Raw genomic sequence first — 56,614 nt, forward strand, 5'->3', positions numbered from 1 at the left:
CGCCATCAGAGCGCGGATCGGCACGGCGCCGAGATCGTCTGCCCGGACCGCAGACAGAACGCCACCGTAACGGCCGATGGGCGTCCGGACATAATCGCAGAGATAGGCGTCACCCATTATGAAAGCTCCGGAACGATCAAATCGGCAACATCACCCTCGGTGAAGAGCGGCGCGCCCGTGACAGCTTGCAGAGCCTCCATCGACAGCGTCGGCAGCTTTTCGCGCAGCACGAAACGGCCCTGATCGCGATCGACGTCGATGACCGCGAGCGAGGTGTAGATCCGCGTGACACAGGCAACGCCGGTCAGCGGGAAGCTGCATTTCGAGACAAGCTTGGGCTGGCCGTCGCGCGTGACATGATCGGTCAAGACCGCGACACGCTTGGCGCCATTGACGAGGTCCATCGCTCCGCCGACGGCCGGCACACCCTTGTCGCCAACCCGCCAATTGGCGAGATCGCCATTGGCCGCGACCTGCAGCGCGCCGAGGATCGCAACATCGAGATGGCCGCCGCGGATCATCGCAAAGCTCGTCGCGTGATCGAAGAAGGCCGCGCCCGGTTTCAAGGTGATCGCCTTTTTGCCGGCATTGATCAGATCCCAGTCTTCCTCACCCCTCGCCGGCGCGCGGCCGAAGCCGAGCACGCCGTTCTCGGTGTGGAAGATCGGCTCGCGTCCCTCGACGGTGTATTGCGCCACCTTTTCGGGAAAGCCGATGCCAAGATTGACATAGGCGCCGTCCGCAATGTCCTGGGCGGCCCGCCAGGCGATCTGCTCCTGATTGAGCGTGTCCGAGATGCTCATGGGTAGCGGGCCTCCGCCTCGTTCAACAGCTCTTCCTGGGCCGGATCGGTGACCTCGACCAGGCGGTCGACGAAGATGCCCGGCGTCACAACGATTTCCGGATCGATATCGCCGGCGGGGACCAGCTGGCTAACCTGAACGATCGTCGTGCGGGCCGCCATGCACATCAGCGGGTTGAAGTTGCGGGCGGCAAGCCGGAAAGTGAGGTTACCGTAAGGGTCGCCGCGCTCGGCCTTGACCAGCGCGTAATCGGCCTTCAGCCAGCGCTCCTGGACATAGGGTTTGCCGTCAAATTCGGCGACGGCTTTGCCCTCAGCAAGCTCGGTTCCATAAGCGGTCGGCGTATAGAAGGCGGGAATTCCCGCGCCGCCGGCCCGGATACGTTCGGCGAGCGTTCCCTGCGGCACCAGCTCCAGCGCGATCCGACCATCGAGATAGCGCTCGGTAAATGCCCTCGGATCCTTGCTCTTCGGAAAAGAGCAGATCAGCTTGGCCACCATCTTGGCCTCGATCATCGCCGCCAGACCCACGTGACCGTTGCCCGCATTGTTGTTGATCACCGTCAAATTCGTTGGGCCGGCGTCGATCAGAGCGTGAATCAGCTCGATCGGCGCGCCGGAGCCACCGAAGCCACCGATCATCACGGTCGCACCACTAGGAATATCGGCGACGGCCTTCGCTACCGACGCGCATTGCTTGTTCACAGCCTCGGACCTCCATCGCCAGCGACCCGCTGCGATCGAATGCGGATCTTCCGTCGCCTCCGCCCATACGCCGATCAGACCATCGACGCCACGCAGCATGTGCGCATATTGAGTTTTGTTCGCAATTCGCACAAACTCGTTTGCATGTTGAACAAACCCACGGATTTTGTCGCCTCGCTCGCCAAAGGGCTGGCGGTCATCGAAGCATTTCGCGCCGAGCGCCCGCGGCTCGCCGTGGTCGAGGTCGCCGCCGCCACCGGTCTTGACCGCGCGACGGCCCGGCGCTGCCTCCTGACACTGCACAGCCTCGGCTATGCCGATTACGACGGCAAATTCTTCTCGCTGACGCCGCGCGTCCTGCGCCTTGGCATGGGGGCGCTCGCCACCCTGCCCTTGCCGCAAATCGTCCAGCCATGGCTTGACCAACTATCCGAGCGCATCGGTCAATCGACCTCGGTGGCAATCCTCGACGAGACCGACGTGGTCTATGTCGCCCGAGCGGCGCAGAAGCGGGTGATGACGGTCGGCTTGATGCCGGGCTCGCGGCTGCCGGCGCATTGCACGTCGCTCGGCCGGGTGTTGCTCGCGGCCCTACCCGAGGCCGAGGCGCGTGCCTTGGTCGAACGCGCCGATCTCACGCCGCGCACGCCTCGAGCCCTGACGGCCCCCGATGAAATCATAGCCGCAATCGCCGCCGCCAGGCGCGATGGCCATGCGATCATCGACCAGGAGGTGGAAGTCGGCTTGCGCTCGATCGCCGTGCCGGTGATCGATGCGCGTGGCCGCACGGTGGCTGCGCTCAATACCGGCGTCGCAGCCGTCCATGCCGAAGCCGCCGACCTTGCCCGCGATTATCTTCCAGCGCTTTTGAAGGTTCAGGACGCGTTAAAGCGCATTCTCAACTGACGGCGATAATCTATTCTTGCAAAACATTTTTCGACGAATTGTAATCACCCGCGCAGCAAGGCCCCTTTAGGTTCTGCCCGCCGACAGCTCCACCGGTTCAGCGGCATTCCGGTCGAAGCACCGTGGCGATGCCGCCCGATTGCGGGCGAGGACGCATCTGGGCTCCACATCGAACAGCCTCACCCACGGCCGCCACCGATCGCCGCAGCGTCAGCACAACTTGGCCTGCGATAGCGGCGAGCACAGGCTGGTGCCGGCGCTCCGATCACGCCCAGACACGGCAACAACCTTCATGCTGAGTTTTAACGAAGGCGGATAGAAAATTGTTTTAAAACGACCTTATTGGCCACCAAGCTTGCGCCAAGCCTGCGGCTTGATCCGCTCAGCAATCGCAGGCGCCGACCGCGCGGGAAGCGGCGACAGGCTGCGCGGCGACATGCTGGACGGACGCGATGAGGGCATCGAGCGTTTCCGTCATCTGCCCCCGATCGCGAGTCGCAAGCCATTGATTGATCAGACCTACAAGACCAGTGTAGAGTAGATTGGCGAGCGTCACGAGCTTCGGATCGCCGCGATCCGGCGCGTCACTCGCCGTAGCAAGCATGTCGACATAGAGACTGAGGAATTCCCGATCCTTATCGAGCGCGAGCTTGTTCGCTTCGGCGTGGCGCAGCAGATACAGGGTCATTTCCTGCAGCGCCAATTGCTCTTCGGACCGTGCCTCGATCGCGCCCCAAATGAACAGCACCAGATCACTGATCCGATCGTGCAGCGTCTGCGGCACCTCAAACCGGCTTTCTAGATTTTCTCGATATTGCGCGATAAGCGTCTCCATTGCGCAAAAGAAAATCTCTTCCTTATTGCTGAAATGGTAATGCAACGTCGCCAGATTGACACCGGAGTATTCGGCAATCTTCCGCGTCGTCGCACGATAAAGGCCATCATCAATCATCGCCTGGAGAGCAGCGGTGATAATGATATTACGCTTACAGTTTCTATTCGGGCGAGAGATCGCTGAGGTCTTGCGTGGCGGTGTCATGCTGCTCACATGCGCGCCTGTGCGGGAACCGACAAGACCCAAGGTGACGAAAACACCGTCATCACAGCTGGAACAATTTGTGGCGATCGCCTTTTGCCAGCATCCTGTCATCCATCCCTCAAACGACCAAAGATCGACGAGGGCGGATTGCACCGACCCAAGTTCCGAGAGCGCCCTGCGTCCGATCGGACGCAGAACGGTCGCTCTGACCCTTTGAATCGAAGCATCGTGCTTTGCCGAAAATCTATTCCGACTTCCGGGCCGAAGCTGTCGGACAGCCGCACTCAAGAGCAAACGCACCTCGCTGAACCGGCCTGCAGCCAATCGGCCAGTCGCCGGGCCGGCGTCGGGATGGTGCCGCCGTACCGACAGAAACCGACACCGCCGGAAATAACGTAGCGTTGCGTTACGGCATTTAAAGCATCACATCGAGACCATACCGCCCAAATCTGCGGCGTCCTGCTTTCGTCTCTTTCACTGATCGATATAACGAGATCTCGGAAAAAAATTTTACGTGACAACACACCCGACAGCCGCTAACGTCCGGTCGCATAAAGACGCGTCAAAATCGGCGCAAAATTTAGCGGTCTAGTCTTGGGAGGACGTGATTTCCGGCGCGGCTTAACCCGCAGCCCCGGCATAGCCGGTGTGAAATCCAGGCGCGCGAATTAAAATGCGGAGCGCGAGCTCTGCATTTTTTTTGGGCGGTGCTCCCGATAAATCGATCGCGACTCTTTTCCCCGTCACCCTTCGCAGCAGCCAGTATTCGGCTTTTACGACAGTCGTAAGACAGTTTTGCCCAGACCATCGCTCTTGCCTGCAAGGGGCTGCGGCAATCATCAAAGCGGATCGTTTGGCCGATGGTTCAGGTGCCCGGAATCATGTGCGGGAAGTTGTCCGGGCCAATGCCCCAGACCTGAGTCACCAGATAAAAAAGGGCAAAGACGATGGTCGCCAGGATCGTGGTGATGCCGATCTTGCGCCACATCCGGGCTTCGACCGGCGCGCTCTCGGTGGTGCCGAGCGCCCGCTCTCCGGCCTCAGCCTGAGATCGTTGGCCGAAAGGAAGGACGACGAACAGCGTCGTCCACCAGGTGATGAAATAGATCGCGATACCCGAAACCAACCCCATCCGTTCCTCCCTTGCGGGCGGGCGGCCACACTCCCGGCCGCCTTGGCTCCGCTCTCATTCGCTCCGGCGCGCAAAATGGGGCGCGCCGCGACTGGCGCGGCAGCGTCCTCGAACCGTGAGCATCGCGCCGGTCGCAGAAGCGGGTCACGTCTCGATCGCCGCTGATCCGCCTGCCGAGCCGAAACCAGCCTTGCTCGACAGCATCAGCCCGAAAATCGTTCCCGATATTTCGCGCCGATGCGCTAGGGCATGGTGCCGAAAAGTTGCATGACTTTTCGGGTCACATCATGCGACAAAACAATGGCTTAGAGTGGAATGGCGATTCCAGTTTATCGCATTCCGCTCTAGACTTCCTCGAGTTCCGTTAGCGTGCCGTGAACGTCGCCCGGATGCAAGAACAGCACCGGCTTGCCGTGAGCGCCGATCTTCGGTTCGCCGTTGCCGAGAACCCTGGCACCGGCCGCGACAAGATGATCGCGCGCGGCGCGGATGTCGGCCACATCGTAGCACAGGTGGTGCATGCCGCCCTTCGGATTCTTGGCGAGGAAGGCGGCGATCGGCGACGCGTCGCCGAGTGGCTCCAGCAGCTCGATCTTGGTGTTGTTCAGCTCAACGAACACCACGGTCACACCGTGCTCGCCGAGGGCCCGTGGCTCAGAGACCGTGGCGCCAAGGGTCGCGCGATAGGTGGCGCTGGCGGCCATCAGATCCGGCACCGCCAGGGCGACATGGTTCAAGCGCAAGAGCATCGGCATAACCTCTCCTGGTCGCGCGTTTCATGACGTGCCCGCCAGCGCCGCGCCACCCAACTCGTCCGCGCGCTGGTGACCCGCACACCAACCTGCGGCCGGCGCCAGCATCGGCCCGAAAATCGGAATCGATTTTCGGCAAAGTACGATGCGTCGATTCAAAGAGTTTGAGCATTTGTTCTGCGTCCGATCGAACGCAGGGCACTCTAAGGCATCGACACGAAGACGGTCACAATCGGCTTCTTGCCCCAGGCATCGGCCGCGGCAAAACGCACCGCCCGGCGAACCGCCTCGCGCACCGTCTCGATATCCTTACGCCGCTTCGGCGGAATGCTTTCGACGGCGTCGGCCGCGGCGTCGATCAGGATGTCCTCCATGTCGTCGCCCTCTTCGTCCTCCTGCGGCAGGCCGAGGCTGACGACCTCCGGATCGTCGCGCAAGGCGAGCTTACCGTTGAGTTCGACATGAACGGCGATGTGGCCGACGAAGGACAGCCGCCGACGTTCGATGATGCCGGTCTCTTCGGGCGTGCCGATCAGCTTGCCGTCCTTGTAGAGACGGCCGACCGGAACCTCGTCGATGATCGTCGCCGGTCCCGGCGCAAGCCGCACCACCTTGCCGTTGCGGGCCGGAACGACCGTCGAGACGCCGGCCTCCTCCGCAAGCGCCGCATGGGCGACGAGATGCGCCGCCTCGCCATGGGCTGGCACCGCGATCTGCGGGCGAACCCATGCATACATCTGCTTCATCTCGCTGCGGCGCGGATGGCCGGAGACGTGGACAAGCTTTTCGCCATCCTCGAGCACGGTGATGCCGCGATCGATCAGCGCGTTCTTGATCTCGATGATACCCTTTTCGTTGCCCGGGATCGAACGCGACGAAAAAATCACCATATCGCCCTTCGACAGGCTGACCGCCGGATGGTCGTCCCGCGACAGCCGCGCCAGCGCGGCGCGCGGCTCGCCCTGGCTCCCGGTCAGGATGATCACGGCCTTTTCCCGCGGGACGTAGCCGAAATCCTGTTCGGACAAGAATGGCGGCAGGCCCTCCAGATAGCCGAGTTCATCCGAGACGTCGACGACGCGGCGCATCGAACGTCCCATCAGAAGCACCTGCCGGTCGGCGTCGCGGGCCGCCTCAGCGACGGCGCGGATCCGCCCGACATTCGACGAAAAGGTGGTGACCGCCACTCGGCCGGGGGCTTCGGCGATGATCTTGGCGAGCGAGGCCGACACCTCGCGCTCGCTGGGGCTGACGCCATCGCGCATGGCATTGGTGGAATCGGCGATCATGGCGAGGACACCCTCGTCGCCGATCGCACGCAATCTGGTTTCGTCGGTCGGTGCGCCGAGTACCGGCGTCGCGTCGATCTTCCAGTCGCCGGTGTGCAGCACCGTGCCCGCCGGCGTGCGGATCGCCAGCGCCACCGGCTCCGGGATCGAATGGGTGACGTTGACCGCCTCGATCTCGAACGCGCCGAGCCTGAAGCGGTCGCCGGCCTTGAACACCGTCACCGGAATATCGGGCGAGCCGGGCTCGCCCTCACGTTTGGCGGCCAACAGGCCGGCGGTGAAAGCGGTGGCGTGGACCGGCGCTTTCAGCCGCGGCCACAGGTCGAGCAGCGCGCCGAAATGATCCTCATGCGCGTGGGTGATGACGATGCCCTTGAGCTTCAGCCGCTGCTCTTCAATGAAGCGGATATCCGGCAGCACGAGGTCGACGCCCGGCATCTCCGGCCCGGCAAAGGACACACCGCAATCAACGACGATCCACTCCCGTTCTGCCTCGCGGCCGAAGCCATAGAGGGCGAAATTCATGCCGATCTCGCCGACACCGCCGAGCGGGCAAAACACCAGCTCGCTCTTGTTATCGTTGTTCATCAAGCCTCTGACTATTGGTCTCGTACCGACGCGACGGCACCGAAATGCACATCACCCGCCGCGATGCGGATCGCACGACCATCGGGTTCTCGCACCACAAGATGGCAGTCGGCATCGATCGTTTCAAACACACCGCGCACGATCCGGCCGCCAAGATCGACAGCCACCTGCGAACCGATTCCGGCCGCGGAGCGAAGCCACTTGTCGCGCACCGCGCTGAGGTCACGGCCGTCCCGCCAGAGCCTCAGATTGTCGACAAACGCATCGCTGAGCGCAAAGAACAATTCGCCCGCCGAACACGGACTACCGATTTCCTTCAGGTCGGTCGCTGGATAGGGCGTACCCGACGGATGGTCAACGACATTGACGCCGATCCCGATCGCCACCGCCACATCGGACGTTCCGACGCCACTGGTCTCCAACAGGATTCCGGAGAGCTTCGCGCCATTGGCCAGAACGTCGTTCGGCCATTTCAGCGTGAATCGGCCACCATTGGCCAGATCGCCGCCGTCCGGGGCGATCGCCACCCGGTCACGCGGCAGCACAACGTCAAGCGCGTCGCGCAGCGCCAGCGCTGCCACAAAACCGAGAGCGGCGGCCGCATTGATCTCAACCGTCGGCCGGATGAGCAGGGTCGCCGCGAGATTGCCTTTTTGTCCGACCCAGGGCCGGCCACGCCGCCCTCGCCCACCGGTCTGATGATCGGTCACCAGCCACAGCTTATCCGCTTCACCGGCCGCCGCCCGCTGCAGAGCGAGCGCATTGGTCGAGCCGATCTCAGCAAAGGTCTCAAGCCGAAAACCGGCCGCAATCGCGGTGGGTGAAAGGTTGAATCCCGCAGCCACCGTCAAAAGAATGTTTTCGCCGCGGCCTCAGCCGCCGCGAAGATCGGGCTGCCGATGAAGATGTAGATCGGGAAAACGACGAGGCCGGTGACCCACAGCACCGCGCGCAACTCGATCGCCATCGGCACGAAAGCCTCGGCCGGCGCTTCGAACCACATCGTCTTGACGACGCGCAGATAGTAAAACAGGCCGACGACGCTGGCGAGCACGCCGATGATGGCAAGCGGCCACAGCCCGGCATGCACCGCGGCCATGAAGACGAAGTACTTGCCGATGAAGCCGACGAGCGGCGGCAGTCCGGCGAGCGACAGCATCATGATCGTTAGGAACAGCGCCATCACTGGATTGGTCTGCGACAGACCGGCGAGATCGTCGATCTCCTCGACCATGCCCTCGCGGCGGCGCATCGCCAGGATGACGGCGAAGGTGCCGAGGGTCATCACCAGATAGATCGCCATATACAGCAGCACGCCGCGCACGCCCTCGACATTGGCCGCAGCGAGGCCGACCAGCGCATAGCCCATATGGGCGATCGAGGAATATGCCATGAGGCGTTTGATGTTGCGCTGGCCGATCGCGGCGAAGGCGCCAAGCAGCATCGAGGCGATCGAGATGAAGACGATGACCTGCTGCCAGTCGCCGACCAGCGAACCGAAGCTCTGCACGGTAAAGCGGGTGATCAGCGCCATCGCCGCGATCTTCGGGGCGCCGGCGAGGAAGGCGGTGATCGGCGTCGGCGCGCCCTCATAAACGTCCGGAGTCCACATATGGAATGGCACGGCGGAGATTTTGAAAGCCAGGCCGGCGAGGACGAAGACGATACCGACCATCAGGCCGAGCGAGTGGCCTCCCGACGAGACGACGCGGGCGATCTCGGTGAATTCGATCTGTCCGGTGAAGCCGTAAACCATCGACGCGCCATAGAGCAGCATGCCCGAGGACAGCGCGCCGAGCACGAAATATTTGAGGCCGGCTTCCGTCGAGCGCACCGAATCCCGGTTGATCGCGGCGAGCACGTAGATCGCCAGCGACATCAGTTCGAGGCCGAGATAAAGCGCGATCATATCGGCGGCCGACACCATCACCATCATGCCCGTGGTCGACAGGAGCACCAGGACCGGGAACTCGAAGCGGTTGAAGCGCTCGCTCTCGGCAAAGCCCACCGACATGATCACCGCCGCCGCCGAGCCGACGAGGACCAGGATCTTCATGAAGCGGGCAAAGGGATCGAGGACGAAGGAGCCGCCGAAGGCCGTGCCGAGCGGCGTAATCAGGATCAACCAGAGCGCCGCGATGATGATCACCGCGACCGAGAGGCCCGTCACCGTCTGCGAGCTTTTCTCGCCCATGAAAACGCCAAACATCAACAGGAACATCGCCCCGACGGAAAGGATCAGTTCGGGCGCGACGATCGAAAGGCTGCTAGCGAGCATATCGGGCATCATGGGCTGTGGGCCTCGGAACTATAATTGTGCATCCGGTCCCGCAAGCGACGGACCGGGATGCCTGGAGAGCAAACATCTGTGCGCGGGGCAGATCAAGCCGCCCCGCAACGGGATCATTGGGCGAGCGCCGCGGCCACCGTATGCGCCCCGTTGGCTTCAAGAGCCGCCGTATAGCTGGTGACGAGGTGCTCGACCGACGCCGCGGTCACATGAAAGACCGGCATCGGATAGACGCCGAAGAAGATGACCAGGACCACCAGCGGATAGAGCAGCAGCTTCTCCCGCCCCGACAGGTCGAGGATCGAGCGCAGGCTCTCTTTCTCCAGCGCACCGAAGATCACCCGGCGATAGAGCCATAGGGCGTAAGCGGCTGACAGGATGACACCGGTCGCGGCAAAGATCGCCACCCAGGTGTTGACCTTGTACACCGCCAGCATGGTCAAAAATTCGCCGACAAACCCACTGGTGCCCGGCAGGCCGACATTCGCCATGGTGAAGATCAGCATCACCACCGCGTAATGCGGCATCCGATTTACAAGGCCGCCATAGGCCGCGATCTCACGGGTATGCATGCGGTCATAGACCACGCCGACGCAGAGGAACAGCGCACCCGAGACCAAGCCGTGCGAGAGCATCTGGAAGATCGCACCCTCGACGCCCTGCTGATTGGCGGCGAAGATGCCCATTGTCACGAAGCCCATATGGGCGACCGACGAATAGGCGATCAGCTTTTTGATATCCTCCTGCATCAGCGCGACCAGCGAGGTGTAGATGATCGCCACCACCGACAGCGTGAACACGAAGGGCGCGAAATCCGCCGAAGCAATCGGGAACATCGGCAGCGAGAACCGCAGGAAGCCGTAGCCGCCGAGCTTCAACAGGATACCGGCAAGGATCACGGAGCCGGCGGTCGGCGCCTCGACGTGGGCGTCCGGCAGCCAGGTATGCACCGGCCACATCGGCATCTTCACCGCGAAGGAGGCGAAGAAGGCAAGCCACAACCAAGTCTGCATTTCAGCCGGGAACGGATGCTGCAGGAGCTCCGGGATCGAGGTCGTGCCGGCGTTCCAATACATCGCCATCATGGCGATCAGCATCAGCACCGAGCCAAGGAAGGTGTAGAGGAAGAACTTGTAGCTCGCATAGATGCGGCGCTTGCCGCCCCACACGCCGATGATCAGGAACATCGGAATGAGGCCGCCCTCGAAGAAAATGTAGAAGAGGACGAGATCCAGCGAGCAGAAGACACCGATGACCAGCGTTTCCAGCACGAGGAAGGCGATCATATAGTCCTTCACCCGCGTCTTGACGGACTCGAAGCTCGCCAGGATGCAGATCGGCATCAGGAAGGTCGTGAGGATCACGAACAGCATCGAGATGCCGTCGACCCCCATGTGATAGGTGATGCCGTCATCGCCGAGCCAGCGGACCTTCTCGACCATCTGGAATCCTGGATTAGACGGATCGAAATCGATCCAGATCCAGAGCGAAACGATGAAGGTGAACACCGTCGTCAACAGCGCGACGTTGCGCACGTTGCGCCGGGCAAGCTCGTTGTCGTCCTTGATGAAAAGGATGAGGAGCGCGCCAACCAGCGGCAGGAAGGTGACGGTCGAAAGGATCGGCCAGTCGGTCATCAGTTCGCTCCCCCGAGCATGCCCCAGGTAACCAATGCGGCCACGCCGATCAGCATCGCGAATGCATAGTGATAGAGATAGCCGCTCTGCAGCCGCACCACGCGGCCGGTGACGTCGAGGACGCGGGCGGAAACACCATCCGGCCCGAGGCCGTCGATGATCTTGCCGTCACCCGTCTTCCAAAGAGTTCGGCCGATGCGCTTGGCCGGCTGCACGAACAGGAAGTCATACAGCTCATCGAAGTACCACTTGTTGAGCAGGAACAGATACAAGCCGCGATTGCGCGTCGCCAGATCTTTCGGCAGGCTCGGCCGCGAGATGTACATGACATAGGCGACGAGAAAGCCGCCCACCATCATCAACGTCGGCAGGAACGAGACCAAGAACGGGATCGCGTGCATGTCGTGGAGGACATGATTGTTCGTGCCGGTGTAGAGCGCGGCATGCCAGAAGTGCTCGTAGCCCTCACCGATGAAGGCGTGCTCGAAGACGATACCGGCAAACAGCGCACCGGCGGCGAGCACGAACAGCGGCACCAGCATCACCGCCGGCGACTCGTGAACGTGATGCATCACGTCGGCGGCGGCGCGCGGCTTGCCGTGGAAGGTCATGAACAACAAGCGCCAGGAATAGAAGCTGGTCAGCGCCGCGGCGATCACCGTCATTCCCCAGCCATAGAGGGCGAAGGAATTATGGCCGGCATAGGCCGCCTCGATGATCGCGTCCTTCGAGTAGTAGCCTGCCGTGAACGGAAAGCCGGTCAGCGCCAGCGAGCCGATCACCATCATCCAGTAAGTGATCGGGATGTGCTTCCTGAGGCCGCCCATGCGCCGCATGTCCTGCTCGTCGGAGACGGCGTGGATCACCGAGCCGGCGCCGAGGAACAGAAGCGCCTTGAAGAAGGCGTGGGTGAACAGGTGGAAGATCGCCGGACCGTAGGCACCGACGCCGAGCGCGGTGAACATGTAGCCGAGCTGCGAACAGGTCGAATAGGCGATGACGCGCTTGATGTCGTTCTGGACGAGGCCAACGGTCGCGGCGAAGAACGCCGTCGTCGCGCCGATGAAGGTGACGAAGGTCAGCGCTGTGGAACTCAATTCGAACACCGGCGACATGCGCGCCAGCATGAAGACGCCGGCGGTCACCATCGTCGCGGCGTGGATGAGGGCCGAGACCGGGGTCGGGCCTTCCATCGCGTCCGGCAACCAGGTGTGCAGGCCGAGCTGCGCCGACTTGCCCATGGCGCCCATGAAGAGCAGCAGACAGACCACGGTGACCGCGCCGCCCATGGTGAGCGCGTAACCGGCAAAGGTCATAACGATATCGCCGGCACCATGGGCCGCCTGCGCCCCCGCCTCGGCCGCGGAGTGCGCCGCGCCACCGCCGAGCGTCGCGGCGACATCGGCCGCGCCGGCGAAGATGGTGTCGAAATTGACCGAGCCGAACAGCACGAAAATGCCGAAGATGCCCAGGGCAAAGCCGAAGTCGCCGACGCGGTTGACGATGAAGGCCTTCATCGCCGCGGCATTGGCGCTTGGCTTCTGGTACCAGAAGCCGATCAAGAGGTAGGAGGCGAGACCGACGCCTTCCCAGCCGAAGAACATCTGCACCAGATTGTTCGACGTCACCAGCATCAGCATGGCGAAGGTGAAAAGCGACAGATAGGCAAAGAAGCGCGGCCGGTGCGGATCGTGGTGCATGTAGCCGATCGAATAGATGTGCACCAAGGTCGACACCGTGTTGACGACGACCAGCATGACCAGCGTCAGGCGATCGATCCGCAGCGACCAGGACACGTCCAGCCCGCCCGACTGTATCCATTGGAGCAGCGGAACACGCAGCGTCTCCCCCTCGCCGAAGCCGAAGGAGATGAAGGCGATCCAGGACAGGACCGCAGCCACCACCATGAAGCTGCAGAGCGTGTATTCGCAGGCCTTGGCGCCGAGCTGCTTGCCGAAGAGACCGGCGATCAGGAAACCTGCAAGCGGCAGGAGGACGATGATCGTGTACACCGCGATCAGCCTTTCATCGTGTTGACGTCGTCGACGGCGATCGAGCCGCGATTGCGGAAGAAGACGACGAGAATGGCGAGGCCGATCGCAGCTTCGGCCGCAGCGACCGTCAGAATGAAGAGCGCAAAGACCTGGCCGACCAGATCGCCGAGGAACGCCGAGAACGCCACCATGTTGATGTTCACCGCGAGCAGGATCAGTTCCACCGACATCAGGATGGTGATGATGTTCTTGCGGTTCATGAAGATGCCGAAAACGCCCGTCACGAAGAGGATCGCCGCAACTGTCAGGTAATGGCCGAGACCGATTTCCATTGTATTCGGTTCCTTTCGCCTCAGATGCCCCGGCCGCTTTCGACCTTGCGGATCTCGATGGCGGTTGCGGGAGTCCGTGCGACCTGGGCAGGGATCGACTGGCGCTTCAAGCCCTGCTTGTGGCGCAGCGTCAGCACGATTGCACCGACCATCGCAACGAACAGGATCAGCCCGGCGAGCTGGAAGAAGAAAATGTAGCGGGTATAAAGAACATGGCCGAGCGCCTGGATGTTCGACATCTCGGTCAGCGGCGGCGTCGGCATCGCCGTCGCGGTCGCCAGTGCCGGATGATAGGCGCTGCCGGTGCCGGCGATGACCAGTTCGGCAAGAAGGACGAGGCCGATGATCAGGCCGAAGGGCGCGTATTTCATCGCCCCCTGCTTCATCCGCCCGAAGTCGAGATCGAGCATCATCACGACGAAGAGGAAGAGGATCGCCACCGCGCCGACATAAACCACGATCAGGATGAGCGCCAGGAACTCGGCCCCTGCGAGCAGGAACAGGCCCGCCGCTGCGACGAAGGTCAGGATCAGGAACAACACCGAATGAACGGGGTTTCGAGCGAGCACGACCATCATCGCAGCACCAACCGCGATGAACGCAAAGATATAGAAAAAGAATGCCTGAAGGCCGAGCATTCTCGGGCTCCCCTCATGTTCCGATCCGCAGCAAGGGGCCGCGTCGTTCCGTCCTTAGAGCGACATTTTAGAAGAAATCAAATGTCCGCTCTAACCATCTGATTTCATCATGCCAGAAGCAAAAGCCGCAGCTGCAGCCATCCCCTCCTGGCGGACAAGCAAGTCGGCGCCGCGATAACGTAAGCGCCGGCCCGGCCCGATTAGCGATACGGTGCGTCGAGCGCAATGTTGCGGGCGATTTCCCGCTCCCAGCGATCGCCGTTCTCAAGCAGCTTCTGCTTGTCGTAATAGAGTTCCTCGCGGGTCTCGGTCGCGAATTCGAAGTTCGGCCCCTCGACGATCGCGTCGACCGGGCAGGCCTCCTGGCAGAAACCGCAGTAAATGCACTTCACCATGTCGATATCGTAACGGACCGTGCGGCGGGTGCCGTCGTTGCGGCGCGGGCCGGCTTCGATGGTTATCGCCTGAGCCGGGCAGATCGCCTCGCACAGCTTGCAGGCAATGCAGCGCTCCTGGCCGTTGGGATAACGGCGCAGCGCATGTTCGCCGCGAAAGCGTGGCGACACCGGGCCTTTTTCGTAGGGGTAGTTCAACGTCGCCTTCGGCGCGAAGAAATACCGCATCGACAGGACAAACGCCTTGACGAACTCGATCAGGAACAGCGAGCGAACGGTCTGGGCAATCTGGGACATGGGCTTCGCCCTCCCCCTTCTCGACTTCAAGAGGCGATGGTCTGGCCGACGAACCAGCCCATCACCGGAAACAAAATCAATTGCGAGATCCGAGCAACGTTCAGCGCCATCCTGGCGCCAAGGCGTTCCGTCGGCTGCTCTTTCATCATCCGCTCGATCACGAAACCGATGACGACGAAGTCGACCACGCCAAGAGCAAGACCGACCAGAGCGCCGAGGATGCTCGGATCAATCATGTGGCCAAAGCACCCCAACCGGTGAGCTGCAGGACGAAGGCGACGATCACCACCATCGCCAGCGACAGCGGTAGGAAGACCTTCCAGCCGAGGCGCATAAGCTGGTCGTAGCGGTAGCGGGGCACGAAGGCTTTGACCATCGCGAACATAAAGAACACCAGCGCCACCTTGGCCAGGAACCAGATGATGCCCGGCACCCAGGTGAAGGGTGCGAAATTGAACGGCGGCAGCCAGCCCCCCAGGAACAGGATGGTGGTCAGGCAGCACATCAGGGTGATGGCCGCGTACTCGCCGAGCATGAACATCATATACGGGGTCGAGCCATATTCGACCATGAAGCCGGCAACGAGCTCCGATTCCGCTTCCGGCAGATCGAAAGGCGGACGGTTCGTCTCGGCCAGCGCCGAGATGAAAAACACGATGAACATCGGGAACAGGCTGAGCCAGTGCCAGTCGAGGAAGGTATTCGGCAGGCCGAGCATGGTGCCGAGACCGTTCTCCTGGGCGACGACGATGTCGCTGAGGTTCAGCGATCCGACGCAGAGCAGGACGGTGACGATGACGAAGCCGATCGAGACTTCGTAGGACACCATCTGCGCCGCCGAGCGCAGCGCCCCGAGGAAGGCGTATTTCGAGTTCGACGCCCAACCGCCCATGATCACCCCGTAGACTTCGAGCGAAGAGATGGCGAAGACGTAGAGGATGCCGATATTGATATTGGCGATCACCCAGCCGTCGGCCACCGGCACGACCGCGAAGGTTGCGAGCGCCAAGGTCACGGCAATGAGCGGTGCCAGGAGAAAGACGAACTTGTCCGAACTCGCCGGGATCGTCGGCTCCTTGATGATGAACTTCAAGAGATCGGCAAAGGACTGGAAAAGACCGAACGGACCCACCACATTCGGGCCGCGCCGCATCTGGACGGCAGCCCAGATCTTGCGGTCGGCAAGCAGGATATAGGCGATCAGGACGAGCAGAACGACCAGGAAGAGGACGCTCTGCCCGAGGATGATCAGACCGGGCAAGACATAGGTTGAAAAGAAGTCCGTCACGGTTGCCGGTCCTTATTCCGCTGCTTGGAGTGTCTCGCCGCTGGCGAGACGCGAGCACTCGGCCATCACCTTCGACGCCCGCGCGATGGGGTTCGTCAGGTAGAAATCACCAAGCTTGGAGCCAAGATGCGCATGGTCGAGGGACCCCGCCTTGTCGGCCAGCCGCAAGACATCGTCGATCGCTGCCGCCTCAACGCGGTCGGACCGCATTTGCGGGTGCGACTGGTAGAGATCACGCCGTAGCGCGGCAAGCGAATCGAAGGGCAAGGTCTTACCAAGCACCGCCGAAAGCGCCCGGATGATCGCCCAGTCCTCACGGGCGTCCCCTGGAGGAAAAGCTGCGCGAGACGCGACCTGCGCCCGGCCCTCGAGATTGACGAAAGTGCCGTCCTTCTCGGTGTAGGCCGCACCCGGCAGGATCACGTCGGCGCGATGGGCGCCGCGATCGCCATGGGTGCCGACATAGACGACGAAGGCGCCTGGCGCGATGTCGACCTCGTCGGCGCCGAGATTGAACAGCAACTCGACACTGCCCGACGTCATGTCGGCGAAGCTCAAGCCGCCCTTGCCCGGCACGAAGCCGATATCGAGGCCACCGACGCGCGATGCCGCGGTGTGGAGAACGTTGAAGCCGTTCCAGCCCTCGGTGACGGCCCCAATCTCGCTGGCGAGCGCGGCCGCCGACGCGAGAACCGCCGCACCGTTGTCGCCCGAAACCGCGCCGGACCCGACGATGATCATCGGCCGCTCGGCCTTCTTCAAGGCATCGAAGAAGCCCTTGCTTGCCTTGGCGACGTCGCTGAGGGTCTCGGTGCCAGCGCCGAGATAGGTATAGTCGTAGCGCAGATCGACATTTTCGCCGATCACGCCGACCGGAAAGCCGCCCATGCGCCAACGCTTGCGGATGCGGGCATTGAGCACCGCCGCCTCAAAGCGCGGATTGGCGCCGATGATCAGGAGCGCGTCGGCGTCTTCGATGCCGGCGATCGTGGTGTTGAACAGGTAGCTGGCGCGTCCGGCGGTCGGATCGAGCTTGACGTTGTCCTGACGGCAATCGAGCGAGGTCGAGCCGAGCAAACCGATCAGCCCCTTCAACGCCCACATCTCTTCGACCGCGGCAAGATCGCCCGCCACGGCGCCGATCTTCTCCGGCGCGGTTCCGGCGAGCTTTTCCTTGATCGCGGCGAAAGCCTCTTGCCAGCTTGCCGGTTGCAGGCGGCCGTCGCGGCGGACATAGGGCTTGTCGAGACGCTGGGTGCGCAGGCCGTCCCAGATGAAGCGGGTCTTGTCGGAGATCCACTCCTCGTTCACGGCCTCGTTCACGCGCGGCAGGATGCGCAGCACCTCGCGGCCGCGGGTATCGACCCGGATCGCCGAACCGACGGCGTCCATCACGTCGATCGACTCGGTCTTCGACAGCTCCCAAGGCCGCGCCTGGAAGGCGTAGGGCCGCGAGGTCAGCGCGCCGACCGGGCACAGATCGATGACGTTGCCCTGCAACTCGGAGGTCATCGCCTGCTCGAGGAAGGTGGTGATCTCGGCATCCTCGCCGCGACCGACGAGGCCGAGTTCCGAAATCCCGGCGACCTCGGTGGTGAAGCGGACGCAGCGCGTGCAGTGGATACAGCGCGTCATGATCGTCTTCACGAGCGGGCCGATATACTTGTCTTCGACCGCGCGCTTGTTTTCCTTGTAGCGCGAGGAATCGACGCCATAGGCCATCGCCTGATCCTGCAGATCGCACTCGCCGCCCTGATCGCAGATCGGGCAGTCGAGCGGATGGTTGATGAGCAGGAACTCCATCACGCCCTCGCGGGCCTTCTTCACCATCGGGGTGTTGGTGAACATTTCCGGCAACTCGCCGTTCGGGCCGGGGCGCAGATCGCGCACGCCCATGGCGCAGGACGCGGCAGGCTTGGGCGGGCCGCCCTTCACCTCGACGAGGCACATGCGGCAGTTGCCGGCGATCGACAGCCGCTCATGGAAGCAGAAGCGCGGGATCTCGGCGCCCGCCTCTTCCGCCGCCTGCAGCAGCGTATAGTGGTCCGGAACCTCGATCTCTTTGCCGTCGACTTTCAATTTCGCCATTATTCGACCCCCGACCGCCGCGAAGCCTCGTATACCCTAACGGCATCTTCGATCTTCACGCCGTTGATCGTCATCCCGGAAATCAGGGCGTTTTCGATCGTCATGTTGTTCAAGTTCACATTCGTGAGAAACGTGTTGGAAAGGTCTGCGTCCTCGATCCGTACGTTGCTCGAATTCACTTTGGAGTAGTCCGCGGCTGACAGGTTCACATTGCTGAACGTCGATTTCGAAAGGTCGACGTCTTCAAAAGACGATCCGGCGCAAGATGCATTGCGCACATCCAGTCCCTCCGTCTTGTCGTGAACGTTTGCCATCCTTTTACTCCGCCGCTTCCAGGACCGGCTTCACGTCGTGCGCATTGTGCGAATACTCATCGATGCGCCGCTCGATCTCGGCACGGAAGTGCCGGACGAGACCCTGGATCGGCCAGGCCGCCGCGTCGCCAAGCGCGCAAATCGTGTGACCCTCGACCTGCTTGGTGACGTCGAGGAGCATGTCGATCTCGCGCTTCTGGGCGTGGCCGGTCGCCATGCGCTCCATCACCCGCCACATCCAGCCGGTGCCCTCGCGGCATGGCGTGCACTGGCCGCAGCTCTCGTGCTTGTAGAAATACGAGATCCGGGCGATCGCCTTCACGATGTCGGTCGACTTGTCCATGACGATCACCGCGGCGGTGCCGAGCGAGGTCCTGATATCGCGTAGACCGTCGAAGTCCATCGGCGTGTCGATGATGTCGGCGCCCGGCACAAGCGGCACGGAGGAACCGCCGGGGATCACTGCGAGCAGATTGTCCCAGCCGCCGCGAATGCCGCCGCAATGCTTCTCGATCAGCTCGCGGAAGGAGATGCCCATCGCCTCTTCGACCGTGCACGGACGCTCGACATGGCCGGAAATGCAGAACAGCTTGGTTCCGGTGTTGTTCTGGCGGCCGATGCCGGCGAACCAGCTGCCGCCACGGCGCAGGATGGTCGGCGCAACGGCGATCGACTCGACGTTGTTGACCGTCGTCGGGCAGCCATAGAGGCCGACATTGGCCGGAAACGGCGGCTTCAGACGGGGCTGGCCCTTCTTGCCCTCAAGGCTTTCCAGAAGCGCCGTTTCCTCGCCACAGATATAAGCGCCGGCGCCGTGATGGACGACGATGTCGTAGTCCCAGCCGCATTTGTTGTCGCGGCCGAGATAGCCCTGTTCGTAGCACTCGTCGATCGCCAGCTGCAGCGCTTGGCGCTCGCGGACATATTCGCCGCGGACATAGATGTAGCAAGTATGGGCGCCCATCGCGAAACCGGCGATCACACAGCCTTCGATCAGCGTGAACGGGTCGTTCCGCATGATCTCGCGGTCTTTGCAGGTGCCGGGCTCCGACTCGTCGGCATTGATGACAAGATAATGTGGTCGCTCACCGACCTCCTTCGGCATGAAGGACCACTTCAGGCCGGTCGGGAAGCCCGCGCCGCCACGGCCGCGCAGCCCAGAGGCCTTCATCTCGTTGATGATCCAGTCGCGGCCCTTGCCGATGATATCGGCCGTGCCGTCAAAATGGCCACGCTTCAGCGCCGCCTTGAGGCTCTTGTCGCGCAGGCCGTAGATGTTGGTGAAGATCCGATCCTTGTCCTGAAGCATCACGCCTCTCCGTCACCGTTCTGCGCCGACCCTTGAAGATCCTTCGCCTGCCCGATCCAGCCTTCGCGCACCGCGCGGCCCCGGAATTCGAGATAATCGTCGACCCAGACGAGCTCGACCTCGCGCCACGCCGCGATCTGCGAGAAGTGGTAGACGCCGAGCTCATTCAGCTTCCCCTCGGCGACGGGGCCGACGCCGCGGATCTTCTTCAGATCGTCCTTGTCGCCCTGCGGCTGAGAGAGCAGACCCGCCGGCTTTTCGCCCGGCCGGCTGTCCGTCTTGGCGCCCTCGGCCTTGCTGTCGAAATGATCGTCCTGCGTCGGACCGGCCTTGGTGTCGGTCGTCCGCGTGCGTTCGCCCTCCATGATCGCAGGTCCGGTACCCGCCGGCTGGGTCGGACGCTTCGGATCATCAACATCCGTCGCACCTTGGCGTGCACCGCCCTCGCGGCCGGCGCCGGCAGCATGACCTTCGGCTGCGAGCGCGTCGCTCTGGCGGTGTTCAGTTTTCGGATCGACCTTGGCAGCGGACGCGGCGCCCGGTGCCGACATCGTCGGATCGGTTTCTTCGGACTCCGTGTTCGGACGGCCCGCCTCGGAAGGCGGCGTCGCGGCCGAGCCCCCAGCGCTCCTCTTGGCGCCGGCACCGTTGGCGGCATGATAGCCGTTCGGCTCGATCAGGTCATCATAGTCGCCGTTCAGCGAGGTCAGGCCGCCCAGCGGGGCCGACAGATGCCGACCATTCTGCGGGCCGGGCTGGACCTCGTCGCCGCGGCCAGCATCAAACAGATCGATGATTTCTTCCAGCCGCTCGGGCGTCAGATCCTCGTAGGTATCCTGAAACACCATCACCATCGGGGCGTTGACGCAAGCGCCGAGGCACTCCACCTCTTCCCACGACAAGGTGCCTGCCTCATTGCGATGGAACGGCTCGGCGTGGATCTTCTTGCGGCAGATCGCCTTCAGATCCTCGGCGCCCCGCAGCATGCAGGGCGTGGTGCCGCAGACCTGGACATGCGCCTTGGTGCCGACCGGATTGAGCTGGAACTGCGTGTAGAACGTTGCGACTTCGAGCACCCGGATCAGCGGCATGTCGAGCATCGCGGCGACATGTTCGATTGCCGCCTTGGTCACCCAACCGTCCTGGTCCTGCGCCCGCATCAGCAGCGGAATCACGGCAGACTGTTGGCGACCGTCCGGATATTTCTTGATCGTCGCTTCAGCCCAAGCGGCGTTCTTTTCGGTAAACGCAAAGCCAGCTGGTTGAGCGGCCTCTTCCGCGAGACGTCTGACAGACATTGGACCTCTATCTTAGAGCGGTTCAATAATCGATGTTGCGGCGCGTTCTATCACATGACGGGCAAAAGGCTAGTGACCACAGCCCGAAGTTTTGAATTGTCCACTTTCCCAAAGAAAGCGGCCGGCAGGGTCGGAAAACCCGCCTCGACGAGGATATTTTGCAGTGCGAAACCAGCTCTGGAGCCGCCTCTTTCGCACCCCCCATTCACAACGGCGTCGCCATCTAACCGGCGGCGCCCTGCCCGGGACGACTCAATCGGTCGCCAGCGGCAAAAATCAGCGATCGACTTCGCCGAACACGATGTCGAGCGTGCCGAGGATCGCCGAGACGTCCGCCAGCATGTGCCCCTTGCAGAGCACATCCATCGCCTGCAGGTGGGCAAAGCCCGGCGCGCGGATCTTGCACCGATACGGCTTGTTGGTACCGTCCGAGACCAGATACACGCCGAATTCACCCTTCGGCGCCTCGACGGCGGCGTAGACCTCGCCCTCGGGCAGATGGAAGCCTTCGGTGTAGAGCTTGAAGTGGTGGATCAGCGCTTCCATCGAGCGCTTCATCTGTCCGCGCTTCGGCGGCACCATCTTGCCGTCGATCGCGGAGACCGGGCCGGTCTTTTCCGATCCCGACAAGCGCTCGACGCACTGCTTCATGATGCGGATGGATTCGCGCATCTCGACCATGCGAATCAGATAGCGATCGTAGCAGTCGCCATTCTTGCCGATGGGGATGTCGAATTCCATCTCGTCGTAGCACTCATAGGGCTGCGCCTTGCGCAAATCCCATGCCGCGCCCGAACCGCGCACCATCACGCCGGAAAAGCCCATCGCCCAAGCATCGTCGAGATTGACCACGCCGATGTCGACATTGCGCTGCTTGAAGATGCGGTTGCCGGTGAGCAGCTCTTCAAGGTCGTCGCAGACCTTCAGGAACGGATCGCACCAGGCGCCGATATCGTCGACGAGTTGCTGATCGATGTCCTGATGAACGCCGCCCGGACGGAAATAACCGGCATGCAGCCGGGCTCCCGAGGCGCGCTCGTAGAACACCATCAGCTTTTCGCGTTCCTCAAAGCCCCACAGTGGCGGCGTCAGCGCACCGACGTCCATCGCCTGCGTGGTCACGTTGAGGATATGCGACAGGATGCGGCCGATCTCGCAGTAGAGAACGCGGATCAGCTGCCCGCGCTTCGGCACCTCGACTCCGGCGAGCCGCTCGACCGCGAGGCAGAAGGCATGCTCCTGATTCATCGGCGCGACATAGTCGAGACGGTCGAAATACGGAATCGCCTGGAGGTACGTCTTATGCTCGATCAGCTTCTCGGTGCCGCGATGCAAAAGCCCAATATGCGGATCGACGCGCTCGACGATCTCGCCGTCAAGCTCAAGCACCAGACGCAGCACGCCGTGGGCTGCCGGATGCTGCGGGCCGAAATTGATATTGAAGTTGCGGACGTCGATCTCAGCCATTCGGCTTGTCCTCTTCGGAAGCGAACTGGGCGAAGAACTCCGCCCCGGTCATCGTCTTCGTCTCATTGGCGAACGCGTACCAGGCGGGCTTGGAGTCGATGAAAATCTGATCGCTCATGGCAGCATCGCCCAAATCGTCGAACGCCATGGCGGAAATTGCGTAATGGCCGGCGTCCTTCGAACGCCAAAACAGCGACGTGCCGCAGCGGTTGCAAAAGCCGCGCTCGCCCCAGGCCGACGACTCGTAGATGCCGAGCGAGTCGGTTCCCGAAAGCACCACCGTGTCCGAAGCCTTCAACGCCATGAAAGGCGCACTCGCCCATCGCCGGCAGATATCGCAGTGGCAGACGCCGATCGCCTGCGGCTCGACATCGGCATCGATGCGAACGCCGCCGCACAGACATTTGGCCTGGAGGCGCCTATTGGCCATATCGCACCCCCCGCCTCACGGCCGCTTGGCCTTCTCGTCGCCGGGCAGCACGTAGTCGGTACCTTCCCAAGGCGAGAGGAAATCGAAGTTGCGGAATTCCTGGCGCAGTTCGACCGGCTCGTAGACCACCTGCTTTTTCTCGTCGTCGTAGTGAACCTCGACGAAGCCGGTCAGCGGGAAATCTTTCCGCAACGGATGCCCCTCAAAGCCGTAATCGGTGAGGATGCGACGCAGGTCCGGATGGCCGGTAAACAGGATGCCGTAGAAGTCGTAGGCCTCGCGCTCGAACCAGTCGGCCGCCGGAAAGACGTCACAGATCGACGGCACCGGATCGTCCTCGGCGGTCCGCACCTTGACGCGGATCCGCTGATTCTGACGCGGCGACAACAGGTGGTAGACAACCTCGAAGCGCTTCTGGCGGGCCGGATAATCGACGCCACACAAATCGATCAGATTGATGAACTGAGTCTGCGGATCGTCCCGCAACATCGTCATCGTCTTGATTAGGTTCTCTGGCGCAACGACGATCGTCAGCTCGCCGAAGAGATGCGCGCTCGACTCGAGTCTCTCACCGAGCCTTTCGGCCAGATAATCGGCCATGTCCTTGGTCGCGAAATCACGCATGCCGCAGCTCCAAGACTTCAGCGTTCGATGGTGCCGGTGCGGCGGATCTTCTTCTGCAGAAGAAGCATGCCGTAAAGCAGCGCCTCGGCGCTCGGCGGACAACCGGGAACGTAGACGTCGACCGGAACCACCCGGTCGCAGCCGCGCACCACGGAATAGGAATAGTGGTAATATCCGCCGCCGTTGGCGCAGGACCCCATGGAGATGACGTAGCGCGGCTCCGGCATCTGATCGTAGACCTTGCGCAGCGCCGGCGCCATCTTGTTGGTCAGCGTGCCGGCGACGATCATCAGATCCGACTGGCGGGGCGACGCGCGCGGCGCAAAGCCGAATCGCTCGGCGTCGTAGCGCGGCATCGACATCTGCATCATCTCAACGGCGCAGCAGGCGAGGCCGAAGGTCATCCACATCAAAGAGCCCGTGCGGGCCCACTGGATGACCTCGTCGGTCGATGTGACGATGAACCCCTTATCGGCCAGTTCGTCGTTGATTTCCGTAATGAAAGGGTCGTTGGCCGGCGCGACCGGCCGCGCCGTCGCGGCGCCGGCGCCCATGCCCGCTTCCGGGGCCCGCGGAGCGAGCGGCTTGTCGCCGATGATCAATCCCATTCCAGTGCGCCTTTTTTCCACTCGTAGACAAAGCCGACCGTCAACACGCCGAGGAACACCATCATCGACCAGAAACCGAACCAGCCAAGCGTCCCGAAGCTCGCGGCCCAGGGAAACAGGAAGGCGACTTCAAGATCGAAAATGATGAAGAGGATCGACACCAGATAAAAGCGGACATCGAACTTCATGCGCGAATCGTCGAAGGCGTCGAAGCCGCATTCGTAAGCCGAGAGCTTTTCGTCGTCCGGCGCCTTGAAGGCGAGCAGGAACGGCGAGACGAGGAGCGCCAGACCGATGATCAACGCGACACCCACGAAGATCACGATCGGCAGATAAGAGGCGAGAAGTTCGCTCATCGGACCATTTCATCCAGCGTGACGGTCGGAGGCTACGGACCCGCGTCCGCGCCAAGGGCTCGGCGGCTGATAGCGTTGCGCCATGCCGCGTCGCAGCGAGGGTTATCCCCTTCTTAGAATCAGTGCAAGGCGTTCGAGTCGCAAGTTCACGGCTAGCCGTAAGCTAGATCTCTAACTGCGCCCGCCAAGGCCTATCGCAGATGCGCGCGGCGCATGCGCAGAGACGTTCTTGCCATTTGCAGACCGGACCGCGAGGATACCGCGTGACCCTTTGGGAAGATTTTGAACGGAGAACGACTCGTGGCGGATTCGAAAGAGAACGGCTGGCTACCGATGGGCAGCGCAAAGCGCGACGGACAGCGCATTCTGGTCACGGTGCGCGGTGGCGAACAAGGGGCGGCAGAGGTCGATACCGTGCGGTTTCAGACAGTGCGCGGCAGTTCCGAGCGGTGCTGGGTGGCGACCGATATGGGACCGGACGGCCTCGTCGCCTATGACGAGGATGAACTCGTTGCCTGGATGCCTTGGCCCGAACCGACCGAGCGCACTGCCGGCGCGATCTTCCCTGCTCCGGCCAACGAAGTCGATTTCGAGGAGGCCGGCTCAGGCATCTGAGTCGGCATGACGCTGCGGCGCAGCAAGATTTCGCAGCGTCAGGCCGCACAGGAAAAATCCGCTGCCGACGGGCGATGACTCACGTCCGACCCGAGACCCGCCCAGCCAAAATGTCTCACCGACCTCAGTCGATAGCCGGGAAACCATAACAATATAAGGAAATTCTTGTCACGTCTTAAGAGTTCTTAAGACTGAAATGGCGCGAGTGACGGGGCTCGAACCCGCGACCTCCGGCGTGACAGGCCGGCACTCTAACCGACTGAGCTACACCCGCGCTTTGGCCGCCGCAGCGGCTGATGAGCGGTCGTTTACGGACTAGCCCTGCGCCTGTCAAGCGCCGAGATCGGATCGGTCGGAGAAAGCTTGCCAGACCGACATGGAACTGTGACAAATTGCGCCAAACGACCCGAATGGAGGGGATTTATGCGCGATCATGGCGGCAAGAATCGTGGCCATCATGGCCCGAACCGAAGCCTACGCCATGCCGCGACGGCTGATATCCGACGCTTCGATTCGCCCTCGCGCGCCGGGCGTTCGACAGGATGCACAAACGACGCGCGATGCTCTTGAGTCACCGCATCGAGCCCGTCGCTGAAAGACGGGCCAGAGGCGCCCCCTCGTGCGCGTCAGTTGGCGGCGATGCCCGCCTTCTCGGCCTTCTCGGTCTCGGTGCGCGTGCGCAGCGCCTCGCAAGGGTCATCGACGCTCGCGCGCGGCGTGAAAATGGTGAAGTCGTAGGGCGCGGGCTGATCTGCCTTCAACCCGTAATCGGCGGGCTTGCTGTCTTGGCCGGCGACTTCCATCATCCGCACCGACAGCGTGTGGCCGTCGGTGTCCTTCCGCTCGATGATCGATGGCACGCCGCGATCCTTGCGCACATGCCCTGCGCCGGCGATCAACACCGCCTTGTCGCCAGTTTTCGCCGCATCGATCATCGCTGCAGCGAGCGAGCGGTCACGCGCCTGCTGGGCATCGGCCATCGCCGCGAGCGCCGAGGACGGCATCAGACCACAATGGGCGTCGCGGATTTCGTCCATCAGTTCGGCAAGGTTTTCGGGCTTGACCGCATCGTCCAGCGATAACCGCTTGCGCTCCTCGGGCGGGAGAGCGCTAAGTCCATTGCGGGCCATGGAGCTGACGACCGCAGGGTCGAGATCGCCGCCGGAGACTGGCAGCCCCTCGCTCTTGGCCGCTTCGAACAGCGGCCGGTACATCGAAAAGTCCGGCCATCCGCGCTGCGACCACGCCAGCTTGTCGCCAAGCGTATCGAGATCAAGCGACATGTCGGACTTGGTTCCGAAATCCGCAACAACGCCGTTCAGATGCTGCGGAATCATCTCGAAGACCAGCGCCATATCGTTCGATTCTTTGGCAAGATCGGAAACGATGTCGGCCTGCAGGCGATGATGATCGGGATTGTCGTGATTTTCGCCGAGCAGAAGATAGCGGGCAGACTGGGCAGCGCCAAGCAACGATGCGGCGTCGGACGGGCGGCCATCACCCTGGAAGATGCCCCCCACCAGCGGATTGTCGCTGAAGAACCTGGATTTCCAATGCGCCTCGTCATCATCGAAACCCCGATTGGAAAGCCGGGTCGTTTCGAAGGCCGGATGCACCGCAGCGTCCGTAGCCGCCGCATCGCCCGCCGCGGCGACTTTGTTGAGAAAGGCAGCGGCACCATTCTTCGTACCGGTCGGTGTCGCGTCCGGAGCCAGCGCCGTTGCGCCGGCACCGCCAGCACCGTCACCATCGCCATCCGTAGCGCCCGCCGTCAACGCGCGGTGCGATGCCCCTGCGAAAGGCTCGACCGTCGCCACATGCACGGAGGCGAAATCCTCGTCGCCCTTCTTACGATAGGCGAGTGAAACCCGATCCGACACACCCGGATCGCCAAACTTATCTCCGGCTGCCTTGTCATCGTCGGCAGCCTGAGCCGTCTTCGGAACACGTGACGTCGCCAGAGCTGCGGGCACCGACGGGTCGGCCGGAATGCTCTGCGCAACGCTGTATCCGATCCCACCGAGGACCGCTGCAAGCGACGGAACGATCCAATGACGTCGTTTCAAGTTTGAAGGCCCCCAGAACTCCAAATGGCAGCTTTGTCTCCTTCCCCAAGGAATCAAAGCCTTCGCACACTTTCCGCATTGCGCAATCTTGTGGCAAAACTATTGCAGAACAGCTGTTGGCGACAAAAATATCCGCCCGAAAGGTTTCGTCCACAGGCTTTGACCGGATTTTGCCGTCATTTCTCCCCTAGCAACGCCCGCGCGGTGATCATCCGCATGATTTCATTGGTGCCCTCGAGGATCTGATGAACCCGAAGATCGCGAACGATCTTCTCGATTCCATAGTCGGCGAGATAGCCATAGCCACCATGCAGTTGCAGCGCCATATTGGCGACCTCGAAGCTGGTGTCGGTGACAAAGCGCTTGGCCATGGCGCAGAACTTCGTCGCGTCGGGGGCCTTGCAGTCGAGCTTCCACGCCGCCTGGCGCAGAAACACGCGAGCAGCCTGCAGCTCGGTCTCCATATCGGCGAGGCGGAACTGCAGCGCCTGAAATTCGGTCAGCGCTCGGCCGAAGGCTTTTCGCTCGCGCATATAGTTGACCGCCTTGTCGAGCGCGGCCTGGGCAGCGCCGAGAGCGCAGGCAGCAATGTTGAGCCGCCCCCCGTCGAGCCCCATCATCGCGTAGAAAAAGCCCTTGCCCGCCTCGCCGAGAAGGTTCGTCGCCGGCACCCGGCACGCGTCGAAATGCACCTCAGCGGTCGGCTGTGCGGTCCAGCCCATCTTGGTTTCCGGCGCCCCGAAGCTGAGGCCCGGCCGGCCGTTTTCGACGAGAATCGCTGAAATCCCGCGCGCCCCGGCCTCGCCAGTGCGGGCCATGACGAGGTAAAGGTCGGAGAAGCCCGCGCCCGAAATGAAACTCTTGGTGCCATCGAGCACATAGTCATCGCCCTCGCGCCGGGCGCTGGTGCGCAGCGCCGAGGCATCCGAGCCCGAGCCGGGCTCGGTCAGGCAGTAGCTGCCAACAGCCTGCATCGTGGCCAGCTTCGGCAGCCATTCGGCCCGCTGAGCGTCGGTGCCGAAGCTGTCGACCATCCAGGCGACCATGTTGTGGATCGACAGAAAGGCCGAGACCGTCGGATCGCCATAAGACAGCGCCTCGAAGATCAGCGCGGCGTCGAGGCGTGACAGGCCGGAGCCATAGTCGTCGCGCACATAGATCGCCGCCATGCCAAGCTGTGCAACCTCCTCCAACACCTCGCGCGGCAGGCTCTTGTCGGCCTCCCAGACGGCCGCGAACGGCGCCATCTTCTCCGTCGCAAAGCCGCGCGCCATCGCAAAGATCTGCTCCTGCTCGTCACTCAGCGCGAAATCCATCGAACCGCTCCCTCGCCCCCGTCACCTCGCCCGAAAATGCCAGCGCCTGGCGCTTTTCGAGAGGCGGCATCCAGCCAGACCCGGCGGCATTGTGATGCCACCTCGTGGATTGAATTTGACATTTGCATCCCGGTTGGGGTCGTCCTTTGGATGAAATGTCAAATTCGAAAAATCCCCGAGGATCATAACCTTGGCTCGTGGTCATTGCGATTCCGACATGTGCTGTGCGGTCTCCACACCACGGGACCAAATGTCGGAATCGGAACACCGGCGCGCGCCGCGTCGGTTTGGATGCAACACGCCTTGTCACGATTCTTTCGCGAAATGTGGGTTCTGCCCGGCTCAAACTTGGAAGCAGTCCTTGCAATTCTTCCGAACTGTCATTGATGGAACGGAACCCTCGTGCAGTTCTTCGGCCTGATTGCCAAGATGGCGCTCAAGGCCATCCGTGGAGACGGCGCTCTGCCAACGCTAGCCATCCGCTTGGTCACGGCTCCCTCTTTGAAACAGGCAAAGCCGGGGGCGCCACCGCCCCCGGCTTTGTCGTCATGGCAAAATACTGAGAATTATGACGTGAGAGCGTCCGTTTTGGCCTTTTGAAAGACGCAAGGTGCTCGAATGTCGCTCAGTGGATCCCCTGTTTCAAGGCCTTTACCGCAGCATCGATGTCGGTCAGGACATCGAAGCGGTTGAGCATCTCGCCGAAGCGGCGAACGATCGTTGTCAGTTCTTCCTCAGATAGGAGATTGAGGATGCCGACACGCACCTGCGTCGGCTCCGACAGCGTCGGCCAAATGCCGAATCCTTCACTCCGGCAGGCGGTAACGAACTCCTTTTCCCGGCCCTTCAGATCACCCGGCAGATCGAGCACGATCAGGCTGGTCATGTTCGAGGTGATAGTGCAGCCCATCGCCTGCAGCGCCGCCCGCAGCGCCCGTTCAGCGGTGCGGTAGCGCTCCGAGCGCTGCAACAGACCCTGCTCCAGCACCATGCGCAGCGCCTCATGGAAAGAAGCGACGGCATAGGGCGAGTGGGTGCGATGATAGGTGCCCTTCTCGACGTCCTGGCCATCGATAATGCCCCAATGACGCGCCTCCATCAGCGGGTGATGGACGAAGCTGCGGGCACCGATTTTGCGCAATTCGGCAATGTAGCGGTCGGAAAAGCTCACCGGCGCATAGGTCAAAGGCAACGCCATCATACCCTTTTGCGGACAGGACGCCCAGCCGACGATGCCGGGATGGTCATCGATCTTCAGTTCCGCAATGCCGAGTGAGGAGACCGCGTCGATCAGCCCCAGTACGCCGTGGCGCTCGCAGGCCTCGGAGAACCCTTTGACGTCGTTGACGCGGCCGGAGCCGGTTTCCCAGTGGGCCATTGCCGCCCATTTCGGCTTGTGCTCGGCCAACGCCGCCTCGACGATCTCGCCGGTGACGGATTGGCCGTGCGGCACTCGGATGGTGATGACGGAGGCAGCCTGGGGGTCGAGCGGATTGGCGTTCAGCTCCTCCTCGGTCGCCGCTTTCATACGGACCGACAGCGCGTCGATGTCAGAGAAGGTGCCGTTGACGAACATCACGATCTTGTCGCCCGGATGGACGACCGAGAACATGGCGTCGAGACCGCTCCAGCCGGTGCCGGCGATGCCGAAGGTGTGGACGTTTTGGGTGCCGAAGATCTCGCGCAGCATCTGCTTGCACTCGATCATGCCGCGCAGGACGTCCGGCTGCATGTGATCGGCAACGCCCGGGCTCGTATAAGCCGCGAGAACCCGATCGGCGGTATTGCCCGGGCCGGGACCGGCGGCGATGGTGTTCGGAATGTCGAGGCGCGGAAAAATGGGCGCGTTCATTGAGTCTCCTCCTCTTGTGACGGGGCGCATGCCGCGATGTCGCATCGCATGCCCGCACGCCGATCTGGCAAACGGGCCCAGTCACGCCCTTGATTGCAAAAAGACGGTGCGACAGGGTTTTTGGCCACGCTCACGCGGGTGCTTCCTGCTGCCCCATCGGGTACTCGTACCGACCGCAACGGATAGAGCCGTGCCGAAGCGGACCCTGGCGGATGCCCGATCGACCACCTGAAATGGCCGCCGGGCCACAGCACCAGCTCACGCCCAGCGCAGGTTAAGCGACGCGGTTGGGCAAATTCTCGCCGGCGAAGAATGCGTCGAGATTGTCGGCCACCATCATGCCCATCGCCTCACGCGTCGCCCTGGTCGCGCTGCCGAGATGCGGCAACAGGACCGCATTGGTCTGGAGGAGTGCCGCTGGGATCGTCGGCTCGTCCTCATAGACGTCGAGGCCAGCGCCGGCGATCGTGCGGCTGCGCAGCGCATCGGCGAGCGCCTGCCCATCGATAATCTCGCCGCGCGCCGTATTCACCAGAATCCCCGTGGGCTTCATCAGCGCCAGTCGCTCGGCATTGATCAGGTGAAAATTCTCCGCGCCGCCTGGCATATGGAGCGAAACGGCGTCAGCCTCATGCAGCACGGCCTCGATGGAATCGCGGGACTGAGCGGCGGATTCTGCCGCCAGATCCGGCGCGATCGGAAAGGCGTCATAATAAATGACCTTCATGCCGAAGCCATGATGGGCGCGCTTTGCCGCCGAGCGGCCGATCCGGCCGAAGCCGAGGACACCAAAGGTCGCACCCGAGACCTTGGCGCCCATCATGTGGGTCGGGCGCCAGCCGGTCCAACGGCCGGCCCTCACCTGACGCTCGCCTTCCGAGGTGCGCCGCGCGACCATCAACATCAAGGTGATCACCAAATCTGCAGTGCATTCCGAGAGAACCCCAGGTGTATTGGTCACGACAATGCCGGCGGCCTTGGCGGCGTCGAGGTCGATATGGCTAAAGCCGACACCATAATTGCCGAGGATTCTGACCCGCGATCTTGACTGAGGAAAAAGCTCGGCAGGCAGCTTGTCGCTGATCGTCGGACAAATGGCGTCATACTTAGCAAAGGCCGTTGCGATCGCATTACTCGCCATCGCAACATCCGTCGGGTTCAGCGTCGCATTATAACTCTTCGACAGTCGCTTCTCCACCACCGCCGGCCAGCGGCGGGTGACTAAGATCTTGGGTTTTGCCATCGCGCTTCAAGCCGCTTGCTTGGTCTCGCCGAGAAGATTGGCAACGGTTTCGCCAAAGGCGGACGGATGCGGGATGATGTGGTGGCCGCATTCGCGAATGATCTCCACCTTCTCCTGGGCCGATTCGCCCTCGCCCGAAACGATCGCGCCGGCATGGCCCATGCGCTTGCCCTTCGGCGCGGACAGACCGGCGATATAAGCCAGAAGCGGCTTGGAGAAATGCTCCTTGGCCCAGCGCGCCGCGTCCACCTCCTGCGGGCCGCCGATCTCGCCGATCATCACCACCGCGTCGGTCTCTTCGTCCTTCTCGAACAGCTCCAGAAGATCGCGGAAGGAGGAACCGTTGATCGGATCGCCGCCAATGCCGATGCTGGTCGACACGCCGATGCCCCGCGCCTGCAGCTGGCTCGCCGCCTCGTAGCTGAGCGTGCCGGATCGCGCCACGATGCCGATCCGGCCGGGCGTGTAGATCGAGCCTGGCATAATGCCCATCATCGCCTGTCCGGCAGTGATCATACCAGCGCAATTCGGCCCCATCAACATCATCCGGTTTTCCGCCCGGTAACGGCGCATGTAGCGTTTCACCCGCATCATATCCTGGGCCGGAATGCCGTCGGTGATGCAGACACAGGTCTTGATGCCGCTATCGGCCGCTTCCATGATCGAATCGGCGGCAAAGGGCGGCGGCACGAAGACGATCGAGGCCTCCGCACCGGTTTCGGCGACGGCGCCCTTGACGGTCGAAAACACCGGCAGGCCGAGATGGGTCGTGCCGCCCTTGCCGGGAGTCACGCCGCCGACGACCTGGGTGCCGTAAGCCTTCATTTCCTCGGCGTGGAAGCTGCCGATCCGGCCGGTAATCCCCTGCACCAGAACCTTGGTCTCTTTGGTGAGCAAAATAGCCATTGAACTTCGTCTCCCGTCAGGCCGCGGCGCTGTGGCCGAGCTTTTTCCATTCGGCAACCGCCATCTCGGCTGCATCGGCGAGCGTATCGGCAATGATGACATCCGGCGCCTTCTCGGCGAGGATCCTTTTGCCCTCTTCGACCTTGGTGCCGGATAGCCGTACGATCAGCGGCAGGTCGAGGCCTACCTCTTCCCGCGCCTTGACGACGCCCTCGGCGACCCAGTCGCAGCGATTGATGCCGGCGAAGATATTGACGAGGATCACCTTGACGTTGCTGTCCTGGAGAACGGCGCGGAAACTCTTGGCCACCCGTTCGGGGCTCGCTCCGCCGCCGATGTCGAGGAAATTCGCCGGCTCGCCGCCCGACAGCTTGATCATGTCGAGCGTCGCCATAGCGAGGCCGGCGCCGTTGATGATACAGCCGATTTCGCCGTCGAGACCGACGTAGGACAGGCCGCGATCCGAGGCGAAGGTCTCGCGCGGATCCTCCTGGCTCTTGTCGCGCATTTCGGAAATGTCCGGCCGGCGGAACAGCGCGTTCTCGTCGAAGCTCATCTTACAATCGAGCGCGACGAGTTCGCCCTTGGAGATCACCAGCGGATTGATCTCCAGCATGGTGGCGTCAAAGTCGCGAAACACCCGGTAGCAGGCCAGCAGCGTGTCGGTCGCCTTGCTGACCACCGAGCCGTCGAGGCCGAGACCGAACGCCAGTTCGCGTGCCTGGAACTTCTGCATGCCGGCGCCCGGATCGACGGTGATCTGGATCAGGCTGTCAGGCTCCTTTTCGGCGATCTCTTCGACCTCCATGCCGCCCGAGGCCGACGCCATGATCTTGATCCGCTCCGCCTTCCGATCAAGAACGATGCCGAGATAGAGTTCGCGCTCGATCGGTACCGTCTCCTCGATATAGAGGCGGTTGACGAGGTTGCCCTTCGGGCCGGTCTGCTGGGTGACGAGGCGCCGGCCCATGAGGTTGTCGGCCGCCCGTTCCACCTCCTCTTCGCTGCGGCACAAGATGATGCCGCCGGCCTTGCCGCGTGCGCCTGAGTGGATCTGCGCTTTGACCACCCAGGCCTTGCCGCCGATCTCGCTGGCACGATAGCGGGCCTGTTCGGGACTATAGGCGATGCCGCCGCGCGGCAGCTTGACCCCATGGGTGGCCAACAGCTCTTTCGCCTGGAATTCGTGGATGTTCATCGGGGCCTCCTCGTTTGCAGCGTGATGCCGGCAAGCAGCGGAACGGTCGGGTGATGGTGCGGCCACTGGCGGGCGCACCGTCGCGTGAATGATGGTCGGCGCAGCGGTCTCAGCCGGCGCGGGCGCGAATGGCGTCGTCGACGGCGATGACGTTTCTCGCCATGCGCTCCGACGCCGCGTCGATCATCTTGCCATCGAGGCTCGCCGCGCCCTTGCCGGCAGCGGCGGCCTCCTTCAGCGCCGCGAGAATGCGGCGGGCCTTGTCGACCTCGCCTCCAAGCGGCGAGAATTCGTCATTGGCAAGCGCGATCTGGCTGGGATGGATCGCCCATTTGCCCTCGATGCCCAGCGCCGCGCCGCGCTTGGCGGCCGCCCGGTAGCCGTCCGGATCGGAGAAGTCGCCGAATGGACCGTCGATCGGCCGCAAGCCATAGGCCCGGCAGGCGACGGTCATGCGTGACAGCGCGAAATGCCATTGGTCGCCGGGATAGTCCGGGTGAAGGCCGCCGATATTGACGGTGCGCGCCTTGTTGAAGGCGGCATAGTCGGCAACGCCGAAATGCAGCGCCTCGAGCCGCGAGGGCGCGGCGGCGATCGCCTCGACATTGGCCATGCCGAGGGGCGTCTCGATCAGCGCCTCGATACCGACCTTGTTGCGATAGCCCCTGGCCATCTCGATCTGGTTGAGCAGCGCCTCGACCATGTAGACGTCGGCCGGCACGCCAACCTTCGGGATCATCACCATGTCCAGCTTGTCGCCGGCCTGCTCCATGACGTCGACCACGTCACGATACATGTAATGGGTGTCGAGGCCATTGATGCGGACCGACATGGTCTTGTTCTTGGCCTTCCAGTCGATCTCGTTCAGCGCCGCGATGATGTTGCGGCGGGCGCGCTCTTTATCGTCCGGCGCGACGGCATCCTCGATATCGAGAAAGATGCAGTCGGCGGCGCTGTCGGCGGCCTTTTCGATCATCGTCGGATTCGATCCGGGCACTGCCAGCGTCGAGCGCTGGACCCGCATGGTCCGCAGGTTGTGTATCGAATGGCTCATTCTGTGCTCCTCCCAATCCGGCCGCCATGGCAGCCGCCGGCCGTTGCCCGGTGCGGACAGGCAGATGGTTTCCGGTGCCGAGCGGCCGCATGGCAGCGCCGCTTATCACCAAGCCTCTCCCGACGTTTCGACCGCTTTGCGGCCCGATGCCTGGCGAAGATCCATCCCCGCTGCACCGCGTCGCGTCTCAGGCCGACTGCCTCCCGTCGTCTGTCCGTCCCTGAAGGCTATGGCAGAGGAGCCAGCACCAGCCACACACTGGCGGATAGAAAGTCATCGTCCTGAGACCAGTTGCCGCCTACCCGTTTGGAGAACCGATCGACCCGCGGGGCTGGCCGCCGGCGCATCGCCAGCCACAATGGCAAGCGATCAGTTCTGGATTTCGCGGGTCCACAGCGCCACAGCCATGGAACGGTTGCGCACGTTGAGCTTCTCATAGATATTTTTGAGATAGTACTTGACCGTGTTTTCCGACATCCCGATGCGATTGGCGATCTGCTGATTGGTCCAGCCGCGGGCGAGAATGTCGAGCAACTCGCGCTCGCGCACATTGAGGGCGGCGAGCGGCGTATCGTTCACCGAGGCGAGATCAATATAGGGAATGCAGATCTGGCCGGCGGCGACCGCCCGCAGGGTGGTGAAGAAGATCTTCACGTCGTCCTGCTGGTAGCAATAGCCTCGGGCGCCGAGCCGCACCGCTTGGCGCAGCGCGCTTGGCTCGCGGTTGTTGCTGAACACCACCGCGCGAATCGGGCTGTTCTTCGCCTTCAGGCGACGCAGCACCTCCACCGCCTTCATGTCGGCGAGTTCCCAGGCGATCACCGCCAGATCGATGTCGTCGTCGGTCGCGGTGATCAGATCCGTGCCGCGATCGGTGACGCGGGTAAGCTTCAGATCTTCTTCCTCGGCTACGAGGCCGCTGATGGCCGAGACCACAAGCGGGTTGGCCTCAAGCAGAAAGACACGAGTCGACTGCGATCGCGGATGTTGCTCCGCCATCGTACCCTCCCAGAATGCGTGCCCTCCTGACCGTCGTTTTGTAGACGAAACCACTGCGCTTGTCTTTCCCTCGATCGGCGAGCGATCGCAACCCGGCTCCTCTCCAACCGTCCAAACCGGCCTACCCGATCGAGCCGATTTCTTCTGCGGTCCGGTATTGGGCGACGGCGTTCCATCGGTCGACAATGCAACCGGGCACCACGGCGCGCTCCACCTTTGATTGCGTGATCGACGATGATCACCCGATTGTCTGATTCGAGCGCCAATTCAACGAGAGCCAGATCAAGCTGGACCGGGAGGAGACATGGGACAGCCAACCGACATTGAAATCGCGCGTGCGGCCCGCAAGCGGCCGATCCAGGAGATCGGCGCCAAGCTTCAGGTCCCGGCCGAAAAGCTGCTGCCCTACGGCCACGACAAGGCGAAAGTCTCGGCCGACTTCATCGCCGCGCAAAAGGGCAAGGCCGACGGCAAATTGATCCTGGTGACGGCGGTCAATCCGACGCCGGCCGGCGAAGGCAAGACGACGACGACCGTCGGCCTCGGCGATGGCCTCAACCGGATCGGCAAACGCGCCGCTATCTGCATCCGCGAAGCCTCGCTCGGGCCGAATTTCGGCATGAAGGGCGGCGCGGCCGGCGGCGGCTATGCCCAGATCGTGCCGATGGAGGACATGAATCTCCACTTCACCGGCGACTTTCACGCAATCACCGCAGCCCATAATCTCCTCGCTGCGATGATCGACAATCATGTCTATTGGGGCAACGAACTCGACATCGACGTCCGTCGCGTCACCTGGCGCCGGGTGATCGACATGAACGACCGGGCGCTGCGTCAGGTCGCAACCGGCCTCGGCGGCGTCGCCAATGGCTTTGCGCGCGAGACCGGCTTCGACATCACCGTCGCCTCGGAGGTGATGGCGATCCTCTGTCTCGCTGCGGATCTGAAAGACCTGCAGTGCCGGCTCGGCGATATGATCGTTGCCTATCGTCGCGACAAGTCGCCGGTCACCTGCGGCGACATCGGCGCCGACGGCGCGATGACGGTGCTTCTCAAGGATGCCATGCAGCCCAATCTTGTGCAGACGCTGGAGAACAATCCGGCCTTCGTCCATGGCGGTCCCTTCGCCAACATCGCCCATGGCTGCAATTCTGTTGTCGCGACTCAAACGGCGTTGACGCTTGCCGACTATGTCGTCACCGAAGCCGGTTTCGGCGCCGATCTCGGAGCTGAAAAGTTCTTCGACATCAAATGCCGCAAGGCCGGGCTGAAACCGGCGGTGGCGGTGATCGTCGCCACCTGCCGCGCCCTGAAGATGAACGGCGGCGTCGACAAGTCCGAGCTTGGCACCGAAAATGTCGCGGCGCTGACCGCCGGCTGTGCCAATCTCGTCCGCCATATCGAGAACGTCGAGAGCTTTGGCGTGCCAGTGATCGTGGCGATCAATCATTTCGCCACCGATACGGAAGCCGAAGTCCAAGCGGTCAAGGACGCCGCCGCGGCCCAGGGCGTCGAGGCGGTGCTTTGCAAGCATTGGGCCGAAGGCAGCGCGGGGATCGAGGAATTGGCGACACGTGTCGCCGCGCTTGCCGATGGCGGGACGGCGGATTTCAAGCCGCTCTATCCGGACGAGATGCCGCTGTTTGAAAAGATCGAAGCGATCGCCAAGAATATTTACCGGGCCGGCGAAGTGGTGGCCGATACGGGGATCCGCAAACAATTGAAGGAATGGGAAGCGGCCGGCCACGGCAATCTGCCGATTTGTATGGCCAAGACCCAGTATTCCTTTACCACCGATCCCACCATTCGCGGCGCGCCGAGCGGCCATGCGCTGCCGGTGCGCGAAGTGCGGCTTTCGGCCGGTGCCGGCTTCGTCGTGGCGATTTGTGGGGAGATCATGACCATGCCGGGATTGCCGCGCGTGCCTGCGGCTCAGGCGATCACGCTCAATGCGAATGGCAATATCGAGGGATTGTTCTGATGGTTGCGACAGTCATCGACGGCAAGGCGTTCGCCGAAACGGTGCGCGCCCGCGTGAAGGCGCATGTTGCCCGGCTCGACCGCGATCATGCGGTGCAGCCAGGCCTCGCCGTGGTGCTGGTCGGCGAAGATCCGGCGAGCGAGGTCTATGTCCGCTCAAAGGGCAAAGCCACCACGCAAGCGGGGATGAAGTCGATCGAGCATAAGCTCGACGCCGCGACCTCCGAAGGCGAATTGCTTGCCCTCATCGTCCGACTCAATGGCGACGAGACGATCCACGGTATCCTGGTTCAGCTGCCGTTGCCGGATCACATCGACACCGACAAGGTGCTGGCGGCCATCACCCCGGCCAAGGATGTCGACGGATTTCACATCTCCAATGTCGGCCTGCTCGCCACCGGCCAGAAGGCGATGGTACCCTGTACACCGCTCGGCTGTCTGATGATGCTGCGCGAGCATTACGGCGCGCTGTCCGGCCTCGAAGCGGTGGTGATCGGCCGTTCGAACATCGTCGGCAAGCCGATGGCCCATCTCCTCCTCAAGGAGAGCTGCACCGTCACCATCGCCCATTCCCGCACACGGGATCTGCCGGACGTCGTCCGCCGCGCCGATATCGTCGTTGCCGCCGTTGGCCGGCCGGCGATGGTGACGGCGGATTGGATCAAGCCGGGGGCGACGGTGATCGACGTCGGCATCAACCGGATCGACAAGCCAGAGGGCGGCACCCGCCTCGTCGGCGACGTCGATTACCCCAACGTCGCGCAGGTTGCCGGCGCCATCACCCCGGTACCGGGCGGTGTCGGCCCGATGACCATTGCCTGCCTTCTTGCCAACACCGTTACAGCCTGCTGTCGCATCCACAATCTTCCCGAACCCGAGGGGCTTACCGCCTGAGGCGGGCCCCCTTTTCCGGACCTGGCTCTGCCTGCCGCATCGAGCGTTGCGCGTCCTATCAAACGCTCGGCGCGCGGCAGCACCGGCGCAAAAATGGCCATTCCTGGCCAGGCCGACCGAAGCAGCACGATCAAGGGTCTTGGCTTGTGCAAACACGGGGCAAAAAGCCATGGCCGAGTGTGCAGAAACTCACCAGCCTCATCAGGCAATTGCCGAATGCGATAAACTTGAAAATGGTCGGAGCGAGAGGATTCGAACCTCCGACCCCCTGAACCCCATTCAGGTGCGCTACCAGGCTGCGCTACGCTCCGATGCCGTCTGCCTAGCCAAAGCCGTGGCGCGACGCAAGGGATTTCGGCAAGGCCACGTGCACCGGCGTGTTGCGCCACCACCGTGACCACCAAGCGCCGCCACGACCCCGGATCTTCAGATCCATTCGCACGCCGATCGCATCGATGACCGAGAACGTCCTTTGTGCGTCCTGTCGGACGCACGGTGCTTTAAGCGCTGGCGCGCTTTAGCGACGATCCGATCCGCTCGATGTCCCAGCGGGACGCCCAGTCGGCGTCGATGTCGACGATCCGACGCATATCGAACATATAGCGCCGCGCGACCAGCGGCTCGACCGCCGAAAAGTCGAAGCTCCGGAACTGCGCCCATTCGGTCGCGATCAGAACGGCGCTGGCGCCTTCGCAAGCATCCGCCATTGATTCGCATTGCTGATAGGCGCGATGGTCGACGGTAAATTTCGCCACCGGATCGAACGCCCGAACCTCTGCGCCCTCCTCCAATAAGGCATGGACAATGTCCACCGCCGGGCTGTCGCGCACGTCGTCGGTGTTGGCCTTAAAGGCCAGCCCTAGCACCGCGACGCGCTTGCCCGAGAGCTTGTCGCCCATCGCCAGCTCGATCCGTTTCAAGATGTGGAAGCGGCGGGAATCATTGATCCGGATCACCGTTTCGACGATCTGCTGCTGGACGCCATGGCGCCGGCCGATCGTCGCCAGAGCCAGTGTGTCCTTCGGAAAGCAAGAACCGCCATAGCCCGGCCCAGCGCGCAGGAATTGCGGTCCGATGCGGCTGTCGAGGCCAATGCCGCGGGCGACGTCATCGATATCGCCGCCGACCGTCTCGACCAGATCAGAGATCTCGTTGATGAAGGTGACCTTGGTGGCAAGAAAGGCGTTGGCGGCGTATTTGATCGTCTCGCTGGTCGAGGTGTCGCTGAGGATCATCGGAATGCCGCGCTGATCGAAGGCAGCATAGCTTTCGCGCACCCGCTGCCGGGCGCTCTCGCTGGCGCTGCCGATGACGATCCGTTCCGGATTGAAGAAGTCTTTCAGCGCGGTGCCTTCGCGCAGGAATTCGGGATTGGAGACGATCGCCAGCCGCTTGTCGGCATGGTCGCGGTCGAGCCTTGCCTGAAGCGCAGCGCAGGTGCCGATCGGCACGGTCGACTTCACCGCGATCACCGCCCCGACAGGCGCGACATCGGCGATCGCCGAGACGGCCGCTTCCAGATAGTCGAGCCGGGCATTGCCGGTGCGCTCGCTGGTCGGCGTGCCGACGGCGACATAGAAGAGATCGCAGTCGCGCGCTTCGGCAACGTCGGTGGTGAAGGAGATGGTCTTGGCCGCGATGACGCTCTGCAGCGCGTCTTCCAGCCCGTCTTCAAAGATCGGTGGGATGCCGTTACGCAGCTTGGCGATCTTGCCGGCGTCGAGATCGACGCATTTCACCGCGAGTCCGAAACTCGCGAGCCCGACCGCTTGGATCAGGCCGACATAGCCGACCCCGACCACACAGATGGATTCTGCCTGCACGGTTTCGTTCCTGTTTCGTTGGACGCCTGCCGCGATACGCCCGTTCTGTGCTCAGTCAAGGCGAGTTTGTCGCGCAAGCAGCGATAAGCGCCGGGCGCGACATTCCTGCAACCCTCCCCAGCATATCGACGACAATTCGAGGCAAAAGCTCGAATTTGCGGCGCCACTCAGACGAAATGCTTCGACAGCTTCAACCCCTGGGCCTGATAGTTCGAGCTGAGGTCGGCGCCATAGAGCCGATCGGGCAGCTCGGCCATGCGTTCATAGACGAGCCGGCCGACGATCTGGCCGTCTTCGAGAATGAAGGGCACGTCGTGGCTGCGCACTTCCAGCACCGCCCGGCTGCCAGAGCCGCCGGCCGCCGAATGGCCGAAGCCCGGATCGAAAAAACCGGCATAATGAACGCGGAACTCTCCGACCAGCGGGTCGAACGGCGTCATCTCCGCGGCATGGTCCGGCGGCACATGCACCGCTTCTTTCGACACGAGGATGTAAAACTCGTCCGGATCGAGCACCAGTTCCCCCGCCCCGCCGCGCAGCATCGGCTCCCAATAGTCGGCGAGCGGATAAGCGGCGCGGCGATCGACGTCGACAAGGCCGGTGTGGCGTTTGCCGCGATAGCCGACAAGGGTGCCGGGCTCGCCGGCCAGATCGATCGACAGCGCAATGCCCGCGCCGGAAATATTGGCGTCGGCCTCGGAGGTCAGCCCGGCGCTGCGATGCAGGGCCGCAAGATCGGCGGCGGAAAGCGCCGGCTCGCCGCAGCGAAACCGGATCTGCGACAGGCGCGAGCCTTCACGGACGAGAATCGGGAAGGTGCGCGGCGAGATTTCCAGATAGAGCGGCCCGTCATAGCCGGCCGGCACCTTGTCGAATTCCTGGGCGTTGTCGGTGAGCACGCGGGTGAAGATGTCGAGCCGGCCGGTCGAGGATTTGGGATTGGCCGTGGCGCGCACATGGGCTGGCAGCGCCAGGCGTTCAAGCAGCGGTACGACGTAGACGCAGCCGGTCTCCAGCACCGCGCCGCCGCTCAGGCTGAATTCGTGCAAGGAAAACCGATCCAGCTTGGCCGCCACCGAATGATCGCGCCCCGGCAGGAAGCTGGCGCGCACCCGGTAGGCGACCGGTCCGAGCCGCAAATCGAGCGAGGCCGGCTGAATCTGATCGCTCTCGCGCGGCCTTCGCGCCGACAGGGCCCCCGCCTCAAACATCGCCGCGATCGACCGATCCGGCAAAATCCCATGCAACGTCGCGCTCACCGTCGAGCCGTCCTTTTCGCTCATCACCCGCCCCGCGCCGGGTGACCATTCGTTCCGTGGATTGACGCCTAACCGCATCGGAGCTATTTGCAAAGCCATGGTGGTGATTTGGCCGGCCGGCTTGCAGCCACGTAAAACAACTCGCTAAAGGGCCGCACCGACGACGAGGACGTTCACGGGACCGGCTTTGCGCAATCGCAACGGCCGGTTTTTTGCTGTTCGGAGACGAAAACATGCTGAAGCGCGATACAAAGAAAAACAGCCTGAAGCCGGCCACCTTGATGGTCCATGGCGGCACCATGCGATCGAACTTCGGCGAGACTTCCGAGGCGATGTTCCTGACCCAGGGCTTCGTCTACGACACGGCAGAAGCCGCCGAGGCGCGCTTCAAGGGCGAAGAGCCCGGATTCATCTATTCGCGCTATGCCAACCCGACCACCCGGATGTTCGAGGAGCGGATGATGGCGCTGGAAGGTGCTGAAGACGCCCGCGGCACCGCCTCCGGCATGGCTGCCGTCGCCGCCGCCATTCAATGTCAGGTCAAGGCCGGCGATCATGTCGTCGCGGCACGGGCGCTGTTCGGCTCCTGCCGCTACATCGTCGAGACGGTGATGGCGCGCTGCGGCGTCGACTGTACGCTGGTCGACGGCCGCGACCTCGACCAATGGCAACAGGCGATGCGGCCAAACACTAAGGTGTTCTTCATGGAGACGCCGACCAACCCGACGCTGGAGGTGATCGACATCGCCGCCGTCGCCGAGATCGCCCATCGCGCCGGCGCCAAGCTCGTCGTCGACAATGTCTTTGCCACGCCCATCCACCAGAAGCCGCTGGCGCTTGGCGCCGATGTGGTGATCTATTCGGCCACCAAGCATATCGACGGCCAGGGCCGCTGCCTCGGCGGCATCATCCTGTCGTCGAAGGACTGGATCGACGAGAACCTCCACGATTTTTACCGCCACACCGGCCCGGCGCTGTCGCCCTTCAACGCCTGGACGCTGCTGAAGGGTTTGGAAACGCTGCCGCTGCGGGTCGCCCATCAGACTGCCTCGGCGGCGGCGATCGCCGATCGGCTGGCCGAGCACGGCAAGATCAGCCGCGTGCTCTATCCCGGCCGCGAGGATCACCCGGATTATGCGATCGCCAAGCGCCAGATGGCGGCGGGCTCGACGCTGATCGCTTTCGATCTGGCCGGCGGCAAGAGCGAGGCTTTCCGCTTCCTCAATGCGCTCGAGATCGTCTTGATCTCGAACAATCTCGGCGATGCCAAAAGCCTCGTCACTCATCCGGCGACGACCACCCATAAGAACCTCTCGCCGGAGGCCCGCGCCGAACTCGGGATCAATGACGGTCTGATCCGCCTGTCGCTCGGCCTTGAAGACGTCGAGGATCTTTGGGACGACATCGAGGCCGCCCTCGCCGCGGCCTGATGCGGCATTCGGCGCGCGGCACGGCGCTCGGCCTTTAGCTGAACGTCTTGGCCGCCAGCCGAATGCGCGCGACGAAAGTCCAGATCGTCATCGCCGCAAAGCCATAGGCGATGACCGGAAACCACGACGGAAACAGGCAGAACAGGCAAAAGGCGATGATCGTCTCGCTCGCCTCGGCAAGCCCCGTGGTGAAGAAGAACGATTTCCTGCCGCGCGCCTCCGTGATGATCCGGTGTTTCTCGGCGAGGATCGCGAAGGCGAGGAAGCTCGCACCATTGGCGTAGAAGCTGAGCAGCAGCGCCGCCGCAGGCACGCCATTATGGACGGGATCGAGGAGCGCGAAGGCAAGCGGGATCGCGCCGTAGAAGACGAAGTCGAAGACGATGTCGAGATAGCCGCCAAGGTCGGTTGGCCCGGTATGCTTGGCGATGGCACCGTCGAGGCCGTCGCAGAGCCGTGAGAGAAGGATCAGCACGAGGCCGATCAGCGGACTGCCAAGGGCGATCGCCGCCGCCGCCGCCAGACCGATCGCCAGACCGGCCACGGTCATGGCGTTGGCGCTCGCCCCACCGGCCGCAAGCTTTACGGCAAGTCGGTCGACCGGCGGATCGATGCGGCGTCTCAAAATGGCGTCGAGCAAGATCGGACCTCGTGATCATCTGCGGATCCGCACGCCCGGATCGGTTGCGCGCCTCCATTTGCTGTCTTCGCATGACAGGCCACGTTCGCAACCGCCTGGCCGCAAAAACTGGTCCAGCAGATTGCGTCGCAGGACGAGACGCATTGCTGAAGATTACAACCCGGAAAGATGAAACCCGGCAGAAACCACGCTATAGCCGGGTGAGCCATCCGCAGCCGACACAGGAGAGGCGAAGACCCCATGTATCAAGCGAAGACGCGGCAGATCATCGTGACGGTCAAGCCCGCCTATCTCGAGGAACAGTCCGAACCCTCCGAGAATCGCTGGGTCTGGGCTTATCGCGTTGAAATCGAGAATGCCGGCGAGGTGACCGTGCAGCTCGAAAGCCGGTATTGGGAGATCACCGACGCCAGCGGCCATATCGAAACGGTCGCGGGCCCAGGCGTCGTCGGCGAGCAGCCGGTGATCCTGCCAGGCGACAGCTTTACCTACACCTCGGGCTGCCCGCTCTCCACGCCGTCGGGCATCATGCGCGGCCGTTATCAGATGCGCACCGATGAGGGCGAGGCGTTCGAGGTCGAGATCCCCGCCTTTTCCCTCGATCTGCCGACCGATAATCGCGTCCTCAACTAAGACACCCCTGCCCGGCCGCGTCACGCGCCCGTTACGGCCGCAATTTCATCCCGCGGAGCCGCCGGCCAGAAGGGTGGCGATCTCGACATTCGTCATGGGGACGGATATGCGCCTTCCCCAGGCGTCCCCGATCCGTCGGCCAACGACGGCCCCTCGCTTGTTAAAGGCTTGAGACGATGAAACCTGTTCCCAAAGACGGCGTCCTCGACATCGCGGTCTACGTCCCCGGCAAGAGCCGGGCGCCGGAGGGAATCAAGCTCCACAAACTCTCCTCCAACGAGACGCCGCTCGGTCCCTCGCCGAAGGCGATCGAGGCCGCCCGCGCGGCGGTGGCGGATCTAGCGCATTATCCGGACGGCCAGGCGAGCGAGCTCAAGACCGCGATCGCCGAGGTTTACGGGCTCAACACCAGGAATATTCTGTGCGGCAACGGCTCGGACGAGCTGCTCGGCCTGCTCTGCCAATGCTATCTCGCGCCCGGCGACGAGGCGATCCACACCGAGCACGGCTTTCTCGTCTACGAGATCCAGATCCAGGCCGCCGGCGCGACGCCGGTGGTGGCGCCCGAGCGCGAGCGCACCGCCGATGTCGACGCGATCCTCGCCAAAGTCAGCGACAAGACCAAGCTGGTCTTCCTCGCCAATCCGAACAATCCGACCGGCACCTACCTGCCGTTCGACGAGATCCGCCGGCTGCATGCCGGGCTGCCGTCCCATGTCATCCTCGTCCTCGACGCCGCCTATGCCGAGTATGTGCGCCGCAACGACTACGGCGCCGGGATCGAACTCGTCTCTTCGGCGGACAATGTGGTGATGACGCGGACCTTTTCGAAAATCTACGGCCTCGCCGGGCTGCGGGTCGGCTGGATGTACGGCCCCGAGGCGATCGTCGAGACGCTCGACCGAGTGCGCGGGCCGTTCAACCTGAATGCGGCGGCGATCGCGGCCGGCACGGCGGCGATCCGCGACCGCGCCTTCATCGAGGAGGCCGCGCGGTTCAACGCCGAATGGCTGGAATGGACGACGCGCGCGGTCGAAGCCCTCGGCCTGAGCGTCACCCCGAGCGTCGGCAATTTCATCCTCATCCACTTCCCCGAGACGCCGGGTCAGAGCGCGGCCGACGCGGACGCCTTCCTCACCGCCAGAGGCTTCATCCTGCGGCGGGTCACCGGCTACGGCTTTCCCAATGCGCTGCGCATGTCGATCGGCAGCGAAGAGGCCAATCGCGGATTGGTCGGCGCCCTCGCCGAATTTGTGAAGAGCCCGTCGTCATGAGCGAGCCATTGTTTGACCGTGTGGCGCTGATCGGCATCGGCCTGATCGGCTCCTCGATCGCCCTCAACGTCAAGGCCCATGGCCTCGCCCGCCACGTCGCGATCACCACCCGGCGCGCCGAAACGCTGGCCACGGCCGAGCGGCTCGGCCTCGGCGACAGCTACCACCTCGAAGTCACCGATGCGGTGCGCGAGGCCGATCTCGTCATCCTCTGCGTCCCGGTCGGGATCTGCGGCGCGATCACCCGTGAGATCGCCCCCTATCTCAAAGCCGGCGCGATCATCTCCGACGTCGGCTCGGTGAAGGGTGCGGTGATCGAGCAGATGCGGCCGCATCTGCCGGAAACGGTCGCTTTCGTTCCGGCCCATCCGCTCGCCGGCACCGAGCAATCCGGCCCGCAGGCCGGCTTCGTCGCGCTGTTCCAGAAGCGCTGGTGCATCCTCACCCCGCTGGAGGAGACCGATCCCCCCGCCGTCGAGCGGCTGAAAGTCTTTTGGGAAGCCTGCGGCTCGGCGGTCGAGATCATGACCGCCGAGCACCACGATCTGGTGCTGGCGATCGTCTCCCACGTGCCGCATCTCATCGCCTACAACATCGTCGGCACCGCCGCCGACCTGGAGACGGTGACCCAGTCCGAAGTGGTGAAATTTTCTGCCTCCGGCTTTCGCGATTTTACGCGCATCGCCGCCTCGGACCCAACCATGTGGCGCGACGTGTTTTTGACCAATCGCGATGCCGTGCTGGAAATGCTCGCCCGCTTCTCGGAGGATCTCGCGTCGCTGCAGCGGGCGATCCGCTGGGGCGACGGCGACACGCTGTTCGATCTCTTCACCCGCACCCGGGCAATCCGGCGCAATGTCATCGAGGCCGGCCAGGATACGGCCAAGCCGAATTTCGGGCGCGAGGCCGGTAACGGGTCGAGCGACGAGAGCAGCGCCTGACGCACGGCTCACGACGGCTGCCCGCAGCCCTCAGGCGGCCTTTTCCGCCGCCTCGAGCCGCACGGCGGCAAAGGCGTCGCGGATCAGATCCGGCGTCGCGCCCGGCCGGGTCGCGCCCTCCGACAGCGTCTGGCGCCAGCGCCGCGCGCCCGGCAGGCCGGAGAACAAGCCGGTCATGTGCCGGGTGACATGGTTGAGCTTGCCGCCGCCGGCGACATGCCGGGCGGCATAACCGACCATTGCCTCGATCAGCGCGGCATAGTCGAAGGCCGCTTGCGCCTCGCCGCCGTCGCCGGAAAACGCCGCGTCGACGCCGATCAGGACGTCGGGCGTCTGGTAGGCGGCACGCCCCAGCATCACGCCATCGACCGCAGGCATCTCGGCACGGGCCGCCTCGAGCGTCTTCAGGCCGCCATTCAGCCCGACGAACATTGTGCCAAGCCGCGCTTTCAGACGATGGACGCGAGCATAGTCGAGCGGCGGGATCTCGCGGTTTTCCCGCGGGCTCAGCCCTTGCAGCCAGGCTTTGCGCGCATGCACCCAGATGCCGGCGACACCTGCCGCAACCGCCCCGTCGGCCAGCGCATCGAGCGCCGTCTCGGTGTCCTGCTCGTTGACGCCGAGCCGGCATTTCACCGTCACCGGCACCGGCACCGGCACCGAGCCCGCCGCCTCGACCATCGCTGTCAGACAAGCGCTCACCAGTGCCGGATCGCGCATCAGACAGGCACCAAAGGTTCCCGACTGCACCCGGTCCGATGGGCAGCCGACATTGAGATTGATCTCGTCATAGCCGAAGTCGAGCGCCATGCGCGTCGCCCGAAACAGTTTTTCCGGATCCGACCCGCCGAGCTGCAAGGCGACCGGATGCTCCGCCGTATCGAAGCCGAGCAGCCGCTCGACATCGCCATGCAGCACCGCCTCGTCGACGATCATCTCGGTATAAAGCTTCGCCCGCCGGCTGAGCTGGCGATGAAAGAACCGGCAGTGCCGATCGGTCCAGTCGATCATAGGTGCGACGGCGAAGCGCGAGGAAACGGCGTAATCCGATCCGCGCGAAGCTGGCTCGGCGCTATTGATACGCCGGCTAATATCCATCTCTTCGCCGCAGTCCGACATACGCATTCTCACGATCCTCGTCTTGTTTCTTCGCACGCTCCGCTCGCCCTGTGTCGGTCCGTACCGTGCGCTTTGACGAAACGTTCGAACGCTTTCACCATCGCATCCACGCGCCGCTTCGCAATGACCGCGAGCGCGCGATGCCTTTGGAAAACGAAGCGAATTGGTAGGCCCGGAGGGACTCGAACCCCCAACCAAGCGGTTATGAGCCGCCGGCTCTAACCATTGAGCTACGGGCCCACCGTCGTCGGTCGTAACCGCTGCGCCCTCGGGGCGCCAGCGGGATCGACCTGAGACGTGACGACGCAAAACCGATAGCGGGTCTTGGCTGAAAGCGCCAGTGGAAACCGGGCGATGCCATTGATGGCGATGGCCGGCGCGCGCAGCCCCGCCAGCGTGAAAGATGTGAAATCCCGCGCCGCGCGTCCAGTCTGCCGCGCGACGCTTGTGCGCCCATGTCTGAGAGTCTTCGACGTCTTTGCCCGTCGCGACCGCTTCGACCGGTCGATGGTCGGACGTGCAGCCGAGACGATCCGGACTGCGAGGATGATCGAGGGCGTTGTCGCAATGCGGCCATGCCGTTGGCGCATTCCGTCAATCGCGCGATGTTCTGGTTGCGATCGCGATCGCCCGCGCGGCTCTGTCGATCGCCGACGGTGTCCGGGGCATCGCTCGCCCCCATCTCCTTGTCGCCTTGGTGTTTTGCGAAGCGGTTCGAGGAAGCCGCATCCGTCCTCGCAAACCGTGCCTCGCAAGACGTGGCGGTTCGACCGCGTCGTCCCGCACGAGTTCGGGCGCAGCGAACCGATCGAACGATCACAGAGCCATCACTCCAGCATCGGCCCGAACATCGGAATCGATTTTCGGCAGAGCACGATGCGTCGATTCAAAGGTTGCCCTAGGCGAAGCGCCTGCGGACGATCTCCTCCAACACATCGGGATCGACCCGGTCGCAGGCCATCAGCAACCGCGCGATCGGTTCGTCGAGAAGTTCCGCAAGGGTGGGTTCGCCGTGTAGACAATCGTCCGACAGGCCCGACGCGTGTTCCGCGGGGGCATGAATCTGCTTGAAGAACGCTTCAAAAGAAGCTGAATTATTTGGAATTTCCATCACGTCCGTCCTCGTTGATGGCATGCCATATGTGCCAGATTCGGACGTCGGGAAGATGACAGTCAAAAAGTTTATTCAAGATCTCACGCGGGCGTGACGAAAAGTCCACAAACAGCTGTGAAGGGGCGTCATGCCGCCGCAATGAATGCGTTCCGGCGCGCCGTGCGTCCGCTCGGACGCCCAAAGGGCGCGCATTCTGATTGAGTCTGAGCATCGGCCCGAAAATCGATCGCAATGTGCGGGCCGATGCTGCCAGTACGGCCACGAAAAAGGCCGCCGAGACGGTTTGTCTGGCGGCCTTTCGATCGCATCGCGCCGGCAGGCCGACGCGACAATTGCTGGAATTTTAGCGCTTGGAGAACTGGAAGGAACGGCGGGCCTTGGCCTTACCGTACTTCTTACGCTCGACCGTGCGCGAGTCGCGGGTCAGGAAGCCGCCCTTTTTGAGCACGGCGCGCAGGCCAGGCTCATAATAGGTCAGCGCCTTGGAGATGCCGTGACGAACCGCACCGGCCTGGCCGGAAAGGCCGCCGCCGGCAACGGTGGCGATGATGTCGAACTGGCCGTCGCGGTCGGTGGCGACGATCGGCTGACGCAGCACCATCTGCAGGACCGGCCGCGCGAAATACGCCGTATAGTCCTTGTCGTTGACGATGATCTTGCCGGAGCCGGGTTTCACCCAGACGCGGGCGACGGCGTCCTTGCGCTTGCCGGTGGCGTAGGCGCGGCCGAACTTGTCGAGCTTCTGGACATGGACCGGCGCTTCCGGCTGCGCGGCAACGTCGGCGTTGCCGAGTTCTTCGAGCGAAGAGAGCTGGGACATTATGCGGCCCTCGCATTCTTGGAGTTCAACGCCCGGACATCGAGCGTTTCGGGTTTCTGCGCCTCGTGCGGATGATCGGGACCGGCATAGACGCGCAGGTTCTTGAGCTGACGGCGACCGAGCGGACCGCGCGGCAGCATGCGCTCGACGGCCTTCTCGACGACTCGCTCGGGGAAGCGCCCTTCGAGGATCTCGCGCGCCTTGCGCTCCTTGATGCCGCCGGCATAGCCGGTGTGCCAGAAATAGGTCTTATTCCAGTACTTCTTGCCGGTCAGGACCACCTTGTCGGCATTGACGATGATGATGTTATCACCGTCGTCGACATGCGGCGTGAAGGTGGCTTTGTGCTTGCCTCTGAGGCGAAGCGCGACGAGGGAAGCGAGGCGGCCGACGACAAGCCCTTGGGCGTCGATCAGGATCCACTTCTTCTCCACCGTCTCGGTCTTCTGCGAGAAGGTTTTCATGGGTTGCCCCTGGATGTTGATGTGCTTTCGAGGCAAGCCGATCCGGGCCGCCATATGAAAAAGGGCGGCCACGGGGCCGCTCTTTCTGAGCTGTTCCTTAAGGCTGGAACGCGACCTTGTCAACGCGAAAAACGCCGCCATTCCGGCGCTCTGATGCCTGCTTTACAAGGGATTGCGCATGCTTGGTATCATGATACCTGGATATTCCTCGCCTCCATAGCGCCCCCGCGACCCCGCGACCCCGCCGGATCGGGTGCTGCCAGCGGAATGACCGGCTTCCTTGAACGATCGCCCTTGACCATCCGGTCCCCTCTTGAAAAAGGGCGGGCGTGACCTGTGCCATTGATCGCCGGCCCTGTCCCAGATCAGGACCGCATGGGCACCGGGAGCGACCTGTCGGCTGATCTCGTCGAGATGCAATTGCGGCATGTCGGCGTTCGTCCGCGGGAGGACGAGCGCCGCGCTCGTCGCCCGGGCCGGGCAGACGGCTCCGACGATGGACGCCCCTTTGTAACGCCGTTCGCGCGGTCCGCGCGGTGGGGTCTTGCGGCACAGTTCCAAGATCCATCGAAGATTGCCGCCTGCGAGTTTGCAGTCGAGGACCGATCCGCCGTTCGATCTCTTTCTGATCCGTCTGCCGATCGTCTCGGCTCGGCCGATTTTTCATGGGCGCGTCATTCAGATGCCCTATCGTCGCCACGCCGATGCCTGGGCAGCCATTGGCGTGGATTGACATCGTTCAGCCAAACTTGTCTGATGTCTGACAAGTTGATCCTGGATGGCCGCCTTGCCCATCGCCTCTGCCGCCCTTGCCACTCTGCCTCGCACCCATCGCACCGCCGACGCCGTCGCGGCGCTGGGCGCGTTCATCGGCGAGGCTGCGCTGCAGCCGGGCGACAAACTGCCGTCCGAGCATGAGATGATGGCAGCGCTCGGCGTTGGCCGCTCGACCGTGCGCGAGGCGGTGCGGCATCTGCAGGCGCTCGGCGTGATCGAAACCCGCAAGGGCCTTGGCTCGTTCCTGTTGACGAAGGTCAGCGGTTCGACGCGGCATGTGCCGCTGCATCTCGAAACCGGGCAGCTGCGCGACGCGCTGCTGCAGACGCTGGAGGTGCGGCGCGGTCTCGAAGCCGAGGCCAGTGCGCTCGCCGCCGAGCGCGCGAGCGCGGCCGATGTCGAGCATATGCGGGTCGCGCTCGAGGAGATGGAGCGCGTGCATCTGCAGAAGGGAACGGCGGGCCGCGAGGATCTCGCCTTCCATCTGTCGATCTACGACGCCAGCGGCAATCCGCTGTTCCGCCAGCTTCTGGAGCAGATCCGCGAAGCCTTCGAGCATTTCTTCGAAAAACCCTTCGATCGATCAGATTTCGCGGGGCGCTCGTTTCCCTTCCACCGCGAACTCTTCGACGCGATTGCCGCCGGTGACGCACAAACGGCGCGGGCAAAGACGCTCGCGATCCTCGATATCGTCGAGGAGGATATCAAGGACATGTCGCAATGACCGATCGCGCGCCCATTCTTGCCGACGCGTCGCGGATCGTCGCTCATGACGAGCCGAACCCTTACGAGGCCGTCGTTCCGCCGATCGTTCAGACGTCGCTCTTCACCTTCGCCTCCTATCGGGAGATGGAAGAGACCTATCTCGGTCAGAAGGCGCGCCCGACCTATTCGCGCGGCCTGAATCCGACAGTTCGGGTGTTCGAGGAGAAACTCGCCGCGTTGGAAGGCGCTGAAGATGCCCTCGGCTTTGCCAGTGGCATGGCGGCGATCTCCTCCACGGTTCTGACGTTCGTCAAGCCCGGCGACCGCATCGTCTGCGTCCGGCACGTTTATCCGGACGCCTACCGCCTGTTTGAAACGGTGCTGAAGCGCTTACAGGTCGAGGTCGCCTATGTCGACGGCCAGGACCTGGCGGCCGTCGCCGCGGCGCTGCCGGGTGCGATGCTGTTTTATATGGAAAGCCCGACGAGTTGGGTGATGGACGTCCATGACGTCGCCGCGTTGGCCGGGCTCGCGCGAAAGAACGGCGCGATCTCCGTGATCGACAATTCCTGGGCCTCGCCGATCTTCCAGCAGCCGCTGATGCTCGGTTGCGACCTTGTTGTGCATTCGGCGTCGAAATATCTGGGCGGCCACAGCGATGTCGTCGCCGGCGTCGTCGCCGGTTCGTCCGCGCTGATCGGCCAGATCCGCTCCTCGACGCTGCCCTATCTCGGCGGCAAGATGTCGCCCTTCGACGCTTGGCTGCTGACCCGCGGGCTACGCACCTTGCCGCTCAGGATGCAGGCGCATCAGGACGCGGCGCTGGCGATCGCTCGTCGGCTCGCTGCCCATCCGGCGGTCGAATCCGTGCAGCATCCGGCGCTCGCCGGCGCGCTGCCGCAGGGGCTGTCGGGTACTTCCGGCCTGTTCTCGTTTATCTTTCGCGATGGCATCGACGTTCCGGCCTTCATCGACGCTCTCAGCGTCTTCAGCCTTGGTGTCAGTTGGGGCGGCCATGAAAGCCTTGCCGTTCCCGGCCGGGTGGTGAGGGCGCAAAATGCCGGTCCGAATTCGGCAATCGCCTTCGGCATTCACGACAATTCCGTGCGCCTGCATGTCGGCCTGGAAGGGATCGACCTGTTGTGGCGGGACCTTGAAGCGGCGATCGCCGCCGCTTCACCCGGCAGCGCTGCGCAATGACTGACGCATGCTTGGATCTGGAAGGAAGGAAGTGATGAAGAGATTGTTGCTCGCCGCGACCGTTCTGGCGGGGCTCGCGGTGCCAGCTTATGCCGATACGGTGCTGAAGCTGACCGAGGTGATCACCAGCCCGGAGCGCACCGAGACGCTGAAGGGCCTCGTTGCCACGTTTGAAAAGGCCAATCCCGGCACCAAGGTGGAGATCACCTCGCTGCCGTGGGGCGAAGCCTTCGAGAAGTTCGCGACCATGGTCTCGGCCGGCGAGACGCCGGACGTCGTCGAGATGCCGGATACTTGGCTGGCGCTTTACGGCAAGAACGGCGCGCTGGAGAGTCTCGAGCCGTATCTGAAGACCTGGCAGGATACCAGCGACCTCAACGATCGCGCCCTGCAGTTCGGCCGGGCGGTCGACAACACCGCCTACACGCTGCCTTACGGCTTTTATCTGCGGGCGTTGTTCTATAACAAGAAGCTCTTCCAAGAGGCCGGCATTAAAGAGCCGCCGAAGACCATGGAAGACTTCCATGACGATGCGGCCAAGGTTGCCAAGCTCCCCGGCAAGTCCGGCTACTGCATGCGGGGTGGCCCGGGCGGTCTGAACGGCTGGGTGATGTTTGGCGCGACCATGGCCGGCGACAACGCCTTTTTCAAAAAGGACGGCACCTCGACCTTTGCCGATCCCGGCTGGGTGAAGGGGCTGACCTTCATGGTCGACCTCTACAAGAACGGTCTCGCGCCGAAGGACTCCGTCAATTGGGGCTTCAACGAGATCGTCGCCGGCTTTTATTCCGGCACTTGCGCGATGCTCGATCAGGATCCGGACGCGCTGATCGCCATCGACCAGCGCATGAAATCGGACGAATTCGGCGTCGCGCCGATGCCGAAGGGGCCGTCCGGCAAGGCCTTCCCGACGATCGGCTATGCCGGCTGGTCGATGTTCGCCAACAGCTCGCATAAGGATCTCGCCTGGAAACTGATCGCAACCCTGGAGGGGCCGGAGGGCAATATCGCCTGGAACAAGCGCACCGGCGCGTTGCCGGCGCTGAAGTCGGCCGAAAAGGATCCGTTCTACGCCCAGGACAAGTTCAAGGGCTGGTTCGCCGAGCTGAACGACAAGGACGTCCATCCGACGACCATGCCGACGGATCTGCCCGAATTTGCCTTCTTCAAAGACTCCCTCGTCATCAAGACGAGCCAGCAGGCGCTGCTCGGCGAAATCTCGCCGGAGGATCTTGCCAAGCAGTGGGCGGACTATCTGACCGCCGCCAAGCAGAAGCAGATGGGCCAGTAACACAAGGAGGTGCCGGGCGCCGTCCTTCAGGGCGCTCGGCCTGTCACGCATCGTTGCGGGGGGCGGCAGGACAAGGCCCCCGCAACATCCACAAGCATGCGCAGCGTTGATCGGTTGCGGGCCTTGGGCCTCAGAAGCCTGGTCAGCACGACGCGGATAATGAATCGGGGATTGCCAGGGACGCCGAAGCGTCACCACGGCTCTCCAGCCGGAACGGTGATGAGCGTAGTCAACCAACCCACTCCAAAACCGCTTCGGCAAAGCCCGACGAGGCGGCTGGCCACCGCCGTCGAGCCGTATCTTTATGGCGCGCCGGTGGTAATTCTCGTCGCCACTGTCATGCTGGTGCCGCTGGTCATCGGCATGACCTACGCCTTTCGCGACATCACCTTGCTCAACCCGTTCAGCGGCGGCTTTGTTGGTCTCGCCAATTTCCGCAAGCTCGCTCATGACGCCGATTTCTGGCTGGCGCTGAAGAATACGGTGTTTTGGACCGCCGCCTCGGTCTTTTTCCAGTTCGTCCTCGGCCTGATCCTGGCGCTGCTTTTGAACCGCCCTTTTGCCGGCCGCGGGATCGCCCAGGCTCTGGTGTTTTTGCCGTGGGCGGTGCCGACGTTCCTCTCCGGTCTCGACTGGGCCTGGCTGTTCAACCCCGTGGTCGGGCCGATCCCCCATTGGCTGGTCGCCCTCGGCCTGATGAGCCAGCCGGAAAACATCCTCTCCGATCCGAACCTGGCCATGTGGGGGCCGATCGTCGCCAATGTCTGGTGGGGCATTCCGTTCTTCGCGATCACCATGCTAGCCGCGCTGCAGTCGATCCCGCGCGACATCTATGAGGCCGCGTCGATCGACGGGGCCGGGGCGTTCGAGCGGTTCCGGGCGATCACCGTGCCGTTTCTCGCACCGACCATCGCCATCGCGATTCTCCTGCGCACCGTTTGGATCGCCAACTTCGCCGATCTGATCGTGGTCATGACCAATGGCGGCCCGGCCGACCGCACCCAGATCGTCGCGAGCTACATCTTCACCACCGCCTTCCGTCGGCTCGACTTCGGCTATGCCTCGGCGATCGCCATGGTGCTCCTCGGCCTTCTGATGATCTATTCCCTGCTGATCGTGATCCTTCGGCAGACACTGCTGGCGAGGTTCTGATCATGGCGATGTCCCGCAAGCGCATCCTCGGCACGCTCGCCCATCGGGCGGCTGTTTTGCTGTACATCGTCGTCGCATTGTTCCCGCTTTACTGGCTGCTGAAGGTCTCCGTCACGCCGACGCGGCTGCTTTACAGCGAAGGCGTGCGGATGTGGCCCTCAAAGACCACCTGGGCGCATTATGCCTTCGTCCTTCAGAATTCCGATTTTCCGCAGTTCTTTGAAAACAGCCTGATCGTTTCGTTGTCGACCGCCGCCGTCGTCACCCTGCTTGCTGCCGCGGCGGGCTATGCGATTTCGCGCTTTGAGTTTCGCGGCAAGATCTGGCTGATCGGCTTTCTGTTGGTCACCCAGATGTTTCCGCTGGTGATGCTGATCGCGCCGATCTTTAAGATCCTGTCGAGCATCGGCCTCACCAACAGCCTCGCCGGGCTGATCCTGGTCTACAGCGCCTTCAACGTGCCCTTCGCGGTGTTTCTGATGCAGTCCTTCTTCGACGCGATCCCACGTGATTTGGAAGAAGCCGCGATGATCGACGGGGCGAGCCGTTTCATGGCCTTTCGCCAGATCATCGTGCCCTTGACGCTGCCGGGCATGGCGGCGACCCTCGGCTTTGTCTTCACCGCCGCCTGGAGCGAATTGCTCTTTGCCCTGATGCTGATCTCCAAATCCGACATCAGCACCTTTCCGGTCGGCCTGTTGTCCTTCGTCTCGAAGTTCGGCGTCGATTTCGGGCAGATGATGGCCGCCGGCGTTCTCGCGCTCGTTCCGGCGGTTCTGTTTTTCCTTCTGATCCAGCGCTTCCTCGTGCAGGGCCTTATGGCTGGCGCGGTCAAGGGCTGAGGAGACGTCAATGGCCGAAATCGACATCCGCCACGTTCGCAAGTCGTTCCAGAACCTGGAGATTCTCAAAGCCGTCGATCTGTCCATTCGGACCGGCGAATTCATCGTGCTTGTCGGACCGTCCGGCTGCGGAAAATCGACGCTTCTTCGGATGATCGCGGGGCTGGAAGAGGTGACCGCCGGCGATATCGTCATCGACGGCAAGCGCATCAACGATCTGGCGCCACGCGATCGCAACCTCGCCATGGTGTTCCAGTCCTACGCGCTCTATCCGCATATGACCGTCGCCGGCAACATGAGTTACAGCCTGCGTCTGCGCAAGTTCGCTCAGGACAGGATCGCGGCTGCGATTGGCGAAGCCTCCCGCGTTCTCGGCCTCACCGCGCTGATGGAGCGCCGGCCGCGGGCGCTTTCGGGCGGCCAGCGCCA

At 63.1% G+C, this 56,614-nt stretch carries 54 protein-coding genes, 3 tRNA genes and 1 riboswitch (2 of these 58 running past the window's edge); of the genes, 14 read left to right on the plus strand and 43 right to left on the minus strand.

The genetic code is table 11. The features are described 5' to 3' along the window. The 3 genes in view from pcaF to J1C48_RS14410 are tightly spaced (each overlapping or abutting the next) and all read right to left on the minus strand, a layout consistent with a single transcriptional unit that may run on beyond the window. On the minus strand, positions 1 to 117 hold the 5' portion of the coding sequence (pcaF, locus tag J1C48_RS14400) for a 3-oxoadipyl-CoA thiolase (RefSeq protein ID WP_207258690.1). It extends 1,086 nt beyond the left edge of the window; the window shows 117 of its 1,203 coding nt (coding positions 1-117); the start codon lies at positions 115 to 117; its stop codon lies off the left edge, out of view. Beyond that, positions 117 to 803 carry a 3-oxoacid CoA-transferase subunit B gene (locus J1C48_RS14405; RefSeq protein WP_207258691.1) on the minus strand — a complete coding sequence of 229 codons (687 nt, stop codon included), beginning with the start codon at positions 801 to 803 and terminating at the stop codon, positions 117 to 119. The genes pcaF and J1C48_RS14405 overlap by 1 nt, the downstream gene beginning before the upstream one ends. Then, positions 800 to 1,582 carry a 3-oxoacid CoA-transferase subunit A gene (locus J1C48_RS14410; protein ID WP_425523508.1) on the minus strand — a complete coding sequence of 261 codons (783 nt, stop codon included), beginning with the start codon at positions 1,580 to 1,582 and terminating at the stop codon, positions 800 to 802. The genes J1C48_RS14405 and J1C48_RS14410 overlap by 4 nt, the downstream gene beginning before the upstream one ends. Before the next feature lie 69 nt (positions 1,583 to 1,651). Between J1C48_RS14410 and J1C48_RS14415 the strand changes: the two genes are divergently transcribed. After that, positions 1,652 to 2,413 (plus strand): IclR family transcriptional regulator domain-containing protein, encoded by a 762-nt coding sequence (locus J1C48_RS14415; RefSeq protein WP_207258694.1) that lies wholly within the window; start codon positions 1,652 to 1,654, stop codon positions 2,411 to 2,413. Positions 2,414 to 2,795: 382 nt separating this feature from the next. Here the strand turns inward: J1C48_RS14415 and J1C48_RS14420 are convergent, their stop codons facing one another. The 22 genes from J1C48_RS14420 to J1C48_RS14525 all read right to left on the minus strand — a co-directional run bounded on the left by J1C48_RS14420 (position 2,796) and on the right by J1C48_RS14525 (position 24,578). Beyond that, positions 2,796 to 3,605 (minus strand): TetR family transcriptional regulator, encoded by an 810-nt coding sequence (locus J1C48_RS14420; RefSeq protein WP_207258695.1) that lies wholly within the window; start codon positions 3,603 to 3,605, stop codon positions 2,796 to 2,798. Positions 3,606 to 4,317: 712 nt separating this feature from the next. Beyond that, a complete protein-coding gene (locus J1C48_RS14425; RefSeq protein WP_207258697.1) occupies positions 4,318 to 4,584 on the minus strand; it encodes a DUF1467 family protein in 267 nt (88 codons plus the stop codon). 344 nt (positions 4,585 to 4,928) lie between these two features. Then, positions 4,929 to 5,333 (minus strand): methylmalonyl-CoA epimerase, encoded by a 405-nt coding sequence (mce, locus tag J1C48_RS14430; protein ID WP_207258699.1) that lies wholly within the window; start codon positions 5,331 to 5,333, stop codon positions 4,929 to 4,931. Positions 5,334 to 5,539: 206 nt separating this feature from the next. Then, positions 5,540 to 7,213 (minus strand): ribonuclease J, encoded by a 1,674-nt coding sequence (locus tag J1C48_RS14435; protein ID WP_207258701.1) that lies wholly within the window; start codon positions 7,211 to 7,213, stop codon positions 5,540 to 5,542. Positions 7,214 to 7,224: 11 nt separating this feature from the next. Next, entirely contained in the window at positions 7,225 to 8,058 is an 834-nt protein-coding gene (locus tag J1C48_RS14440) for a biotin--[acetyl-CoA-carboxylase] ligase (RefSeq protein ID WP_207258703.1), read from the minus strand. Positions 8,059 to 8,060: 2 nt separating this feature from the next. Next, positions 8,061 to 9,503 carry an NADH-quinone oxidoreductase subunit NuoN gene (gene nuoN / locus J1C48_RS14445; protein WP_207258705.1) on the minus strand — a complete coding sequence of 481 codons (1,443 nt, stop codon included), beginning with the start codon at positions 9,501 to 9,503 and terminating at the stop codon, positions 8,061 to 8,063. 113 nt (positions 9,504 to 9,616) lie between these two features. After that, positions 9,617 to 11,140 (minus strand): NADH-quinone oxidoreductase subunit M, encoded by a 1,524-nt coding sequence (locus J1C48_RS14450; RefSeq protein ID WP_207258707.1) that lies wholly within the window; start codon positions 11,138 to 11,140, stop codon positions 9,617 to 9,619. Further along, the gene (nuoL, locus tag J1C48_RS14455) at positions 11,140 to 13,152 is read right to left on the minus strand and encodes an NADH-quinone oxidoreductase subunit L (RefSeq protein WP_207258708.1); all 2,013 of its coding nucleotides are present in this window, start codon (positions 13,150 to 13,152) and stop codon (positions 11,140 to 11,142) included. Before nuoL ends, J1C48_RS14450 begins: the two co-directional genes overlap by 1 nt. Positions 13,153 to 13,157: 5 nt before the next feature. After that, positions 13,158 to 13,466 carry an NADH-quinone oxidoreductase subunit NuoK gene (nuoK, locus tag J1C48_RS14460; protein WP_134760481.1) on the minus strand — a complete coding sequence of 103 codons (309 nt, stop codon included), beginning with the start codon at positions 13,464 to 13,466 and terminating at the stop codon, positions 13,158 to 13,160. A 20-nt stretch (positions 13,467 to 13,486) separates the two neighbouring features. Then, positions 13,487 to 14,104: an NADH-quinone oxidoreductase subunit J gene (locus tag J1C48_RS14465; RefSeq protein ID WP_207258709.1), complete on the minus strand. Its 618-nt coding sequence runs from the start codon at positions 14,102 to 14,104 to the stop codon at positions 13,487 to 13,489. Between the two features lie 200 nt (positions 14,105 to 14,304). Further along, the gene (gene nuoI / locus J1C48_RS14470) at positions 14,305 to 14,796 is read right to left on the minus strand and encodes an NADH-quinone oxidoreductase subunit NuoI (protein ID WP_207258710.1); all 492 of its coding nucleotides are present in this window, start codon (positions 14,794 to 14,796) and stop codon (positions 14,305 to 14,307) included. Positions 14,797 to 14,822: 26 nt separating this feature from the next. Then, positions 14,823 to 15,032: a hypothetical protein gene (locus J1C48_RS14475; RefSeq protein ID WP_207258711.1), complete on the minus strand. Its 210-nt coding sequence runs from the start codon at positions 15,030 to 15,032 to the stop codon at positions 14,823 to 14,825. Then, complete coding sequence (gene nuoH / locus J1C48_RS14480) at positions 15,029 to 16,084, minus strand: NADH-quinone oxidoreductase subunit NuoH (RefSeq protein WP_207258712.1); 1,056 nt, start codon at positions 16,082 to 16,084, stop codon at positions 15,029 to 15,031. The genes J1C48_RS14475 and nuoH overlap by 4 nt, the downstream gene beginning before the upstream one ends. A 12-nt stretch (positions 16,085 to 16,096) precedes the next feature. Next, positions 16,097 to 18,172 (minus strand): NADH-quinone oxidoreductase subunit NuoG, encoded by a 2,076-nt coding sequence (gene nuoG, locus J1C48_RS14485; protein ID WP_207258713.1) that lies wholly within the window; start codon positions 18,170 to 18,172, stop codon positions 16,097 to 16,099. Next, the gene (locus tag J1C48_RS14490; protein ID WP_207258714.1) at positions 18,172 to 18,486 is read right to left on the minus strand and encodes a pentapeptide repeat-containing protein; all 315 of its coding nucleotides are present in this window, start codon (positions 18,484 to 18,486) and stop codon (positions 18,172 to 18,174) included. The genes nuoG and J1C48_RS14490 overlap by 1 nt, the downstream gene beginning before the upstream one ends. Positions 18,487 to 18,490: 4 nt before the next feature. Continuing rightward, positions 18,491 to 19,795 (minus strand): NADH-quinone oxidoreductase subunit NuoF, encoded by a 1,305-nt coding sequence (gene nuoF, locus J1C48_RS14495; protein WP_207258715.1) that lies wholly within the window; start codon positions 19,793 to 19,795, stop codon positions 18,491 to 18,493. Next, the gene (gene nuoE, locus J1C48_RS14500; protein ID WP_207258716.1) at positions 19,795 to 21,093 is read right to left on the minus strand and encodes an NADH-quinone oxidoreductase subunit NuoE; all 1,299 of its coding nucleotides are present in this window, start codon (positions 21,091 to 21,093) and stop codon (positions 19,795 to 19,797) included. The genes nuoF and nuoE overlap by 1 nt, the downstream gene beginning before the upstream one ends. Before the next feature lie 276 nt (positions 21,094 to 21,369). Beyond that, a complete protein-coding gene (locus tag J1C48_RS14505; protein WP_207258717.1) occupies positions 21,370 to 22,560 on the minus strand; it encodes an NADH-quinone oxidoreductase subunit D in 1,191 nt (396 codons plus the stop codon). After that, positions 22,553 to 22,990 (minus strand): GFA family protein, encoded by a 438-nt coding sequence (locus J1C48_RS14510; protein WP_207258718.1) that lies wholly within the window; start codon positions 22,988 to 22,990, stop codon positions 22,553 to 22,555. Before J1C48_RS14510 ends, J1C48_RS14505 begins: the two co-directional genes overlap by 8 nt. A gap of 15 nt (positions 22,991 to 23,005) precedes the next feature. Next, positions 23,006 to 23,614 (minus strand): NADH-quinone oxidoreductase subunit C, encoded by a 609-nt coding sequence (locus J1C48_RS14515; RefSeq protein WP_207258719.1) that lies wholly within the window; start codon positions 23,612 to 23,614, stop codon positions 23,006 to 23,008. A gap of 17 nt (positions 23,615 to 23,631) precedes the next feature. Continuing rightward, positions 23,632 to 24,168, minus strand: a complete 537-nt coding sequence (locus J1C48_RS14520) for a NuoB/complex I 20 kDa subunit family protein (RefSeq protein ID WP_425523509.1) — start codon at positions 24,166 to 24,168, stop codon at positions 23,632 to 23,634. Positions 24,169 to 24,212: 44 nt separating this feature from the next. Continuing rightward, entirely contained in the window at positions 24,213 to 24,578 is a 366-nt protein-coding gene (locus tag J1C48_RS14525) for an NADH-quinone oxidoreductase subunit A (protein WP_207258721.1), read from the minus strand. A 300-nt stretch (positions 24,579 to 24,878) separates the two neighbouring features. On the opposite strand from J1C48_RS14525, the gene J1C48_RS14530 reads away from it, so the two are divergent. Then, complete coding sequence (locus J1C48_RS14530; protein WP_207258722.1) at positions 24,879 to 25,193, plus strand: hypothetical protein; 315 nt, start codon at positions 24,879 to 24,881, stop codon at positions 25,191 to 25,193. A 197-nt stretch (positions 25,194 to 25,390) separates the two neighbouring features. Here J1C48_RS14530 and J1C48_RS14535 read toward each other — a convergent pair. The 9 genes from J1C48_RS14535 to J1C48_RS14575 all read right to left on the minus strand — a co-directional run bounded on the left by J1C48_RS14535 (position 25,391) and on the right by J1C48_RS14575 (position 35,827). Beyond that, positions 25,391 to 25,467: transfer RNA gene (locus J1C48_RS14535), tRNA-Asp, on the minus strand. Between the two features lie 352 nt (positions 25,468 to 25,819). Further along, on the minus strand, positions 25,820 to 27,259 hold the full coding sequence (locus tag J1C48_RS14540) for a ChaN family lipoprotein (RefSeq protein ID WP_207258723.1): 1,440 nt from the start codon (positions 27,257 to 27,259) through the stop codon (positions 25,820 to 25,822). Between the two features lie 176 nt (positions 27,260 to 27,435). Beyond that, complete coding sequence (locus J1C48_RS14545) at positions 27,436 to 28,575, minus strand: acyl-CoA dehydrogenase family protein (protein ID WP_207258724.1); 1,140 nt, start codon at positions 28,573 to 28,575, stop codon at positions 27,436 to 27,438. 625 nt (positions 28,576 to 29,200) lie between these two features. Beyond that, positions 29,201 to 30,427, minus strand: a complete 1,227-nt coding sequence (locus tag J1C48_RS14550; protein WP_207258725.1) for a pyridoxal-phosphate-dependent aminotransferase family protein — start codon at positions 30,425 to 30,427, stop codon at positions 29,201 to 29,203. A 274-nt stretch (positions 30,428 to 30,701) separates the two neighbouring features. Further along, positions 30,702 to 31,670: a 2-hydroxyacid dehydrogenase gene (locus J1C48_RS14555; RefSeq protein WP_207258726.1), complete on the minus strand. Its 969-nt coding sequence runs from the start codon at positions 31,668 to 31,670 to the stop codon at positions 30,702 to 30,704. 6 nt (positions 31,671 to 31,676) lie between these two features. Then, the gene (gene sucD / locus J1C48_RS14560) at positions 31,677 to 32,576 is read right to left on the minus strand and encodes a succinate--CoA ligase subunit alpha (protein WP_207258727.1); all 900 of its coding nucleotides are present in this window, start codon (positions 32,574 to 32,576) and stop codon (positions 31,677 to 31,679) included. 16 nt (positions 32,577 to 32,592) lie between these two features. Further along, positions 32,593 to 33,774 (minus strand): malate--CoA ligase subunit beta, encoded by a 1,182-nt coding sequence (locus J1C48_RS14565; protein WP_207258728.1) that lies wholly within the window; start codon positions 33,772 to 33,774, stop codon positions 32,593 to 32,595. Between the two features lie 109 nt (positions 33,775 to 33,883). Continuing rightward, positions 33,884 to 34,828: an HpcH/HpaI aldolase/citrate lyase family protein gene (locus J1C48_RS14570; protein ID WP_207258729.1), complete on the minus strand. Its 945-nt coding sequence runs from the start codon at positions 34,826 to 34,828 to the stop codon at positions 33,884 to 33,886. A 369-nt stretch (positions 34,829 to 35,197) separates the two neighbouring features. Beyond that, a complete protein-coding gene (locus J1C48_RS14575) occupies positions 35,198 to 35,827 on the minus strand; it encodes a LuxR C-terminal-related transcriptional regulator (RefSeq protein ID WP_207258730.1) in 630 nt (209 codons plus the stop codon). A 304-nt stretch (positions 35,828 to 36,131) separates the two neighbouring features. Here J1C48_RS14575 and J1C48_RS14580 point away from each other — a divergent pair, with 304 nt between their 5' ends. Both J1C48_RS14580 and folD read left to right on the plus strand, forming a co-directional pair. Next, positions 36,132 to 37,808: a formate--tetrahydrofolate ligase gene (locus J1C48_RS14580; RefSeq protein ID WP_207258731.1), complete on the plus strand. Its 1,677-nt coding sequence runs from the start codon at positions 36,132 to 36,134 to the stop codon at positions 37,806 to 37,808. Then, positions 37,808 to 38,701, plus strand: a complete 894-nt coding sequence (folD, locus tag J1C48_RS14585; protein WP_207258732.1) for a bifunctional methylenetetrahydrofolate dehydrogenase/methenyltetrahydrofolate cyclohydrolase FolD — start codon at positions 37,808 to 37,810, stop codon at positions 38,699 to 38,701. The genes J1C48_RS14580 and folD overlap by 1 nt, the downstream gene beginning before the upstream one ends. A gap of 234 nt (positions 38,702 to 38,935) precedes the next feature. On the opposite strand, the gene J1C48_RS14590 is transcribed toward folD, so the two are convergent. The 3 genes from J1C48_RS14590 to J1C48_RS14600 form a co-directional block, all read right to left on the minus strand. Continuing rightward, positions 38,936 to 39,012: transfer RNA gene (locus J1C48_RS14590), tRNA-Pro, on the minus strand. Between the two features lie 189 nt (positions 39,013 to 39,201). Then, a complete protein-coding gene (locus J1C48_RS14595) occupies positions 39,202 to 40,524 on the minus strand; it encodes a nucleotide sugar dehydrogenase (RefSeq protein WP_207258733.1) in 1,323 nt (440 codons plus the stop codon). 167 nt (positions 40,525 to 40,691) lie between these two features. Then, positions 40,692 to 41,735 (minus strand): 2'-deoxycytidine 5'-triphosphate deaminase, encoded by a 1,044-nt coding sequence (locus J1C48_RS14600; RefSeq protein ID WP_231081810.1) that lies wholly within the window; start codon positions 41,733 to 41,735, stop codon positions 40,692 to 40,694. Positions 41,736 to 41,873: 138 nt separating this feature from the next. Further along, positions 41,874 to 41,951, plus strand: a riboswitch (SAM riboswitch). A gap of 65 nt (positions 41,952 to 42,016) precedes the next feature. Here J1C48_RS14600 and J1C48_RS14605 point away from each other — a divergent pair. Further along, entirely contained in the window at positions 42,017 to 43,213 is a 1,197-nt protein-coding gene (locus J1C48_RS14605) for an O-succinylhomoserine sulfhydrylase (RefSeq protein WP_207258735.1), read from the plus strand. Between the two features lie 34 nt (positions 43,214 to 43,247). Here J1C48_RS14605 and J1C48_RS14610 read toward each other — a convergent pair whose 3' ends face one another. Then, positions 43,248 to 43,853 carry a CDP-alcohol phosphatidyltransferase family protein gene (locus tag J1C48_RS14610; RefSeq protein ID WP_207258736.1) on the minus strand — a complete coding sequence of 202 codons (606 nt, stop codon included), beginning with the start codon at positions 43,851 to 43,853 and terminating at the stop codon, positions 43,248 to 43,250. 240 nt (positions 43,854 to 44,093) lie between these two features. Between J1C48_RS14610 and apaG the strand changes: the two genes are divergently transcribed. The 3 genes from apaG to J1C48_RS14625 all read left to right on the plus strand — a co-directional run bounded on the left by apaG (position 44,094) and on the right by J1C48_RS14625 (position 46,701). Further along, positions 44,094 to 44,486: a Co2+/Mg2+ efflux protein ApaG gene (gene apaG / locus J1C48_RS14615; protein ID WP_207258737.1), complete on the plus strand. Its 393-nt coding sequence runs from the start codon at positions 44,094 to 44,096 to the stop codon at positions 44,484 to 44,486. Between the two features lie 176 nt (positions 44,487 to 44,662). After that, entirely contained in the window at positions 44,663 to 45,760 is a 1,098-nt protein-coding gene (gene hisC / locus J1C48_RS14620) for a histidinol-phosphate transaminase (protein WP_207258738.1), read from the plus strand. Then, positions 45,757 to 46,701, plus strand: coding sequence for a prephenate/arogenate dehydrogenase family protein (locus tag J1C48_RS14625; protein WP_207258739.1), 945 nt, complete (start codon positions 45,757 to 45,759; stop codon positions 46,699 to 46,701). Before hisC ends, J1C48_RS14625 begins: the two co-directional genes overlap by 4 nt. Before the next feature lie 30 nt (positions 46,702 to 46,731). Here the strand turns inward: J1C48_RS14625 and dusA are convergent, their stop codons facing one another. The 5 genes from dusA to rplM form a co-directional block, all read right to left on the minus strand. Next, the gene (dusA, locus tag J1C48_RS14630) at positions 46,732 to 47,826 is read right to left on the minus strand and encodes a tRNA dihydrouridine(20/20a) synthase DusA (RefSeq protein ID WP_207258740.1); all 1,095 of its coding nucleotides are present in this window, start codon (positions 47,824 to 47,826) and stop codon (positions 46,732 to 46,734) included. Between the two features lie 158 nt (positions 47,827 to 47,984). Then, positions 47,985 to 48,060 (minus strand) — tRNA-Ile (locus J1C48_RS14635). A gap of 658 nt (positions 48,061 to 48,718) precedes the next feature. Next, positions 48,719 to 48,934 carry a hypothetical protein gene (locus J1C48_RS14640; protein ID WP_207258741.1) on the minus strand — a complete coding sequence of 72 codons (216 nt, stop codon included), beginning with the start codon at positions 48,932 to 48,934 and terminating at the stop codon, positions 48,719 to 48,721. Between the two features lie 343 nt (positions 48,935 to 49,277). Then, entirely contained in the window at positions 49,278 to 49,754 is a 477-nt protein-coding gene (rpsI, locus tag J1C48_RS14645) for a 30S ribosomal protein S9 (RefSeq protein ID WP_207258742.1), read from the minus strand. Then, positions 49,754 to 50,218 (minus strand): 50S ribosomal protein L13, encoded by a 465-nt coding sequence (gene rplM / locus J1C48_RS14650; protein ID WP_207258743.1) that lies wholly within the window; start codon positions 50,216 to 50,218, stop codon positions 49,754 to 49,756. The genes rpsI and rplM overlap by 1 nt, the downstream gene beginning before the upstream one ends. 787 nt (positions 50,219 to 51,005) lie before the next feature. Here rplM and J1C48_RS14655 point away from each other — a divergent pair. The 6 genes from J1C48_RS14655 to J1C48_RS14680 form a co-directional block, all read left to right on the plus strand. Further along, a complete protein-coding gene (locus J1C48_RS14655) occupies positions 51,006 to 51,719 on the plus strand; it encodes a FadR/GntR family transcriptional regulator (protein WP_425523510.1) in 714 nt (237 codons plus the stop codon). After that, positions 51,716 to 52,900 carry a PLP-dependent transferase gene (locus J1C48_RS14660; RefSeq protein ID WP_207258745.1) on the plus strand — a complete coding sequence of 395 codons (1,185 nt, stop codon included), beginning with the start codon at positions 51,716 to 51,718 and terminating at the stop codon, positions 52,898 to 52,900. Before J1C48_RS14655 ends, J1C48_RS14660 begins: the two co-directional genes overlap by 4 nt. Before the next feature lie 34 nt (positions 52,901 to 52,934). Beyond that, entirely contained in the window at positions 52,935 to 54,191 is a 1,257-nt protein-coding gene (locus tag J1C48_RS14665; RefSeq protein WP_207258746.1) for an ABC transporter substrate-binding protein, read from the plus strand. A gap of 219 nt (positions 54,192 to 54,410) precedes the next feature. After that, positions 54,411 to 55,343, plus strand: a complete 933-nt coding sequence (locus J1C48_RS14670) for a carbohydrate ABC transporter permease (RefSeq protein WP_207258747.1) — start codon at positions 54,411 to 54,413, stop codon at positions 55,341 to 55,343. A gap of 8 nt (positions 55,344 to 55,351) precedes the next feature. Beyond that, entirely contained in the window at positions 55,352 to 56,185 is an 834-nt protein-coding gene (locus tag J1C48_RS14675; RefSeq protein ID WP_207258767.1) for a carbohydrate ABC transporter permease, read from the plus strand. Positions 56,186 to 56,195: 10 nt separating this feature from the next. Continuing rightward, positions 56,196 to 56,614, plus strand: partial view of an ABC transporter ATP-binding protein gene (locus J1C48_RS14680; protein ID WP_207258748.1) — the beginning only. 694 nt of this gene lie beyond the right edge of the window; 419 of the gene's 1,113 nt are visible here — the first part of the coding sequence; its start codon is at positions 56,196 to 56,198; its stop codon lies off the right edge, out of view.

This window comes from Jiella flava (assembly GCF_017349315.1).
Classification (GTDB): Bacteria; Pseudomonadota; Alphaproteobacteria; order Rhizobiales; family Rhizobiaceae; genus Jiella; species Jiella flava.

Excerpts from the sequence above, each read along its gene's own strand:
- J1C48_RS14505 (WP_207258717.1), bottom strand. The coding sequence starts at position 22,560 with ATGGCTGAGATCGACGTCCGCAACTTCAATATCAATTTCGGCCCGCAG.
- J1C48_RS14660 (WP_207258745.1), top strand. The coding sequence starts at position 51,716 with ATGACCGATCGCGCGCCCATTCTTGCCGACGCGTCGCGGATCGTCGCT.
- J1C48_RS14625 (WP_207258739.1), top strand. The coding sequence starts at position 45,757 with ATGAGCGAGCCATTGTTTGACCGTGTGGCGCTGATCGGCATCGGCCTG.
- J1C48_RS14605 (WP_207258735.1), top strand. The coding sequence starts at position 42,017 with ATGCTGAAGCGCGATACAAAGAAAAACAGCCTGAAGCCGGCCACCTTG.
- nuoK (WP_134760481.1), bottom strand. The coding sequence starts at position 13,466 with ATGGAAATCGGTCTCGGCCATTACCTGACAGTTGCGGCGATCCTCTTC.
- nuoF (WP_207258715.1), bottom strand. The coding sequence starts at position 19,795 with ATGCTTCAGGACAAGGATCGGATCTTCACCAACATCTACGGCCTGCGC.
- J1C48_RS14575 (WP_207258730.1), bottom strand. The coding sequence starts at position 35,827 with ATGGCGGAGCAACATCCGCGATCGCAGTCGACTCGTGTCTTTCTGCTT.
- mce (WP_207258699.1), bottom strand. The coding sequence starts at position 5,333 with ATGCTCTTGCGCTTGAACCATGTCGCCCTGGCGGTGCCGGATCTGATG.
- J1C48_RS14450 (WP_207258707.1), bottom strand. The coding sequence starts at position 11,140 with ATGACCGACTGGCCGATCCTTTCGACCGTCACCTTCCTGCCGCTGGTT.
- J1C48_RS14405 (WP_207258691.1), bottom strand. The coding sequence starts at position 803 with ATGAGCATCTCGGACACGCTCAATCAGGAGCAGATCGCCTGGCGGGCC.
- hisC (WP_207258738.1), top strand. The coding sequence starts at position 44,663 with ATGAAACCTGTTCCCAAAGACGGCGTCCTCGACATCGCGGTCTACGTC.
- J1C48_RS14520 (WP_425523509.1), bottom strand. The coding sequence starts at position 24,168 with ATGGGCGCCGGCGCCGCGACGGCGCGGCCGGTCGCGCCGGCCAACGAC.
- J1C48_RS14550 (WP_207258725.1), bottom strand. The coding sequence starts at position 30,427 with ATGAACGCGCCCATTTTTCCGCGCCTCGACATTCCGAACACCATCGCC.
- J1C48_RS14665 (WP_207258746.1), top strand. The coding sequence starts at position 52,935 with ATGAAGAGATTGTTGCTCGCCGCGACCGTTCTGGCGGGGCTCGCGGTG.
- J1C48_RS14465 (WP_207258709.1), bottom strand. The coding sequence starts at position 14,104 with ATGCTCGGCCTTCAGGCATTCTTTTTCTATATCTTTGCGTTCATCGCG.
- rpsI (WP_207258742.1), bottom strand. The coding sequence starts at position 49,754 with ATGTCCCAGCTCTCTTCGCTCGAAGAACTCGGCAACGCCGACGTTGCC.
- J1C48_RS14415 (WP_207258694.1), top strand. The coding sequence starts at position 1,652 with ATGTTGAACAAACCCACGGATTTTGTCGCCTCGCTCGCCAAAGGGCTG.
- nuoE (WP_207258716.1), bottom strand. The coding sequence starts at position 21,093 with ATGTCTGTCAGACGTCTCGCGGAAGAGGCCGCTCAACCAGCTGGCTTT.
- sucD (WP_207258727.1), bottom strand. The coding sequence starts at position 32,576 with ATGGCTATTTTGCTCACCAAAGAGACCAAGGTTCTGGTGCAGGGGATT.
- J1C48_RS14490 (WP_207258714.1), bottom strand. The coding sequence starts at position 18,486 with ATGGCAAACGTTCACGACAAGACGGAGGGACTGGATGTGCGCAATGCA.
- J1C48_RS14425 (WP_207258697.1), bottom strand. The coding sequence starts at position 4,584 with ATGGGGTTGGTTTCGGGTATCGCGATCTATTTCATCACCTGGTGGACG.
- J1C48_RS14515 (WP_207258719.1), bottom strand. The coding sequence starts at position 23,614 with ATGCGTGATTTCGCGACCAAGGACATGGCCGATTATCTGGCCGAAAGG.
- nuoG (WP_207258713.1), bottom strand. The coding sequence starts at position 18,172 with ATGGCGAAATTGAAAGTCGACGGCAAAGAGATCGAGGTTCCGGACCAC.
- dusA (WP_207258740.1), bottom strand. The coding sequence starts at position 47,826 with ATGCGTATGTCGGACTGCGGCGAAGAGATGGATATTAGCCGGCGTATC.
- J1C48_RS14435 (WP_207258701.1), bottom strand. The coding sequence starts at position 7,213 with ATGAACAACGATAACAAGAGCGAGCTGGTGTTTTGCCCGCTCGGCGGT.
- J1C48_RS14600 (WP_231081810.1), bottom strand. The coding sequence starts at position 41,735 with ATGTTTGAGGCGGGGGCCCTGTCGGCGCGAAGGCCGCGCGAGAGCGAT.
- apaG (WP_207258737.1), top strand. The coding sequence starts at position 44,094 with ATGTATCAAGCGAAGACGCGGCAGATCATCGTGACGGTCAAGCCCGCC.
- J1C48_RS14545 (WP_207258724.1), bottom strand. The coding sequence starts at position 28,575 with ATGGATTTCGCGCTGAGTGACGAGCAGGAGCAGATCTTTGCGATGGCG.
- J1C48_RS14510 (WP_207258718.1), bottom strand. The coding sequence starts at position 22,990 with ATGGCCAATAGGCGCCTCCAGGCCAAATGTCTGTGCGGCGGCGTTCGC.
- nuoI (WP_207258710.1), bottom strand. The coding sequence starts at position 14,796 with ATGTCCCAGATTGCCCAGACCGTTCGCTCGCTGTTCCTGATCGAGTTC.
- J1C48_RS14570 (WP_207258729.1), bottom strand. The coding sequence starts at position 34,828 with ATGAGCCATTCGATACACAACCTGCGGACCATGCGGGTCCAGCGCTCG.
- J1C48_RS14475 (WP_207258711.1), bottom strand. The coding sequence starts at position 15,032 with ATGATTGATCCGAGCATCCTCGGCGCTCTGGTCGGTCTTGCTCTTGGC.
- J1C48_RS14555 (WP_207258726.1), bottom strand. The coding sequence starts at position 31,670 with ATGGCAAAACCCAAGATCTTAGTCACCCGCCGCTGGCCGGCGGTGGTG.
- rplM (WP_207258743.1), bottom strand. The coding sequence starts at position 50,218 with ATGAAAACCTTCTCGCAGAAGACCGAGACGGTGGAGAAGAAGTGGATC.
- J1C48_RS14580 (WP_207258731.1), top strand. The coding sequence starts at position 36,132 with ATGGGACAGCCAACCGACATTGAAATCGCGCGTGCGGCCCGCAAGCGG.
- nuoN (WP_207258705.1), bottom strand. The coding sequence starts at position 9,503 with ATGATGCCCGATATGCTCGCTAGCAGCCTTTCGATCGTCGCGCCCGAA.
- J1C48_RS14565 (WP_207258728.1), bottom strand. The coding sequence starts at position 33,774 with ATGAACATCCACGAATTCCAGGCGAAAGAGCTGTTGGCCACCCATGGG.
- J1C48_RS14525 (WP_207258721.1), bottom strand. The coding sequence starts at position 24,578 with ATGAGCGAACTTCTCGCCTCTTATCTGCCGATCGTGATCTTCGTGGGT.
- folD (WP_207258732.1), top strand. The coding sequence starts at position 37,808 with ATGGTTGCGACAGTCATCGACGGCAAGGCGTTCGCCGAAACGGTGCGC.
- J1C48_RS14675 (WP_207258767.1), top strand. The coding sequence starts at position 55,352 with ATGTCCCGCAAGCGCATCCTCGGCACGCTCGCCCATCGGGCGGCTGTT.
- J1C48_RS14670 (WP_207258747.1), top strand. The coding sequence starts at position 54,411 with ATGAGCGTAGTCAACCAACCCACTCCAAAACCGCTTCGGCAAAGCCCG.